The sequence below is a fragment of the Erythrobacter sp. NAP1 genome (genome assembly GCF_000152865.1).
GTDB lineage: Bacteria > Pseudomonadota > Alphaproteobacteria > Sphingomonadales > Sphingomonadaceae > Erythrobacter.
In genome coordinates this window covers 1,682,474-1,738,645 of sequence record NZ_CH672390.1, presented here as the reverse complement: position 1 = coordinate 1,738,645, position 56,172 = coordinate 1,682,474, and the positions used below count along the sequence as shown (strand labels likewise).

The window sequence follows — 56,172 nt, the reverse complement described above, 5'->3', positions numbered from 1 at the left end:
GAGCGGCCAGCTTGAGCGCGCGCCTATGCTGGTCACCTCGCCAAGGATATCGCCCATGCGCTTTTGGACTTCGGCCATGAAAGCGCGGTCGCCGAGCTTGGTCACTGCCCTGCCGTCCTCTTCGGAGACGGTCCAGACGAGTGAAGAGCGATGCGTGCCGTCGGCATCGTCATTCATTGGCAGAAGCGCGAAGGGCCCTGCGGGGTAGAAGATTTCCCAGGCTACATTGTCGTGCGGCTTTGAATGAGTGAGCCCGGCGATGATCGCGCGGTGGTGGTAGTCCCACTTGGCGATCGTGATGCCTGCCTCGTCGCGGGTTGGCGATCCGCGCCCCTCGGCAGCGACCATCAGCCGGCCCTTCAATTTGCGACCATCGGCAAGCACGGCGGCAACGCCGAATTCGCTGCGCTGGCGCTCGACGATTTCGGCCTTGGATACCCAGTTGATGTTGGGTTCGTCCGCTGCTGCTTCGAACAGGGCAAGTCGCAGGCGGCGATTGGGGAACATGCGGCCGAGCGTTCCTTCATGCGGCTCGGGCGTGAAGTCGAGGCGGCCGGGGCGGTTCTGGTCGGTGACGGCAATGCTCGCGATATCGCAAGCGAAAGGTTCGAGCCCGTCGGCGATCCCGATATTGCGGAACAGGTGCCAGCTTGCAGTCGAGATCGCGGTGGCGCGGTCGTCGAAGCCTTCGGCGGTGAGTTCTGCCGGGTCGGCGCGGTCGATTACGTGGCTGGTCATGCCCTGCTTTGCCGCTGCCAACGCCAGCGTCATGCCCACTAGCCCCCCGCCAAGGATCAGGAGGTCGGCGGTCTCGAATTCTGCTTTCGTGCTCATATCGCCCTAGGTAACCCTTCAACCGGTCTTTGCGAACATTATCTTCACCCGTTAAGGCCGCTTACGCTGACGAAACGAGACGAGGCAATATTGTTCGCTGCACCGCGCTTTGCGCTTCCTGCATGGTTGATCGGGCTGTTCGCAGCGTTCTTGCTGGCGAGCAGTGCGGCTGCGCAAGGAAGCGAGAGCGAACCGCGCGTGCGTTATGGCGATGAGAATATCGCGGTGCAGCTGGTGGCTGACGGCATGCCGCGCGCGGGTGAGGAATGGATGCTCGCCTTGCGTTTCGTCCCGACGAGCGATGAGTGGCACGGCTATTGGTCCAACCCCGGCGACGCGGGGCTGGGGATGGTGTTGCAGCTGAACCTGCCGGAAGGCTGGGAGATGGGCGAGGCGCTTTATCCAGTGCCTGAGCGGTTCATTCAGGAGCTGCCCACGCAAAGCCTGATGAACCACATCTACAAAGGGCCCTACACAGTACTCGTGCCGGTGAGTGTGCCCGATGGCGCCGTGATCGACGGGCTGCCGGATGTGGGCGGCTATGTCGAATACCTCGCCTGCACCGACGTCCTGTGCGTGCCGCAGGACGCGGCGCTGAGCGCGGGGCAGGGCGGCGACTTCGCGCGCTGGCGAGCCGAGATCGCGCCGCTGCTCGACGCGAGCGCGCAGTTCGAGATCGCGGGCGAGATGCTGCGCCTCGCCATTCCGATCCCTGAAAGCGTGACTCTGACTGAGCCGCATGTGTTCATCGCCGAGGCGCGGCTGGTCCAGTATCCGCCCGCACAGGCGCTCTACCGCGAAGGCGACATGCTGGTCGCGGAGATACCGCTCGACCCATTCGGTGCGGGTGAGGCGGAAAGTGTCTCCGGTATCCTCGCCTTCGACAAGGAAACAGGCGTTCGTTTTACCGCCGAGCCTGGCGAAGTGCCTGAGGGGCTGGCCTCGATTGGCGCGCAATTGGGAGTGGATGCGCCGCCGCTCTGGACGCTGATCCTCGGCGCGCTGGTGGGCGGTCTCATCCTCAACATCATGCCTTGCGTCTTCCCGATCCTGAGCCTGAAAGCATTGAGCCTCGCGCGCGCTGGCGGCAGCGAGACTGAAGCAAGGGCTGAGGGCATCGCATATACTGCTGGCGTGGTGCTCGCCTGCGTAGCGCTGGGCGGCATCATGCTCGCCTTGCGCGCGGCTGGTGAGCAGGTTGGCTGGGCATTCCAGTTGCAGAGCCCAAGCGTCGTGATCGCGCTGCTGGTTCTCGCGACCGTGATCACCTTGAACTTCGCAGGCATCTTCGAACTGCCGAGCATCGACACCGGCAACGGAGCAGGGCGCAGCGCCTTTGCGACCGGGCTGCTTGCCGCAGTCGCTGCGACGCCGTGCACCGGACCTTTCATGGCTGCGGCGCTTGGGGCTGCTTTGTTGCTGCCGACGCCGCTTGCACTTGTCCTGTTCGCGACCCTCGGACTGGGGCTTGCGCTACCATTCCTCGCTATCGGCTTCGTGCCCGCTCTGCGCCGGATGTTGCCCAAGCCTGGCGCGTGGATGGATCGGTTCCGCCGCCTGATGGCGATTCCGATGGGGCTGACCGCGCTCGCGCTCATCTGGCTCACGGCGCAGCTTGGCGGGCGTGGCTTTGCGCTGTTTGCGCTTGTTATGCTGTTCGGGATCGTGCTTGCACTGTTCGTGGTCGGGCGCTTGCAGCAGGCCGGCAAAATGGCGTGGCCTGCTTTCGGCCTCGTCGCCGCACCCTTCCTGATCTTCGGCGCCTTCGCATTGCCAAGTGGCTATGCGCCTCCCAGCCGCGACCTTGCCGCCTCGCTCCTATCCCCACAGGAATTCAGCCGAGAGGCACTTGCCGAAGCACGCGCCAGCGGTCAGCCGGTCTTCGTGTGGTTCACCGCAGACTGGTGCGTCACCTGCAAGGTCAATGAAAGTGTCGCGATCGAGCGCGAAGTGACAGCCGAAGCCTTCGATGAGGCAGGCGTTATCGCGATGGTCGGCGACTGGACGGTGCGCGACGAGGAGATCACAGGCTTCCTGAACGAGCAGGGCGCGGCAGGCGTGCCGCTCTACCTGTGGTACGAGCCCGCAGAAGATGCTGAGCAACTGCCGCAGGTTCTCACCCCCGACATGCTGACCGAACGTGCTTTAAGGGACAGATGAGGGCGGCTGGTCCAGCAAGCGGCAATCCTCAATGAACTCGCCCGGCAGGTCGCTCGGATTGAGTTCGACCCGGCCAGCTCCCGGAACCGTCAATCCCAGCGCGCGCGGTCCGGCAAGCGGTTCCCACACCAGATCGGCAGCAAGGCGCTCGCCCTGCCACATCAGCCGTCCGTTCACCTCTCGCGCATCGACGGCCATGCGTCCGATATGCCCGTTGCCGACCAGCGCCAGCATTGCGCCTGCGCCCTCATCGGCTGGCGAAATGCGGGTGATCTGGAGTTCCGGCACAGCGCCGCCTTCGCGCCGGCATTCAAGCGACACCAGCGCAGGCTCACCTGGAATGCCGTAGACCAGCCGCTGCGCGTTTTGCTGCGAGCGGGCCCACATCGCGCCTTCGGTTTCAGGCGAGGGGAGGGGCTCGGAAGCGAAGGTCGGCTCTGCTTCCGGCATGTCGCGGGTCATGTCGGCATCGGTCGGCGGCGGCTTGCATGCGGCAAGCGCCAGTACGGACGCCAGTGCAATCATCCTCATCGCGCGGTGATAAACTCGCGCAAATCGGCGGAAAGCTGACGGCGGTCCTCGTCGCGGACATACATCATGTGGCCTGCGTCATAATAGGTGTAGGTGATCCGATCCTGCGGAATGCCGAACCGGTTGAGCGAATACTCCGCCCCGAAGAACGGCGTCGCAAAGTCGTACCACCCTTGCGCATTGAAGACACGCAGCTGCGAGTTCTGCCGCATCGCACGCCCGATGAAAGGAGCAACGTTGAGGTAAGCATTGCGTCCGCGTCCCTGAAGCGACCAGTCCCAGCGCGCACCAAGGCTTCCGATTGATTGATATTCACGATCGGTCTTGAAGCCGAGCCCTTCGCGCAGCCACTGGTTTACAGCCGCCGTGTAGCCCGCATCGATGCCGTAGAAGCTCGGGTCGCTGTCGGGCGTTTCGCCCGCATTGTCATAATCGACGCCCGTGTAGCGCGCATCGAGCCTTCCGATAGTGAGGCCCCTGTCGCGCAAAAGCTCCTTGTAGAAACGCTGCGCCGTGACACGTAGGTTTGCCTGGTCGAGATATTGCTCGGAAAGGCCGGTCAGGCGCGAAAGCTCGGCACGCACAGCCGCGCGCTCGGCATCGGGCAAGTCTTGTCCTTTGAGCAGCGCAGTTGCGAACGGGCCGATTGCAAATTCGCGCGCTTCTCCTGCGATGGCCTCGACCGAGGGCGCTTCGACCTTGCCGTGATACCACGCCGCCGCCGCCATATTGGGGAGCGTGACGATATAGGCCATCTCATTGCCAGGCGTCGGCTCGCGCCCGGCAAAGTCGAGGATGGTCGAGATCAGGATCAGGCCGTTGAGACCTACGTCGTTGAAGGTCGATCCTTCAAGCTCGTCGACCACCATCGCGGTGCGGCTTGTGCCGTAGCTTTCGCCGCCGAGATATTTGGGGCTCGACCAGCGTTCGTTATCGTTGATCCAGCGGCGTATCACTTGTGCAACCGCGCGGGCGTCCTGGCGAAGGCCGTAATATTTCTTGGGATCGGTCCCTTGCGTCAGATAGCTGAAACCGGTTCCCGGCGGGTCGATGAAGACGAGGTCCGCGACGTCGAGCAAGCTGTCGGGATTGTCGAGCAGCGGATAGGGCGGCGCGCCATCGTCGCGCGCGTCCGAGGGGATTGCTACTCGTTTTGGCCCCCATGCACCCATCTGCAGCCAGACCGAGCCTGAACCCGGGCCGCCATTGTAGATGAAAAACACGGGCCGCGACTTGTCCGCCGGATCCTTCACATAGGAACTGGTGACGATCACCGCTTCCTGCTTGCCTTCATCGCTTTCAAGGATCGTCTCGCGAACCGTAGCGGTGTAGCTGATGCGCTGACCGCCAAATGTGCCGGTGTGCTGCGAGGTGCGAACCTGCGGCTCGATCCGCTCGGCAGAGGCGGCGCCCTCCTTGTGCGCGTCAGCGGCGAGCGGGCTTGCGGCGGAGGTAGCGAGAAGCGCGGCGGAAAGTGCGGTCAGAATATGCTTGGTCATGGGGAGACGCTTGGCAGCACTGGGCACCAGGGGTCAAGCGTCCCACCATTCAGCTCTCCATCGGCTTGACGAACTTCATAACGAAGCGGTCGGTCCTGCCGCGAATGGAGGGATCGAACACACTGACCGAGAGGTCGTCCTCGGGATTGGCGAGCATGTCGCTTTCATCCGCCAGCACGAAGCCGGCGCGTTCAAAGTCGGCCCTCACCACCGCCGGGTCGATCCGGTGGGTCGCATCGACGATCGCACGCGTATCGCCCGGCTCTCCCGTGTGGTCGATGATGCCGACAATCCCGCCGGGCTTCATCGCCGCATAAAGCACCGCGACGAAGGCGTCGGGGTCGCTACGCGGGATCTGGAAGCGTTCGGATTCCCAATAGATGTCGTGGTAGTTGAGGCTCATCATCGCGAAGTCGAAGCTCTCCGCTTCCGGCGCGAAGTCGCTGAATGGAAAGATGATCTGCGTGACGCCCGGTGCGCGTCCTTTCAGCGCGTCCCAGGCAGCGATGGCTTCTTCGCCGCTTGCAAATTGTTCGGGCTGGAAGGCGAGTACCGACCCGGTGGGCGCGACGATATGCGCCATGATCTCTGTCCAGTAACCAGCGCCGGGCAAAAGGTCGGCGGCAACCATGCCTTCTTCAAGCCCGAGGAAAGCGAGCACTTCGACAGGCTTGCGATTTTCATCCTGTACGCGCGCCGCTTCGGGCCGATCGGGCTTGGCGACCGCGGCGGTTATGGCTTCGGATTCCTGGGCGAGGACTGGGGCAGCGGTGATTGCGAAAGCGCTGGCTGCGGCGAGTGCGAGGGTAAAGCGTCTCATTGTGGCATTCTCCCGTATGCTGGGAGCATGAGGCCGCGTTTCAGAGAGCAGCGCAAGGAAAAACCTGCCTGCCGACATTGCCGCTCGACGAAAGGGGTTCGCCGCTAAGGCTTCCCGCCCATCCGCTTGTACCTTGTCTTGCCGTACCGCGTCTTGCGCGTCCCCGGCTTGCCTTCGTTCGAGCGGCCCACGCGAGGCGCTTTCTTCTGGTCGTCGGGAAGGCCGAGCTCGTCGTTTTCGAGGCGGCGGATTTCGTCGCGCAGGCGTCCGGCTTCCTCGAACTCGAGGTTTGCGGCTGCATCGCGCATGCGCTTTTCGAGGTCTTCGATGTAGCTGCGCAAATTGTGCCCGACGAGGTTGTTGACCTCGTCATCGCCGGTATCGACTGTGACGCCGTCCTGGCTGGCTGTGTGTGCGACGATGTCGGCAATGTCGCGCTTGATCGTCTTGGGTGTGATGCCGTGCTCTTCGTTGAAGGCTTTCTGCTTCTCGCGGCGGCGGTCGGTTTCGGCCATCGCGCGTTCCATCGAGCCGGTGATGCGGTCGGCGTAAAGGATAACGCGGCCATCGACGTTGCGCGCGGCGCGGCCGATGGTCTGGACGAGGCTGGTCTCGGAACGAAGGAAGCCTTCTTTGTCCGCATCGAGAATGCAGACGAGCCCGCATTCGGGGATGTCGAGACCTTCACGCAGCAGGTTGATACCGATCAGCACGTCGTAGACGCCCATGCGCAGGTCGCGGATCAATTCGATGCGCTCAAGTGTCTCGACGTCGGAGTGCATGTAGCGGACCTTGACGCCCGCTTCGTGCATGAATTCGGTGAGGTCTTCCGCCATGCGCTTTGTCAGCGTGGTGACCAGCGTCCGGTAGCCTTTTTTAGCGGTGGCGAGACATTCCTGAATGCAATCCTGCACCTGATCCTCGACAGGACGAATTTCGACAGGTGGATCAATGAGGCCGGTGGGGCGGATGACCTGTTCTGCAAAGACGCCGCCGGTCTGCTCCATCTCCCACGGGCCAGGCGTGGCTGATACGGCGAAGGTCTGCGGGCGCATTGCGTCCCATTCGTTGAAGCGAAGCGGGCGGTTGTCGATGCACGAGGGCAGGCGGAAGCCGTATTCGGCGAGCGTCAGCTTGCGGCGATGGTCCCCGCGCGCCATTGCGCCGATCTGCGGCACGGTCTGGTGGCTTTCATCGACAAAGAGCAGCGCGTTTTCGGGCAGGTACTCGAACAGGGTGGGCGGCGGCTCACCCGGGAGGCGGCCGGTGAGGAAGCGCGAATAGTTCTCGATCCCGTTGCAGCTGCCGGTCGCGGCGATCATCTCGAGGTCGAAATGGGTGCGCTGTTCGAGCCGCTGATGTTCAAGCAGCTTGCCTTCTTCCTCAAGCTCCTTGAGGCGGTGTTCAAGCTCGAATTTGATCGCCTCGGTCGCCTGTTTCATCGTCGGCCCCGGCGTCACGTAGTGCGAGTTTGCATAAACGCGCACCTTGTCGAGACTTGCGCCCTTTTTACCGGTCAGCGGATCGAATTCTGCAATCTCTTCAATCTCATCACCGAAGAAGCTGATGCGCCATGCCATGTCTTCATAGTGGCTGGGGAAGAGTTCGAGATTGTCGCCGCGCACCCGGAAACAACCGCGCGTGAAGGCTGCATCGTTGCGCTTGTACTGGAGCGCGACGAGCTTGCGGATCAGCTCGCGCTGGTCGACGGTCTCGTCCTTCTTGATGTCGAACACCATCGCCGAATAGGTCTCGACCGAACCGATACCGTAAAGGCAAGAAACCGAGGCGACGATGATCACGTCATCGCGTTCAAGAAGCGCGCGCGTGGCCGAGTGGCGCATCCGGTCGATCGCCTCGTTCACGCTCGACTCTTTCTCGATATACGTGTCGGAGCGCGGGACGTAGGCTTCGGGCTGGTAGTAGTCGTAGTAGGAAACGAAATACTCGACCGCGTTTTCGGGGAAGAAGCTCTTCATCTCGCCATAGAGCTGCGCGGCGAGGATCTTGTTGGGCGCAAGGATAAGGGCAGGGCGCTGAAGGGTTTCGATCACCTTGGCCATGGTGAAGGTCTTGCCCGAACCCGTCACGCCCAGAAGCGTCTGCGTCTGATCACCGGCAAGCGCGCCTTCGACCAGCTCCTTTATCGCGGTCGGCTGATCGCCCGCCGGTTCGTAATCCGAGACCAGCTTGAACTTCTTGCCCGGCATCGATTTTTCTGGGCGGTTGGGGCGGTGAGGGGTGAATTCCTCGCCGGTCTCGGGCTCTTCAAGACCGCGGCGGATGATGAGATCAGACATGGAACGAGATATGTGTGCAAGCAGCGCTGTTGTGAAGTGCCTGTCGCGCCCCTAGCATGCCTCGCCAAGGCAAAAGGTCGCGCCGAATCATTCACAAGTCGAAGGGAGATGCTTCGTGAAGGCATGGTTGATCGGCGGCGCGCTTAGCGCTGCTCTGGTAATTGGCGGCATCGCTTCAAACGCGCAGATCGATCCGGGCGATCGTCCGATGGCGGGTCAGTATCGCGCAACAACGACATTCCTCTCGATCGACATGCCCGGCGCTCCGCCGGAGATGGCGGGAATGATGAGCCAGATGATGTCGAACTCGATCACCTATTGTCTGACAGAGGCGGAGATTGCCGAGGGCTATCGCGCCATCACCGACCGCTCGACCCGCGATGCGCAGGACTGCACTTACGAGCGCTTCGATTATTCGAGCGGAAAAATCGATGCGGTGATCGAATGCAGGGTCGACGGGCAGAATATGCGCATGGAAATGACCGGCACGGGCGGCGCGACATCGTCCGACATCACGATGACGATGATCGGCGATTTCGGGATGGGCGATGGCTCTATGAAGCTGCGTTCACAGCACGAGCGCATCGGCGAATGCGGTTGAGAATTTCTGAGACAATCTAACGAGGAATACGAAATGAAGAATGCGATTCTGGCCGCAAGCGCGGTGTTTATGCTTACCGCTTGTGGCGGGGCGACTGACGCAGATGCTGATGGTGACGGCACGATCACCCAGAAGGAAGTTCAGGCAGCGATGGGTGACGTTTCCATCTCGCCGGGCCAGTGGGAGAACACTGTCGAATTCGTCGACATCAGCTTTGATGAGACGAAGGTCCCCGAAGAAGCGCGCGGGATGCTCACCGGAATGCTCGAGGGCATGAAAGGGCAGATCAACACGACGCAGAACTGCGTTACGCCCGAAGAGGCCGAAAAACCCGCTGCCGAAATGTTCTCTGGCAACGAGAATGCCGATTGCGAATACAACACCTTCGAATTCGGCGGCGGCACCATGAACATGGAAATGACTTGCCAGGACCCGTCCTCGGGCACGGCCAAGATCACCAACACCGGCACTTATTCCGATGATGCCTACGAAATGGACATGACGGTCGCGATCGAAAGCCCGGAAATGGGCACGATGACGATTGCGGCGTCGAGCAAGGGCAAGCTGATCGGCGAATGCCCGGCCGAATAAGAACCTCGGCACAAGCAAACAGAAGCGATGGCGGCGAGGGTGAAATGCCTTCGCCGCCTTCCTTTGTTACAGATATGTGAAACGTTGCGATTCTGTGGCACAAATTGAGATGTGATGAGTTAGTTGAACTGAATCTTCACCTCCTATTCACGGCCAAGAGGTATTCCTTTTCGTCATATGGAACACCGCGCATCCTTTCTGGACAGTCCCCGCGCCCGCTTTGGCGAGGGTGAGTTCGCGCGCCGCATCGCGCTCGCGCGGGAGGTGTATCCAGACCAGGAAAACGGCAAGCCGACGCTCGCCAAACTGGCCGGTGAGCTGAGCTATCTCGCCGAGCCGCTGCGCCGGCTCACGCGCCGGATCGATATTCCCAAGGCCGAAAAGCCGCAGATCATCATTCTCATGCCCGGCTTTGCCACGGGCCCGCACCGTATGCGCTACATGGCCAAGAATATCGAGCGCGCCGGACACAAGGTGAAGAACTGGGGCTTGGGCCGCAACTGGGGCGTTGCTCAAGAAAGCATGGACCGCCTCGAAGACCGCCTGTTCGAAGTGTGCGAGCGTTACGAGACATCGGTTTCTTTGGTCGGGTGGAGCCTTGGCGGCCTCTACGCGCGCGAACTTGCGAAGCGGCATCCGATCTGCGTCAACAAGGTCATCACGATGGGCTCGCCCTTTTCGGGTAGCCCGCGTGCGAACAATGTCTGGCGTGTCTATCAGGCGATCGCCGGGCACCGCGTCGATCAGCCACCGATCGAAGCCGATCTTGGCCAGAAGCCTCCGGTTGAAACCATCGCCTTGTGGAGCCCGCTCGACGGTGCGATCGCGCCGCGCAGTGCAGCGGGCCTTCCCGGCCAACGCGACCGCGCAATCGCGCTTCGCTGCACGCATAACGGCTTTACCTATGCGCCGGAGTCGATCCTGACGGTGCTTGAACAGCTCGACCGCTGAACGAGCGGGCGACATGCCCGAAATCGCGCCCTTTTAATTGGAACGTCTTTCATTAGACTGTGTTGATCTAGTGCAGCACGGCCTGATGGGAGCAAGCGCGCAAGTTTATGGCAGGGGATCAGCCGGGCACTCCGGAAAATTTTGACGAAATGCACTTTGCAGGCGGCGACATTCGCCCCGCTTACGATGCCTATTGCGATTGGTACCAAGAACAGGAGCCCGCACTCCTCAAACGCAAGAATGCCGAAGCTGACGAGAGTTTTCGCCGCACAGGCATCACTTTCAACGTTTACGGTGAGGATGAGGCCGAAGAGCGCCTGATCCCGTTCGACATGGTGCCGCGCATCATCACTGCGGCAGAATGGCGCAAGCTTACCCGCGGAATTGAACAACGCGTAAGCGCGCTCAACGCGTTTCTCTACGATCTCTATCATCGGCAGGAGATCGTGCGCGCTGGGCGACTGCCAGAAAGGCTGCTGCGCAACAACGATGCCTGGCTGCCCAACATGGTTGGCATGACACCGCCAGGCGGCATCTACACGCACATCGTCGGCATCGACCTCGTTCGCACAGGGCCGGATGAATTCTTCGTGCTCGAAGACAATGCAAGGACGCCGTCGGGCGTTTCCTACATGCTCGAAAACCGCGAAACGATGATGGCGATGTTCCCTGACCTGTTCAGCAAGGTCGCCGTCGAGCCCGTCTCAAATTATCCGCGCCGCCTCGCACGGAGCCTTGCCGCCTGCGCTCCGCCCAAGTTCGACGGAAGCAGCGGTGACAAGCCGACCGTCGCGGTGCTGACGCCCGGCATCTACAATTCAGCCTATTTCGAACACGCCTTCCTCGCCGATCAGATGGGCGCCGAGCTGGTGGAGGGCAGCGATTTGCGCGTCGTCGATGGACGGGTGCAGATGCGGTGTACGCGCGGCTTTCAGCCGGTCGATGTGCTCTATCGCCGCGTGGATGACGACTACCTCGATCCGCTGACTTTCGAACCCGACAGCGTGCTTGGTGTGCCGGGCATCATGGATGTCTATCGCTCAGGCGGGATCACAATTGCCAATGCGCCGGGAACGGGCGTTTCTGATGACAAGGCGATCTATTCCTTCATGCCCGAGATCGTCGAATTCTACACCGGCGAGAAGCCGCTGCTGCCCAACGTCCAGACATGGCGATGCGCCGACACGGACAGCCTTGGCTACGTGCTCGACCACCTTGAAGAGCTTGTGGTCAAGGAGGTGCATGGTTCGGGCGGCTACGGAATGTTGATAGGCCCGACCGCATCCAAAAAGGAGATCAAGGAGTTTCGCGCCAAGCTAAAGGCCGATCCCGAGAACTACATCGCGCAGCCGACGCTCTCGCTTTCAACCTGTCCGATCTACACCAAGGCCGGCCTCGCGCCGCGCCATGTGGACCTTCGCCCCTATGTGCTGGTCTCTCCCAACGGGATCGAGATCACGCCCGGCGGCTTGACGCGCGTTGCGCTCAAAAAGGGATCGTTGGTGGTCAATTCGTCGCAAGGTGGCGGGACCAAGGATACGTGGGTGTTGAAAGACTGATGTTAGGACGCACAGCCAACGGCCTTTTCTGGATGTTCCGCTATCTCGAGCGGGCGGAAAACACATCGCGCCTGCTTGATGCGGCGCTGCGTATGGCTCTCACCCGCGATCTTGAGCGGGCTGAGGAGGAATGGCGCTCGGTCATCGCGACCTTGGGTCTCAAGCAGCAATACGAAGCCAACAACGACGGATATGACGGCGCTTCGGTTTGGAACTTCGTCCTTCGCGACAAGGCGAACCCGGCAAACGTGCGAGAAATGTTCTGTGCGGTGCGCAACAATGCGCGCACGGCTCGCACCAATTTGTCGACGCAAGCTTGGGAAGCGGTCAACGAAAACTGGATGAAGCTCGACAAGCAATTGTCACGCCCCGTCAGCCAGTTGGCGCTCGGCGAAGTGCTTGCGCGCCTTCGCCGCACAGGGATGCAAGTCCACGGCGCGATGGACGGGTCGATGCTTCGCAATGAAGGCTATCACTTCGCCCGCGCTGGCACTTTCATCGAGCGCGCCGAAAGCACCGCGCGCATCCTCGACATGAAGTATTACCTGCTGCTTCCCTCGCTATCCTATGTCGGCTCCAGCCTCGACAGCGGGCAATGGGACCAGGTGCTGCGTTCGGTCGCCGGGGCGAGCGCGTACAGCTGGCTCAATGCGGGGAATATCGATGCTCGCGGGATCGTTGAATTCTTGGTGCTCGACGATCGCTTCCCGCGCAGTCTGGCATTTTGCCGCAGCGCCCTGCGCACCAACCTAGACCAGCTAGAACGCATTCACAGTCAACCGAGCGAGGCCAATCGGCTCATGCAGGAATCGGAAAGCTTCATCGCTCACATGACGGTTGATGAGATATTCGAAATGGGCCTGCACGAATTCCTGACGCAGTTCATGGCGCGCAATTCCGCTGTCGGTCAGGCGATCGCAGACGATTACAGGTTCCTGGCATGAAGCTCTCTATTCGCCACACAACGCATTATTCCTTTAGCGAGCCAGTGATCCACGCTCTTCAGCGCCTCCGGCTTACGCCCAAGGAGACGCAGGGGCAGTCGATCCTTGAGTGGGAAATGCAGTACGAAAATGCGCATCCCGAACTTGAGTATGACGACCAGAATTTCAACACGGTCACACTGGTCGCGGTTGAACCGGGGGCCAGCGAGGTGACGGTCACCTGCACCGGCAAGGTCGAGACGCAGGACAATGCCGGCGTCATTGGTCAGCACGCAGGGCATCTGCCGCTGTGGAGCTTCCTCGCCCAAACCAAGCTCACCAGGCCAGGTCCGAAAATGCGTACGATGCTGCGAGAGCTGGGCGGCCCGGAGGAGGGTGCGAAGCTCGACTTTCTCCACGCCCTCTCTGCCCGAATCCGCGACGACGTGACGTACCAGACCGGCATGACCGGCGTGTCGACCACAGCGGAAGAGGCGGTCGCTGCTGGCAACGGCGTTTGCCAGGATCACGCGCATATCTTCCTTGGCGCTGCGCGCGCCGCTGACATTCCGGCTCGCTATGTCTCCGGCTATCTGATGATGAACGACCGGATCGATCAGGAAGCCACCCACGCTTGGGCCGAGGCGCATATCGATGGGCTTGGCTGGGTCGGTTTCGACGTTTCCAACGGCATTAGCCCGGACCCACGCTATGTCCGCGTAGCCACCGGGCGCGACTACCGCGATGCAGCGCCCGTGACGGGGATCAGCTTCGGCACGACCGAGCAGATGCTTCGGGTCGACGTCTCGGTCGAACAACAGCAAGAGCAGGACCAGCAGCAATAGCGCTTCCTGCAAGGCGCGGATTGGCGTAATTCGCGCAGCAATTCCTCTTGGAGAATCACAGATGACTTACTGCGTTGGCATGGTGCTCGATAAGGGCCTCGTCCTTATGAGCGACACCCGCACCAATTCCGGAGTCGATAACATCTCGGTGTTTCGCAAGATGTTCCAGTGGCAGGTGCCGGGCGAACGCATGATCGCGGTGATGACTGCCGGCAATCTCGCGACAACACAGGCGGTGGTGAGCCAACTGGAAGAGCGCACCAAAGCGCCGGATGAACGCGACAACACGCTCATCAAGGGCCAGACCATGTTCAATGTCGCTACCGAAATTGGGCGGCTGTTGCGCAACACGATCGAGGAGCGCCAGAACGCCAATGGCGACCGCGGCAAAAGCCGCTTTACCGCTTCTATCATTCTTGCCGGGCAGATTGCGGGGATGGAGCCGCGTCTGTTCATGATCTACCCGGAAGGCAACTTCATCGAGGCCAGCTGGGACACGCCCTTTTTCCAGATCGGCGAGACCAAGTATGGCCGTCCGATCATCATCCGTGGCTATGACCGTGACATGAGTTTTGAGGATGCGGTCAAACTGCTCATGGTCTCATTCGATTCCACGCTGAAGGCGAACCTGTCGGTCGGTCTGCCGCTCGATTTGCTGGTCATCGGCAAGGACGAATTTGCCCCCACGCACGAAAACCGCGTCATGCATGACGACCCGTATTTTGCGGAGATATCAGCGAACTGGGGCGACGCCTTGCGATCGGCTTTTCATTCCCTGCCGAGTTACAGCTTCGATTCGGAGTGAGCCGCAGGCGGCTAAATCGTGATTAACCCTGATGTGTGCGCTGATGTATAGTCGGTTTCGGATGTAAAATTGGCAGGATTTGAGCGGGTTCTAATCCGCTACTAGGCAGGCTTACCTCCACAATGGGTTAGGTCCGGCGTGAAATTTGAGGCGTGGGCGCGCACCACACTTGGCATGTCACGCAAAGCCTCTCTCCACTTCATCGACGCGAACAGTCGCCACCGTGCTGAACTGGCGCGCGTCGGGTTCCAATTGGGCCATCATGCGGAGGTGTATGGCGATCTGTCGGAACTTTCCGCTCATCCTCCTCGCGACGGGATAATCATCGCCCGCGATCAAGCGGAGGAGGGCGGCGTGGGTATCATTCTCGAACGATTGAGTAGGCTCGGCATCTGGCTGCCTGTCATTGCGATGGATGCAGATCCACGGCCTGGACGCATTGTCGAAGCGATCAAGGCAGGCGCACTCGATTACCTGACGCTGCCGATTGATACCGAACGGTTCGAACGCTGCCTTACCCGGATCGAGAAAGAGGCCGAGATATTCGGCGCGGCCCGTCGCCGCATGATCGAAGCGCGCGACCGCATCTCTTCCCTATCGACCCGTGAACGCGAAGTGCTGGAATGGCTGGCCGAAGGAAGCAGCAACAAGGTCATCGCTCGTGAACTCGATATCAGTCCGCGCACGGTCGAGATTCATCGTGCCAACATGATGCATAAACTTGGCGCGCGCCATGCAGCTGAAGCTGTCCGATTGAAGATTGAAGCCAACCTGGAGCCACAGATTGAAGTGACAGCCTAGCCTTCTCGAACTGCTGCTAACCGCGCCCCAACAAGTTCTCCCAGAGCAGCGATCCCTAACCTCGCTCTCGGTGCCCGGACGGCCTCGGTATCCTGATGGATACTGGGGCCGTTTCGCGTTTCGCGAGAGTTGCCAAATGGGGCCTTCGGCTACCGGCAGAAGCCCGTCCCGGGACCTTCTCCGGCGCTTTCAAGATGGAAGTGATCGGCGTGGGCGCGGTTGTATTCGGGGCCAAGAACGGTTCCAAAGCGCTTGCAGGCGCTGCGATGGACAGTGCGAAGGAATTCGCGTTCTGCCCGGCTGCCGCCGTTCCAGTCATCAATCAGCGAAATCCGCCTCCCGTCCTCGAGAATGAAAGCGGAGACGTCGATCGCCTCGGCCCGAGCATGGGCAGAGCGGCGATTGGATCCTGCAACGTTGCGGCATGCATAGCTGCCCATCGTCTCTATCCGGGCGAGCGGGCTGCCAAGGATTTGCCGTGCTGCGCGGTCCACTCCGAAGCGGGTCCACTGTCCGAATGCAGTTGCAACCTCGCACCGCACTGGGCCGATGTTACTGATCCCGAACGACGAGGCATCGCCCGCGATCGATGAAAGCTGCACGGAACCGAGCGTGTGGCATCCGGGAGCGGCGTAAGTATCGGGCAGAGGATTGAAGTCCGCCCCCGCTGCTCCCAGCGCGTTAAGGCAGGCCGCATCCTGGGGACGGGTGACGACGTTTTGCTGCGCCGAACTGAGCCCACGTGGTGGTCGCTGAATGTATGTACCTGGCGTCGAGTAGGGCGCGCGACTTGCGCCCGCGCTTGGCGATCCGCGGTCCGACGATGACGGCACGATCGACCCGCAACCCGCAAGGGCGAGCGCGGCAAGGCCGGTCATGACAAGTGTCGAGAATCGCGTGCGTTTCATACCTAAGGATGAATACGCGAAAATGGTTAACGCCGTGGTAACGCGTAGCCTGAACGAGGTGTGCCGCGCTGCCTACGCGATAATGCGTGCTTGCCCGATGGCCGCAGCCACGCGACCGTGGTCAAGGCAGCTCTTCGGCCACCTGTTCCCACAGCTCGATTTTTACGCCGTTGGGATCGAGGATCCAGGCAAACTTGCCATACCCTTCATCGGCGGTGTCGAGCACGTGGACGTCCTTGGCCTTGAGGCCTTCGACGAACCCATCGAGATCGTGGACGCGCAGATTGATCATGAATCCGCCTTTGCCGGGCTTGATGTATTCGTCGTCCTTGAAGTTGCTGATGAGCGAGTAGGGATTTGTCTTGGGTTCGTCAGCCCATGCGAATTGCGGGCCGTATTCGCCGTCAACGCCCAGCTTCTCGCGATACCACGCGCGCGTCGCCTCCGGATCGGCAGCGACGTAGAAAACGCCTCCAAGCCCCGTGACGCGCGGACCATTTGCATTGCTCATGATGCTCTCCTCCCGTTCCCGGTGGCCATCATGGCGCAAAGGGCCCCTTGAAGAAAGCTCAGAAGCTGGTGGTGAACAGGACGACGCTTTCGGGCAGCGCGTCGAGCAGGGCGATCTCGATCACCTTGTCGAAACCGGTCACGACCATCAGGCCGACCACCAACAGCGCTGCGCCGAATAGCGGTTTGCCGTATTGCGCGATCATGCTGAGCGTCTTGCGGCGCTCTCCCATCGCCTTGCGCGAACCATAGGCGAAGGCGAGCACCGAAGTCGCGACGCCCAGCCCGAAGACGAGGAAGATGAGAAAGCTGCTCGCCAGGTCCTGACCTTGGCTAGCCGCGGCAATCGCCACTCCCAAGGTCGGGCCGACGCAAGGCGCCCAGACGATGCCGAGCAACAGGCCGATGGCAAACTGGCCGTGCCAGCCGTCGCCGCTTACCTGCGACAGCCGCTGGTTGCCGAAATTGGCAATGGGGGCAGCGGCGGCGCTAAATGCAGCCTGCGCCTGCGGTACCAGCAGCACGATCCCGCCCACTGCCAGCATGGCTCCTACGAAGAGGCGCACGGCCTGCTCGTTGATGCCCAGAGAATAGCCGAACGCGATCACGGTGAAGCCGAAGAGCGTGAAGCTGGTCACCAATCCGCCTGCAAGCGCAAGCGGTCCGAACCGGCTCTTGCCAAGCGCAGATGCAACGAGGATCGGCACCAGCGGCAGGACGCAGGGGTTCAGGATCGTGACCAATCCGGCCACGAAGGAGAGGACAGTGCTGCCGAACATCGTCAGGCTTCAGACGAGGGTGGGGCGCTTAAAGCGCGCCCAACACCATGCTGCGCAGTCGGCCGCGATTGGTTTCCGCGATCGAGCGCGCGACCTCGTCCATGCCGTTGAAGACCAGCACGGTCGACTGGCGCGGGATGCGGTGAGCGCGCAGGAAGGCCTTCTCATCGTCGAAGTTGACCTTCACGAACAATACGTCGCCCGACTGGCGCTGCTCGCGCAATTCGTCGAGGATCGGCGCCTGTGCGCGGCAAGTCGGGCACCAGTCGGCGTAGACGTCGACGACGATGGTCTTGCCCTTCTTCTGGGCCATCATGAACTCGGCTTCGTCATAGGTCTGCCAACCGGCGGTCGAGGCCTGCGCGGTCAGCTGTGTCGCGCCGATGACGAGCGCGCCGAGGGCGGCGATGAGGAGGAAGAGGCGGGTCATTGAGGTAAGCTCCAATAGGGGGTGGCCCGGCTGGATCGCCGGGATTGCGCCAGGAGTTCGCGCACAATTGCCCTTTGGTTACAGCGGCGAGGTCGATTTACTCGGCTGGTTGCGCCGCCGTGTTCGACCCTTGCGTCACCTTGCTTACGGCGACGATGGCGACCCATGCCGCGACGAAGCCAGGCACGATTTCGTAGAGCCCTTCGCCGCCCATGAAGCTTGCATTCCAGCCAAGCGCTATCCACGCCATCACGACGCCGGCGCCCGTCACAAGCCCCGCCACCGCACCGGCTCCCGTCATGCCGCGCCATGTCAGGGCAAGGATGATGAGCGGCCCGAAGGCAGCGCCAAATCCAGCCCATGCGTTGGCGACAAGGCCGAGCACCTGGCTGTCCGGATCGCTCGCCATGACAATCGCGGCAACCGCGACCAGCGCGACGCAGATGCGCCCCACGTTTACCGCCTCGCGCTCGGTGGCATTCTTGCGCAGGAACAGGCGGTAGAAGTCCTCGGTGAGCGAGCTCGACGAGACCAGCAGCTGCGAGGAGATCGTGCTCATGATCGCGGCAAGCAGCGCTGCGAACAGGAAGCCGGTTATGGCAGGGTGGAACAGCAGCTCTGACAGGACGATGAAGATCGTCTCGGCATCCTCGACCACCAGTCCGTTGCGCTCTGCATAGGCGCGCCCGGCAAGACCCATGCCTACCGCGCCGAGCAGCGAGACAGCCATCCAAGAGAGGCCGTAGGTGCGCGCCCGAGCCACCTTCTCGACCGTATCGATGGCCATGAAGCGCACGATGATGTGCGGTTGCCCAAAGTAGCCCAGACCCCATGTGACCGCGCTGATGAAGCCGAGCAGCGTCAGCCCTTCGGTCAGGCTCAGGAACCCATCGACCGGCACTTGCGCCAGCGAACCGCCCGCATCGCCGCCGCTTCCGAACATGACGACCAGCGGCATGATGACGAGCGCCAGCATCATGATGATGCCTTGGACGAAGTCGGTGAGGCTCACCGCAAGGAACCCGCCGACCATCGTGTAAGCAAGCACGATGCCGCAGGTGATAACGATGCCCAGCATGTAGTCGCTCATGCCGGTGCCCGGCAGCAAACCTGCGAAGGCGGTCTCGAACAGCTTGCCTCCGCCGACAAGGCCAGCGGCGGTGTAGACGGTGAAGAAGACCACGATCACGATTGCGCTGATTACGCGCAGGTTCGTGCCTTGGTCGGGGAAGCGATTGGCGAGGAATTGCGGGATGGTGAGCGCGTTGCCGTAGCTCTCCGTCTGTTCGCGAAGGCGCGGAGCGACCACGATCCAGTTGACGACAGCGCCCACGAAGAGGCCAATCCCGATCCAGGCCGCGCTCAGACCAGCGATATACAATGCTCCCGGCAAGCCCAGCAGCAGCCAGCCCGACATATCGCTCGCCCCGGCACTGAGCGCAGCAACCGATGGCGGCAGGTTTCGCCCGGCGAGCATGTAGCCCTCAGACGTGTCGGTCGATTTCCTCCAGGCGTATAGCCCGATGGCGATCATCAGGACGAAGTAGGCGGCAAGGCTGGCAAGGGTTGCTGTGTTCATATCGAGCGCGCGCCTAACAAACCGCCGCGCCCATGACCACAGCACGAGGCCAGTTTGACCGTTTCGCTCACCCGTTGCCGTTTCGCGCTAAGCCTCTTGCGCGCTCCCGCCCTTTGCGCGCAAGGATCATGCGCAGCCCTCGGCGCTGGCACAAAGTGCGAAGTCAGCCGTTCAGGCATCACACACGCAGCATCAAGGCAGGGGACATTACCATGGCAATTCCAGACCGTTTCGCAGGCAAGACCGTCATCATCACCGGCTCTTCGGCTGGCATTGGCGAAGGGATCGCGCGGCGCTTCCATGCCGAGGGCGCCAATGTCGTCATCAACGCCCGCAATGCCGAAAAGTGCGCGAAGGTCGCCGACACGCTTGACGCAGACCGCACGCTTACATGCCCCGGCGATGTCAGCTCCAGCGACTTTGCCAACGAGATCGTCGCCAAGACGGTCGAGCGGTTCGGCGGGCTCGATTGCCTCGTCAACAACGCGGGCGTGGGCGGTTCGTCGATGCTTCACAAGACCGACGATGAAGAGATCGACCGGATCATCGACATCAACGTCAAGGGCGTCATCTACCTGTGCCGTGCCGCAATCCCACACCTTCGCAAGAGCGAGGCTGTGGGTGGCGGCTCGATCATCAACATCTCGAGCGTGTCGGGCATTGGCGGCGATTCCATGCTGCCGATCTACAACGCGTCGAAGGGCGCTATGACCAACCTCACCCGCGGTCTTGCGCAGCAGATCGGCGGGATGGGCATCCGCGTGAACGCCATCAACCCCTCGATTACGCGCTCCGACATGGTCGATGGCATCCTTGCCAATGATGCCCTGCTCGAAGCCTTCATGCGACGTGTGCCGATGGGCCGCATCGGTGAGCCCGAGGACATCGCTGCGGCATGCGCTTTCCTTGCGAGCGAGGACGCGGCCTTCATCACTGGGGTGAACCTGCCGGTCGATGGCGGGGTCAGCGCAAGCAACGGACAGCCCAACTTCCTCGCCTACATGCAGAAGGGGTAGGCCCAAGCCTAAGCCCCTGCTTTTGCTGCACTTGTAGGGAGAAGTGGACCGCATGTTACACGGTCCAGGGCAAAAAGCGCGTCAGTGTCACCTTATCCGCTAAATGTGTCACCTTTCGCGCGGATAGTGTCACCGTGCGCCAAAGGTCGAGCAGAGATGCGGGCAGCCCCATGCCGCGCGCCGTACCAGCCGCGCGGCATGTAGGAAAATGCGCGGCGCCTTATGGCGTCTTCATCCAGTAGAACTCGAACTTCTCCATCGACGATCCGAAATATTGCTGATGCTCGGCATATTCGGGCGTTTGCTGGACCTTCTCGAAGCCGTCCGTGGTCTCCCATTCGACGAAGGTCAGCTGGTGCGGAGCGGTCGCATCGGCGGCATAGGCCTCGCGCACCGGCATGCGCATCTTGTAGAGGAAGCGCCCGCCCGAACGCTCAACCGCCGGCTCGATCCCGGTGAGGTAGCGCTCGTAATCCGCCACCGCCTCGTCGCTCTTCAGCCAAGCGATCAGCACGGTGTAGTGCTTGTTCGGATCGGCGGCGATCGTGAGATCCTCGTGCAGTTCGGCTGAATAGATATCGAGCCCGCTCCACGCCTCGGGACGCGTTGCCTTGATTGCGGGCCAATCGGGTTCGGCGGAGAAGTCGTCGAGCGCCGCCTGGCTCGGCCATGAGAAGAAGGACACCGCCTGCGGGGCGAAATCACTGCGCACCGTCTGCCGGACGTTGAGCTGTCCGATACGCGCATATCCATGGCGCTGTGCCAGGGGGAAAGCCGCCTGACCATAACTGCGCGCAGCCTCGCGCCCGTCGGTTCGCTGCTGCGAGACGATGACCTGCAAAACCTCGCCACGCTTCATGTCGAGGGTGAAGGCAGGCCCGGCATTGGCGGTATGGCCGTCCGCTTCAGCGAGCGCCGAAGTGGTCCCGGAAAGGGTAGCAAGCGCAAGGCAGGTTGATGCGCCGAGCAAGATGGATTTTAATAGGGTCATGGGTCGTCTCCCGGTCCGAATTGGTCGATAAACGCACCATAGAGGGAAGAAGAGAGCCGTCGTGGCTAGAATTGTAAGATAATTGGTGCGAATATGTGCCAATGAATGACTGGGACGACTATCGGCTGATCCTCGCGATTGCGCGCTCCGGCTCCTTGCGCAGTGCGGCTGGTGAGCTTGGCCTCACGCACACAACCGTCTCGCGCCGTCTCGCTGCGCTGCAGGCGCGGCGAGGGCTGGTCTTCGACAAGGTGCCCGGCGGCTATGCTCCATCGCCGCTTGGCGAGGCGCTGATCGAAGTCGCTCAGGAGATGGAGGAGCTTTCGCTCAAGGGCGAGCGCTTCGAACGCGCAAGCAATCCTGACCTTGCCGGGCCGATCCGGCTTTCGCTGCCAGAGGCGATTGCGCAATTCCTATTGCTCGAAGATCTGGTCGAATTCTCGCAAACCCATTCGGCAATCGACCTCCAGATAGAGACGAGCTCGCGCTTTGCTGATCTCGATCGCTCCGAGGCCGACGTGGTGGTGCGCGGTGCGAAAGACCCACCGGGGCATCTGGTGGGGCGGCGGCTCTTTCCCAATTGCGTCACTTATTATGGGCACCGCGATTACCTCGCCTCAACCCCACCAGAAAAGCTGCGCTGGATTGCGCCCAGCCCGGAAGCGCGCACGCCCGGATGGCTGGAGAAGTCACCTTATCCCGACGCGCCGATTGTCTTGAGCCTCGACGACGTAACCGCCCGCCACCGCGCGCTGGTTACAGGGTTGGGGCTCAGTCGCGGGGCTTGCTTCATGGCCGACCCCGAACCGGACCTCATCCGCCTGCCTGGATCCGAGCCCGAGCCGCTGCAGGATATCTGGGTGCTTACTCACCCGGACCTTCGCGAAACACCGAGGGTCAGGGCGCTGATGGAGCACATCATTCAGGCAATGCTGCGAAAGAAAGACCTCGTGACCGGCGCGCTTGGCTGACCCGGCTTTGGGAACTGAGCCTGTCTGCGTTAGCCAAGTCAGTCAATACAGACTTCCTATTTGCAAATATCTGACTGACGTCGGGTGAGTGCAATCAATGGCTTCCGCCCCCGTGATAAGAAGTGACCGACTATTGAGTCGTCAATTGCATGAGGGAGGATGGGCTATGACTGATATCAAGGTGAAAACGCTTGGCGGCGTAAAGATGCTTTACGACCGTTCAAGCGCAGCCGACTATGGCGTCGGCGGTGTTCCATTTGCTCCCAATATGAACCAGGCATTCGCGCAGGAATGCGACAAGGCATTCAAGGAAATGTTCGATGAGATGCAAAAGCACACCGGGCTCAAACCGAAGCTGATCCTGTCGGGCGGGGTCAGCCGCGCGGGAAGCGGCAAGAGCCTGCATCACAAGAACCGGGCGTTCGATCTCGATGGATTGCTGTTCGACGATGGCACCAACTGGGTCGCCAACACCTTCCCCCAGCGACGCCAGATCTATCTCGGGATGGAGGCAGTGCTCAGGCGGTATTTCGGTGTCGTGCTGGCCTATGATTACAACAGGGCGCACGAAGACCATTTCCACTTCGATGACGGCCTGGCGCCAGGCCTTTCAACGCGCGCGAAAAGCCACGTTATTTTCCTGCAGAACGTCGTCACGTTCGTCTATCACACGCCGGTCGGCCGCGATGGAGTGTGGGGCTCGGAAACGAGCGAGGCGGTTGTCGCGGTGCGCAACGAAATGGGCATTGGCGGCCTCTCGCAGCTCGCCAACTGGAAGCAATTCCTGAGCCGGGTCGCCGTCGATGCGTTCAAGAACGAGGCCGGCAGGGTGGGCGACGTCGTGATCCCGGAACCCGAAGTGTGCCACTGCTGCGGGCAAGTCATCCCTGCCTAGCAGCAGCGGCCTACTACGCCGCTTCTTACCCAGCCTTCGAACGCTTGGCCTTTTTGCGCTCGTGCGGGCACAGCAACGTCTTGCGCAGACGGATCGACTTGGGCGTTACTTCGACCATTTCATCGTCGTCGATATATGCAATCGACTGTTCGAGCGTCATCCGGCGCGGTGGGGTGAGGCGGATGGAATCATCCTTGCCCGACGAACGGATGTTGGTGAGCTGCTTGGCCTTCATCGGGTTGACTTCTAGGTCGTCGGGCTTCGCATTCTCGCCGATGATCATGCCCTCGTAGAGCTTCATCTGCGGAGCGACGAACAACTCGCCGCGCTCTTCGAGCATGTTGAGCGCATAGGCATTGGACTCGCCATCGCCATTCGAGATGAGAACGCCGTTGTTCCTGCCGTCGATCTGGCCTTTGTACGGGCCGTACTTTTCGAACAGGCGGTTCATTATGCCGGTGCCGCGCGTGTCGGACAGGAATTCACCGTGATAGCCGATCAGGCCGCGCGAGGGGGCCGAGAAAGTGATGCGGGTCTTGCCGATGCCCGAGGGGCGCATTTCGGTAAGGTCGGCTTTGCGCTTCTGCATCTTCTCGACAACGGTGCCCGAATGCTCGTCATCGACGTCGATAACGACCGTTTCATACGGTTCGGTGCGCTGGCCGTCTTCTTCGCGGAACAGCACTTTGGGACGGCTGATGCCCAGCTCGAACCCTTCGCGGCGCATTGTCTCGATCAGCACGCCCAGCTGAAGTTCACCGCGCCCTGCGACCTCAAAGGCGTCCTTCTGGTCGCTCTCGGTGACGCGGATGGCCACGTTGGTTTCCGCTTCGCGCAGCAGGCGGTCGCGGATCATGCGGCTCGTCACCTTGTCGCCTTCGCGGCCTGCGAGGGGCGAATCGTTGACCGAGAACTGCATGGCGAGTGTCGGTGGGTCGATTTCCTGCGCTGCGATCGGTTCGGTGACCGACGGGTCGCAAATCGTGTTCGCAACAGTCGCCTTTTCGAGGCCTGCGAGGGCGATGATGTCGCCCGCCTTCGCGCTCTCGACCGGGACACGCTCAAGGCCGCGGAATGAAAGCAGCTTTGTCGCGCGGCCCGTCTCGACGACGTTACCGGCGATGTCGATTGCGTGGATGGGGTCGTTGATCTTGAGCGTGCCGGACTGGACGCGGCCCGTAATCACGCGGCCCATGAAATTGTCGCGGTCGAGCAGCGTGGCAAGGAAGCTGAACGGCGCGTCTTCCTCAAGGCCGGGCTCGGGCACGTGGTCGACGATCAGCTGGAACAGCGGCTGAAGGTCGCCTTCGCGCGCGGTCTCGTCATTCGACGCATAGCCATCGCGGCCCGAAGCCCAGAGCGAAGGGAAGTCGAGTTGTTCGTCGTTCGCGTCGAGCGATGCGAACAGATCGAACACTTCGTCGAGCACTTCCTGCGGGCGGCCATCGGGACGGTCGATCTTGTTGACGACCACGATCGGCTTGAGGCCGAGCGCCAGCGCCTTGCCGGTGACGAATTTGGTCTGCGGCATTGCGCCTTCGGCGCTGTCGACCAGCAGGATGACCCCGTCGACCATGCTCAGAATTCGCTCCACTTCGGCGCCGAAATCGGCGTGGCCCGGAGTGTCGACGATGTTGATGCGGGTGACCTCGCCGTCGGGGGCTTCCCATTCGACGCTGGTGCACTTGGCAAGGATGGTGATGCCGCGTTCTTTTTCGAGATCGCCCGAATCCATGGCGCGTTCTTCAACCCGCTGATTCTCGCGGAAAGTTCCCGATTGGCGGAACAATTGGTCGACCAGAGTGGTCTTGCCGTGGTCAACGTGCGCAATAATTGCGACATTTCGGAGCGAGGAGGGGGCCTTGGACATCTTTTTCACTTTTCCAAAATTACCGGCTCTAGGGTCTAAAGTGCCGGATTGCTGCGTTGTTGTGCAGCGCAATAGAAGGGTCGGATCGGCAAAAAACGCTGCCACTTGAGGGACGCTACGGAAAGCGAAGCGCCCGGGTCTCATGTTGCATTGCATCATTGCACGGAAAGTCGAGCGCGCGCCTAGCCCAAGGCAGGCCCGGCGGCAAGCTTTGACATCGTCGAAGCGCTCAAAAGTGCGTAATTGAAACTGTGTCGGCCTTGCAACAATCACCCCGACTCCCGTGCAAATGCGGGCGTTAGTTGCTTGTCGCTGATGCAACAGTGCTTTATTGCACGCGGCTAACTCCAAACGGCCGGAATGATGCATCTGGGGATGCGAAAACAATCATCGGCTGGCTTGGTGGGATATGAGGAGAGGATTTTCCATGCGTTCACCTGTTTCCGGCACTGCCGGGTCGTATCGTTTTGCGCTGCTCGCTGGCGCTGGTGCTCTTGCCCTGACCGCGCCTGGCGTGGCGATGGCGCAGCAAGTTGACAGCAACGACGCTGACGAACTTGCACTTGAACTTGAAGACAGAAATTCAAGCAACGTCATCATCGTCACCGCCTCGAAGCGCGAACAGACGCTGCAGGAAACGCCGATTTCGGTCAGCGTCACCAGCGGCGAAACGCTTGAGCAGGCGCAGATCCGCGACGTTCTCGACCTGCAGACGGTCACCCCGTCGCTGCGCGTCAGCCAGCTTCAGACCTCGTCGGCATCGACCTTCATCATTCGCGGCTTCGGTAACGGCGACAACAACTTCGGCATCGAGCCGTCGGTCGGCGTCTTCATCGATGGCGTGTTCCGTTCGCGTTCGGCCGCTGCTCTGGGCGACCTTCCCAACGTGCAGCGCATCGAAGTCCTGAACGGCCCGCAATCGACCCTGTTCGGTAAGAACGCATCGGCCGGTGTTATCTCGGTCGTCACGCGCGAGCCTCAGTTCGAATTCGGCGGCGCAGTCGAAGCGGTTTACGGCAACTTCAACACGGTCGTCCTCAAGGGCGATATCACCGGCCCGATCAGCGAGAACATCGCCTTCTCGCTCGACGGCAGCTACCAGCGCCGTGACGGTTATGCCGACATCGTCAACCTCAACGAAGAGATCAACGACCGCGATCGCTGGTCGGCACGTGGTCAGCTCCTGATCGAGCCGACCCCCGATTTCTCGATCCGCGCCATCGTCGACTACTCGCGCATCGACGAAGTCTGCTGCCAGGTTGGCACTCTGGCTGTAGGCCCGACCGCTGCCGGTATTGCCGCTGTTGGCGGGCAGATTGGCGGACCCGACACGTTCTTCGACTACGACAGCTTCCTCAACTTCGTTCCGACCAACGAAGTCGACAATTATGGCGGCTCGATCCAGATGGATTACGAGACGGACTCAGGCCTCTCGTTCACGTCGATCACCGCTTATCGTGAGCTCGAGAACTTCTTCCTGTCGGACATCGACTTCACCAGCGCCGACATCGCTACGGAAACCCGCGAGCAGAAGGTTGAAACCTTCACTCAGGAATTCCGTGTCGCTTCGGACTTCGACGGCCCGATCAACTTCCTGCTCGGCGCTTTCTATTTCGACGAGACCATCACGCAGGACAGCGCGATCCAGAACGGTTCGCAGATCCGCAACTTCTTCGAAATCCTCGCAGGCGCCGATCCGGTTGCTGTCCTGACCGGTCAGCCGACCCTGTTCAACGGACTTGAGCAGAGCTTCGGTTTCCCACAGGAAACGATCTTCAACACGCCGCTTCTCACCAGCGAAACCTTCGCGATGGAAAACGAGGCATGGTCGGTCTTCGGTACGATCGATTTTGAACCGGTTGATGGCCTCGTCTTCACGATCGGCGGTAACTACACCGACGATTCGAAGACCTTCGCTCTCAGCCAGACCAGCTTCGATCCGCTCGCACAGGTCAACTTCGTCGATGCGTTCATCACCGGCGCGACCGCTGCGGACCCGAACCTGCCGACCGTTACCTCGCGTGACCAGTTCCAGGCATTGCCTGCAGCTGTTCAGCAGGGCCTGCTGGCTGCCGCGACCAACCCGGCAATCAACCAGCTGCTCCCGCTTGCGGGCTTCCAGTTCCAGCCGCCGTTCCTCGCCATCCCGAACGCCGTCGAGGACGGTCGCACGGATGACGATGAATTCACCTATCTGCTGCGCGCTTCGTACCAGATCTCGCCAGAGATCAACCTGTATGCAAGCTACGCAACCGGCTTCAAGGCGAGCTCGGTCAACCTGTCGCGCGACAGCCGTCCGATCAACTCGGACTTCGTTGCCGGTCCGGGTGGTTCGACATTCGCGGCTCCCAGCAGCCCGATCATCAACGCAGGTCTCGCAGTGCCGAACCTCGTATCAGGTTCGCGTTTCGCTGGTCCGGAAGAAACCGAAGTCTACGAAATCGGCATGAAGGCGCAGTGGGAAGGCTTCGGCTTCAACCTCGCGCTGTTCGACCAGACGATCGAAGGCTTCCAGAGCTTCGCGTTCACCGGCACCGGCTTTGCGCTGCGTAACGCTGGTGAGCAGTCGGTAAAGGGCTTCGAATTCGACGCAACGATCAACCCGACCGACGGTCTGGTATTCACCTTCGCCATGACGCACCTCGATCCGCTGTTTGACAGCTTCCCGGGTTCGGTCCTTGGCGATCTCACCGGTGTCCGGCCGGCAGGTATCCCGTCCTTCGCAATCGCGACGAGCGCTACCTACACCCACGAATGGGACAGCGGCACGCGCCTGATCAGCCGTATCGATTACAACCACGAATCGAACGAACCGATCAACAACGGCCTGCCGACCTTCGGTCCAAACAACTTCCGCCGTGAAGTGAACCTCGTGAACACCTCGGTCACGCTGGCGCTGAACAGCGGTCTCGAGATCGGCGCATTCGCACGCAACCTGTTCGACGATCAGTACATCCTCACGGTGTTTGATGCAGTTGCACAGGCCGGAACGGTTTCGGGCTACCCGAGCCAGCCGCGCACTTATGGCGGTGTCGTTCGCTTCAAGTTCTGATCGCAGCGATCAACCGAACAAGAAAGGGCTCCGCCAGCGATGGCGGGGCCCTTTTCTTTAGGCGGGTCGAAAGTCCCCACGGCTGAGCTGCGGATTTCGAGGTTGCCCCAGACGCGCTGCATGTGCAGTCTCTCCTCTCAGGCGCCGCGAGGGCCGAGCCAAGGGGATCATCAGGGGGCAATATGAGCGTCGATATCGCACGCGTTTTCTCGGACAGCTGGACCATCATCAAGCAGCGCTTCTTTCAGCTGCTCGGGATGTGGATCGTCTTTTTCGTCCTGAACCTGCTTTACACGATGATCGGCGGCGCCTTCATCGGCGGGTCTGTCTTTGCGATGGGAGCGACGGCTGCGAGCGTCGATGACCCCGGAATGCTGCTCGGCGGTCTCGGGATCGGCGTGGCCGTGATGATGTTCGCATTCTACCTGGGTTCGATCGTCATCATCTTCGCGCAGCAATGCGCCATGTCGGCGCTTGGAACGCCGCTGAGGCCGGTGCAGTTCAACGATGCGCTCATGGCCGGGTTCAAGGGAGGCGTTACCTTCATCGCCATCGCGATCCTTCTGGCGATCGCTTACTTTGCCTTCTTCCTGGTCTCCGCGCTGATAGGACTTGTCCTCTCTGCGATCGACGGTGCTGCGGTTCTGCTAACGACGGTGCTGTTCTTCCCGCTCCTTGTCTATCTTGCGCTCCGGCTGAGCGTGATCGTGCCGGTCGTGGCGGTCGACCGGGTGTTCAACCCGCTCACCGCCATCCGGCGCACCTGGGGCATGACTTCGGGCAAGGTGCTCTCGATCCTAGGCGTCTACCTCGTCATCATCGCCATTGCGCTTGTGCTGCTCGGCATCCCGTTCTTTCTGATGTTCGGATCGGTGTTCCTTGCCGGGGCGAGCGGGAGCGATGCGGCTGGGCTGGCAGCGGCGGGTTCAATGATCGGCGGGTTCCTGCTGCTGATCCCGATGTTCCTGATCTACTCGGTCATCGCGATCGTCATTTCAGCCTGCCTGCACGCGCAGCTGACCGACACGCGCGTTGAAGAGGCTACGCAGACTTTCTCCTGAGCGAGGGCAGGGCGCCTTAAAGTTCGCGCAGCGCCTGTGCAGGCTTGGCGCGCAGCAGCGGCAGCGATCCGCCCAGCGCAAAGGCAAGCACCATCGCAAGGCCAAGGCCGAGCACCGCAAGCACAGCGCCCCAATCGGGCAGCCAGTCGAATTCGAACAGCTGGGTGATGATGACCCAGGCAAGCCCCGATCCAAGTGCCAGTGCAACCAGCGCGAGGGCACCGGCAATCAGGCCATATTCGGCCAATTGCAGACCAAGGATCTGACGCCGGCTCGCACCCAGAACCCGCAGGACCACCGTGTCATAGGTCCGCGCGGCGCGCGCAGCGGCTATCGCTCCCATCAGAACGGCAAGCCCTGCAAGCACAGCCACAGCAGCGGCAGCAAGCGTGGCAAGGCCGACCTGCTCAAGCAGCGTACGCGCCTGCACCAGAACCTCGCCCACCTCGACAACCGAGCTTGATGGATATTCGCGAACGAGCGCGCGCAGCAGCTCGCCGCGATCCTGCGTGTCCGCGCCATCGGGCAATTCAATCGTGGCCGAAAGCTTGTGCGGTGCATCTGCGATGGCGTTGCGTGAGAAGACCAGCGCAAAGTTGAAGCCCATCGTCTCCCAGTCGATTTCGCGCAGGTTGGCGATGCGAACGTCGCGCTCCGATCCGAGGATGCCGATGGTCAGCATGTCTCCGACTTCAAGGCCCGCAGCATCGGCGAATTCCTTGTCGATCGAAACCAGCGGTTCGCCGTCATGCATCGGGCTCCACCATTCGCCTTCGACCACGCGGCTACCGGGTGGGGAGGTGTCGGAATAAGTGATCCCGCGCTCGCCGCGAAGCGCCCATGCGCCGTCGGGTATTTCGTCAAGCTCGGCGACCACCTGCATGTCGTCTTCCGGACCAAAGGCGAGAATACCGCCGCGCATTGTAGGGACGGTGCGGATTGCGGCTTCGGGGAAAGGTTCCTGGATCAGTTCATAGAAGCGCTCCTCGCCTTCGACGGGCACGTCGAGGACGAAATAGTCAGGGGCTTCCTGCGGCACACGGCTCTGGATGTTGCCGTCGATCGCGCTCTGGATGGCGGCCAAAAGCACGAAGGCGGCAAGCCCGAAGCCCAGCGCGGTCACAAGCGCCGAGGTGGGCGCGCCGGGGCGGTGGATGTTAGCAAGCGCGCTGCGAAGGAGCGGGTTGGACGGGCGTGGCAGCTTGCGCGCCACCCATTGCAGACCGAGACCCAGCGCCGCGAGCAAAACCAGCGCTCCGCCAGCACCAAGCAGGAAACCGCCCGAAAGCCAGGGCTGCGCCGTGGTGATGAGCGCGAGCGCGCAGATCGCAGCGATACCGACGCCGGTGGCAATCAGCGCCCGCTTGTCGCGCGCAAGCGGCACAATCCGGCTGCGCATCAGCGCCATTGCCGGGAAAGAACGGGCACGAAGCAGCGGCGCTGCAGCGAAGGCAAAGGCGACAAGCAATCCGTAAGCGCCAGCGAGGAGAAGCGGAGCAGGCTCGATGACGAAGCCGCTTTCGACCGGCAGAAGACCCTCCAAAGCGGCTCCGAGCAGCGGAGTGACCAGCACCCCTGTCGCAAGACCGAGTGCGCTGCCCGCTATGGCCGCGACTGCGATCTGGAGCGCATAGACGCGAACGATGTCGCGCGAGGATGCACCCAGAACCTTCAGGGTCGCAATGCTCGCGCGGCGTTGGTCGAGATAGGACGAGACGCCGCCCGCGATGCCGATCCCCGCAATCACCAGCGCAGCAAGGCCGACCAGCGTCAGGAAGTCGCTCATCTGCCGTACGAAGCGATCTGCTCCGGGTGAAGCGCGGTCGCGGCTGCGGAAATCGAAGCCTGCATTGGGGAAGGCTTCGGTCAGCGCGTCTTCGATCGCTTCGGGGTCGTCGCTCTCGTTCTCGAACGCGATGCGGTACTTGCTCTGATAGAGCGATCCGGGCTGCAACAGGCCTGCAGCGGCAGGAATGTCCTTGGCCACGAGCACGGTCGGACCAAGCTGAAAGCCTTCAGACAGGCGGTCGGGTTCGTTCTCGATCACGCCCGCCGCGCGCAGGGTCATGGTGCCGACGCGGAATTCCTCGCCCACGGCAATGTCGAGCCGATCGAGCGCGCCTTGCGCGAGATACGCATCGTTTGCAGTGGGAGCGCCCGGTTCGCTGCCATCGACTAGGGTGAAATCGCCGTAGAGCGGCCAGGCATCGTCGATCGCCTTGAGTTCGACCGGCGCGGCGGCGTCATCGGTGCTCGCCATCGCTTGCAGACGGTAGCCGCCCGATAGTTCGCCATATTCGCCGAGAGCGGTGAGTTCATCTTCGGTCAAGTCGCGCTGCCACACCTCGACTTCGAGGTCGCCGCCAAGCAGCGCCTGTCCCGAGGATTGCAGCTCGCGTTCGATCGAAGCAGTGAGGGTGCCAATCGCGGCAAGCGCGGCGGTGCCAAGGAAAATGCAAACCAGCAGCAGGCGCAATCCCTTGAAGCGCGCATTGAGGTCGCGCCGGGCGATGTGCCACGCGCCGCCCCAGGTGAGGCCCTTCGCGTCGACCTTGGCGCTCACTCTGCAGCCTCGCTAGCCGGAGCGATGTCAGTCCTTGTGTCGGAGACGATAACGCCGTCTGCCATGGTCAAAACCCGGTCGCACTTTTCGGCGAGCAGCGGGTCATGCGTAATGATGAGCAGCGTCGCGCCGGTTTCCGCGCGGCGCGCAAACAGCAGCTCCACGATTTCCTCGCCGGTCGCGACGTCGAGGTTGCCCGTGGGCTCATCTGCAAAGATGAGGCTGGGGCGCGGCGCAATGGCGCGGGCGATGGCAACGCGCTGTTGCTCGCCGCCCGAAAGCTGGGTTGGGTAGTGGTCGATCCGGTGGCCAAGGCCCACGGCGGTCAATTCGGCTTCTGCGCGCGGGGTCGCGTCGTCGCTTCCGGCGAGTTCCATCGGGGTCGCGACGTTTTCAGCCGCGGTCATGGTCGGCAGCAGGTGGAATGCCTGAAGCACGATCCCGATCCGCCCCCGTCGTGCAGCGGCCAGGCCGTCTTCGTCGAGCTTGGCAAAATTCTGTCCGGCGACGGTCAACTCGCCTCCGCTCGCGCGTTCGAGGCCCGAGAGCACCGCCATCAGCGAGCTCTTGCCAGAGCCGGAAGGGCCAAGCAGCGCGACGACTTCGCCATGAGCGATATCGAGGTCGATCCCCTTCAGGATCTCCACCGGCGCAGCATTGCTGCCCAGTGTGAGGGTTAGATTTCGGGCGGAGATCGCCATATCGGCGTGAGTTGCTGGGTTTGTCACTAGGCTCAGATGGGATAGGAACGGTTTTCAAACAAGATCGAAATGGAAGGTTCGCAGATCGCTATGGCCCCCTTGCAGAAACGTTTTCCCCTCGCTTTTGGTTTCGCAGGCGCGCTTTTGCTCGCCGCCTGCGGCTCTGAAGCACCGGTAGACGCCCCCCGTACAGAGCCCGGCGCAATAGCCGAAGGCGAGCTGGCGGTGCCCGTCATGGGCGAGGAAGTGCGCATCCTTGCATTCGGTGACAGCCTGTTTGCGGGCTACAATCTAGCCGAGCCAGAAGGCTACCCCGAACGGCTCGAATCGGCGCTGCGTGGGCGCGGGATCAATGCGCGCGTGATCGATGCGGGCGTGTCGGGCGATACCAGCGCTGCTGGGCGCGATCGGCTCGAATTCGTGCTCAATGGGCAAAGCGAGACGCCTGACCTGTTTATCCTTGAGCTAGGCGGCAACGACCTGCTGCGCGGACTTTCGCCTGATGAAACGCGCGCGAATTTTGACGCGATGCTCAGCACCTTGCGCGAGCGCGGGATCCCCGTCCTGCTGATGGGAATGCGCGCGCCGCCCAATTACGGGCCGGAATACCAAGCGCAGTTTGACGCGATGTATGGCGAGCTGGCGCAGGAATACGACACCGCGCTCATCCCGTTCTGGCTTGAGGACATCTACGAGGACCAGAGCCTGTTCCAGAACGACCGCATTCATCCCACAGCCGAAGGGATCGAGGCGCTGGTGGCATCGACGCTAGACGATGTGCAGGCGGCGCTGCCTTCTGATGTGAGCGAGGGCTAGAGCCGCTCGAGCGAGCCGCCGCTGACCCGCCAGACGGCGGCTTCTTCCTCGATCTCTGCGAAGGGAGCGAGTTCGGTTCCGGTCATCCAGACCTGAGCCTTTCCTGCACGCAGTCGGTCGAATAACGCCTTGCGGCGCACAGGGTCGAGGTGGGCGGCTACCTCGTCGAGCAGAAGCACGCTTGGTCGGCCTGATGAGGCAAGGACGCCGTGGGCGAGGGTGATCGCGATCAGCATCGCTTTCTGCTCGCCGGTGGAGCTCGATGCGGCCGGTTGGCCCGTGCCCATCATCACCACTTCCAGTTCATCGCGGTGCGGTCCGGTGAGTGCGCGTCCTGCAGCACGGTCGCGTGGACGTGCGCGGGCGAATTCGGCGAGCAGTTCTTCCGGTGCGAGCGGGCCGCCGGGGCGATAGGTCAGGATGGGGCGGGCAAAGGGTTCGGGCGGGAAGGCCGACAATTCATCGCTTAACATCGCAATCAGGCGCGAGCGGTTGGCCGCAACCACGCTGCCATGCTGCGCGGCTTGCGCTTCGATCGCGTCTAGCCAGCGGGCATCGCCATGCTCTTCGAGCAGGCGGTTGCGCTCCCGTAGCGCAATCTCTAGCTGATTCACCGCTTTTGCGTGCCCCGGCTCGATCGCGAGCGCCATCCGGTCGACAAAGCGCCTGCGCGCACCTGCGCTGTCGGTGAAAAGGCCATCCATCGCCGGGGTGAGCCACGAGACCGCGTGCCATTCGGAAAGTGCGCTGGCGCTCGCATCGGCTCCGTTGATCCGAACAAGGCGGCGGGTAGGGCGCTCTGCCTCGGTATAGGTGCCGATGCGGGCGGAGACCTGTCCCTGCTCGATCAGGCTCGCCCCGATGGCGAAGGCTCCGGGCTGCGCGTCGCCGGGGGCCTTGCGAGCAAGGTCAGTAAGGTTTGCACGGCGCAGGCCCCGGCCCGGACTGAGCAGCGAAATCGCTTCGAGCACGTTGGTCTTGCCCGCGCCATTCTCGCCCACGAGCAAGTTGAAATGCGCCGTCTCGGCAAGCTCGCTCCTCGCATGGTTGCGGAAGTTCTGCAGGGTGATCTTTGCGAGCGCCATAGGTTCGAACGCGGGTAGCATGCGGGCGCGAAAAGGCCATCAAAAGCAATGCTCAAATCCCCGATCCTAAACAGTGGGGAAATTTCCCAACCTTTCGGATTGATGAACGACGAGTTCAGCTTCGCCAGAGTTAAGAATGGCTGAATTCCGCCATTTTTCGAGTTTGGCACACCTCCTGCAAAGTGTTGGGCAACCCCGGGATGGTCCCGGGAAACACAAACAGGAGACTACCAATGACCGCAACCGACTTCTCGAACCGTTTCGCCGCAGCCGCTTTCTCGCTGGTCGTTACCGCCGCGATGTTTGCATACGCAATCGTTCCCGCCACCCCCTCGCTTGCCTGATTAGTTCCGGCCAAGCGTATACACAAAGGACCCCCTCATCATGTTTACCAGTGACACCGCCACCCGCATCTTCGCCGCCGTTTTTTCGGTCGTGATTTCCACCGGCGTCTTTGCATACGCGATCATCCCCGGCAGCCCCGCGATCGCTTGATTTAACGCTTACAAAAGGACCAACACGAATGTACTCTTTCTTCGAACTTTCCGGCAGCCAGGGTGTGCGTAGCGCCGTTGCCGCTGTCGGTTCGTTGATCATCACCGCGGTTCTGATGCTGCCGACCGTTTCCGGCGCATTTCAACCCGCAAGCCCCGCCGTTCTCACTCTCGCAACAGGAGTTCTCGCATGAGCAATCTGACCAACAACAACGCTGGTCCGCCGTCCACCAAGTTTCGCCTCGACAAGCACAATGGCAAACTCTTCGGCGTGTGCTCAGGCCTTGCCAACTGGTCGGGTGTTGATGCGCTGGTCTGGCGTCTGGGATTTGTCGTCTGCACCCTTCTGGGTATCGGCTTCCCGATCCTGATCTACCTAGCAATCGCACTGATCGCGGACTGACGAGCGTGGCACCGCAAAGCTGAACCCGGTTTTCGGGCCAGCCACGCCCAACAATCTGAGAAAACCGGGAGGGGCCTTCTTCGGGCCCCTTTTGTTTTTGTCGCTACCATCCTGAAAATTCGACGCCGCAGGCGTCGCAAGGCCGACCGGCCGCCCGCAGCGGGTGCGCAGCGAAGCGGAGCACGTCTAGCGAGGACGCGGGCCCGGCCGGGCCCGCGCAATCCTACATAGCGCTGATACCGCCATCGAGCTTGAGCTCGGCGCCGGTCATGAAACGGCTTTCGTCGCTCGCGAGGTACACCACTACATTGGCGATATCGTTGGGCTCGCCCACGAATTTGAGCGGGATTTGCCGCGCAAGCTTGTCCATCAGCACGCCCTTGTCGAGCTGGTGCGCCTTGGCCGTGCCGTCGAGGATGGGCGTGTCGACAAAGGTCGGGTGAACCGAGTTCGACCGGATCTGCATGTTCTTCTTCGCGCAGTGCAGCGCGATCGACTTCGAGAGCATCCACACCGCCGCTTTCGAAGCGTTGTAGGCGGGCATCGTATCGCTCGCGATCAGGCCGGCGATGCTCGAGATGTTGATGATCGAGCCTGGCGCATGTTCGCGCATAAGCGGCAGGGCCTTCTGGCAGCCGTGAAAGATCGAATCGACGTTGATCGAAAAGCACCGCTGCCAGTCGCCAAAGTCGCATTCCTCGATATTGCCGGGCACGCCGATCCCGGCATTGTTCACGAGCACGTTGAGCCCGCCCATCTGCTCGCGTGCAGCATCGACGGCGGCTTCCCACTGGTCGGGGTCGGTCACGTCGTGCGCGATGCTGAACGCGGTGCCTTCGCCCATTTCGGCGTTCACAATCTCGGCGGTTTCCGCCGCGCCTTCGCCGTTAATGTCGGTCGCGAGCACGCGCGCGCCTTCCTGTGCGAGCCGGATGCAATGCGCGCGGCCAAGGCCCTGTGCGCCACCGGTGACGAGGGCGAGTTTGCCTTCGCAGCGTTTAGTCATGTGATTGTCTCTCCCAAAAAGTTCTCAGCCCCAGAAGTCCTAATTGAGGAAACCGGGCGTCATCAGCATCGCCACGCGCACGTCGACACCGTGGCCTGCCTCGCGCCACCTGGCGACGAACTCGGCAAGGCCATCCAACGGCACGCGGTACACCTCGATATTCTCTTCTGAAATCCCGCCGCCCTCGCTGACCTTGGTAAGGCCGCGCGCGCGCAGGAGGGTGAAGCTTTCCGTCACCATGCCGGGTGAGGAGTAATACTCGCCAAGGTTCGTCCAGTCGGACGCGGCGTAGCCTGTCTCTTCCTCAAGCTCGCGCTTGGCGGCTTCGATGGCGTGTTCGTCCTCGCTCCCGTCGTCGTCTCCGACAAGGCCTGCGGGAATCTCAAGGCAGAAGCGGCCCAGCGGTACGCGATATTGTCCGACCAGCAAAACGTGGCGCGTGCCGTCCGCATCCTCGTCGATGGCCATGATGGCAGCGGCGCGGATGCCGCGCGAGCGCCCGACATATTCCCAGCGACCGCGGGTCTTGGTGGTGATGAAGCGGCCTTCCCAGACGGCTTCCTCGCTGGCGTCAGCGTCCTTGTCGCGCACCAGCGCATCAAAGTCGGGTATCGGGATATCAGTCATTGCCGAGAAGGCTTAGACTTCGATCAGCCTGTCGGGAAGCTCGTTTTCATCGTCTTCCCCGCGCGGGAAGTGCTGAGAGAGAACAAAGCCCACATCGCGCACGCCAGCGGCCATGCCATCGGCGATGTACCCGCGCTTGATGTGGCTCAGCATGTCGCCCATCGCTTCGCCCCAGACCTCGGCATCGACGAGTTCGGCGATGGAATCGTCGGCCACGATTTCCGCTCGGTGTTCGCTCATCGACAGGTAGATGAGAACGCCGGTGCGTCCGTGGGTGCGGCGTTCCGCGCCGACCTTGAAGTGCTTGATCGCCTGCGCATGACAGCGCGCGGTCTTGACCGGGTTTGGGATCAGCCAGAATTTGAGCGCCTGCCACTGCTGGATAGCGAGCACCGCGATGAAGGTGATCAGGCCAAGCGCGATGGTCATGCTGGCAAGTTCGCCCGTCGTCCACTCATGGCTCCAGCCGCCGATAAGCGCGTCGTAGAGGTCGAGGAACGGGGTGGGGAGGGCGGCGAACAGGCTCATCGCGGTAAAGCTTGCGCCCACTGCCCACCAAAGCGCGACGTCGCTGTACCCGTCGCTGCGATCGGCGAGCACGGTGACGATTTCACCAGCCGTGGTGAGCTCTGCGGCCCCTACCGCGTCGGAGATTTGCTTGCGTTCTGCGTCGTTCAAATATGCCATGGTTCACCAGCCTCCCGAGGCGCCGCCGCCTCCGAATGAGCCGCCACCGCCGGAGAAGCCTCCGCCGCCGCTCCAGCCGCCGCCTCCACCGCCGCCGCCGGACATGGCGCCGCGTGCAATCGCGCTGCCGATCTCCCACAGGATGATATTGCCGACAGCATCGCCGAAGCCATCGTCGTCGTCATCATCGCGGCGCTTGCCCCAGGGGCCCTTGCCCTTCGAGCGATATTTGCGCCGCCTGCGCGAGCCGCGGATGATGGGAAGGATGAAGAAGAAAAAGAGGAAACCCATCCAGATCAGCGCGCCGATTGGGAAGCCGCCATCGCTCTTGCGGGCCTCTCCCGCCTCCTGCGCAATGCGCGCGGCCTCCTCGGGCGGCAGCTGCAGTTGCGCTACGATAGCGTCGGTGCCTGCAACGATCCCGCCCGGCATATCGCCATCGCGGAAACGCGGCAGGATCTGGTTCTGGATGATCAGCGCCGAAAGCGCGTCTGTAAGGTAGCCTTCAAGGCCGTAGCCGACCTCGATCCGGACCTTGCGCTCATTAGGCGCCACCAGCAGCAATGCGCCGTCATTGCGCTCCGCATCGCCAAGGCCCCATTCGCGGCCCAGCTGATAGCCGTAATCGGAAATGTCATAGCCCTGAAGGTCAGGAACCGTCGCGACCACCAGCTGGCGCTGCGACTGCGTCTCCAGCGCTTCGAGCTTGGCGGTGAGGTCCGCTTCCTGCGCAGGCGAGAGCAGGTCGGCATTGTCGACCACGCGGCCCGTCAGCGCGGGAAACTCAGGCTGCGCAAGGGCGGGGGACGCAATCAGCGCCCCCACGCCTGCAAGGATCAGCAGGATCTGGCGAACAACGCCCATCGGGCTACCCCCGATCAATTCGACGTCATGTCGAGTTGCGGTGCAACCTCTGCGCCTTCGGTGACCGAAGTGTAGGGCTCAAGCGGCTCTGCGCCGTGGATGATGTTCGCGCCGATCGTGTCGGGGAAGGTGCGGATCGTGGTGTTATACTGACGAACCGCCTCGTTATAGTCGCGAATGGCAACCGCGATCCGGTTTTCGGTGCCTTCGAACTGACTCTGGAACGCGAGATAGTTCTGGTTCGACTGGATGTTCGGATAGGCTTCGAAACTTGCCAGCAGGCGTCCGATGCCCTGGCTGATCTGGCCCTGCGCTGCGGCGTATTCCTGCATCGCCTCGGCATCGCCAAGGTTGTCGGCGGAGATGTTGACGCTGGTGGCCCGCGCGCGCGCTTCGGTCACTTCGGTCAGGATCGCGCGCTCGTTCTCGGCTGCACCCTGAACGATCTCGGCAAGGTTGGGGATGAGGTTGGCGCGGCGCTGGAACTGGGCTTCGACATCGGCCCACTTGGCCTTTGCCTCTTCCTCGGCAGCGGGGACCGAGTTGATCCCGCAAGCGGCCAGCGTCAACGAAACGGCGGCCACCACGAAGGCGCGCCCAAAGTGTGCAAATTTCATCTGTGTCCCTCCTAGGTTCGCGCCGGGGATGGGGATGAGTTGGCGCGACATGTCCTGTGTTAGTCATATAGCGCACCTCGGCCCGCTTTCAAGCCGGGTACAGCTTGGGCCGTGCGCTTGGCAAAGTCGATCCATCTTGCAACAACCGATTTTCGAACCGCACTTTTGAGGGGATCAGGGATGCTGTCAGACTTCAAGGAATTCATCGCCAAGGGCAACGTCATGCAATTGGCTGTTGCTGTCATTATCGGCGGCGCTTTCGCAACCATCGTCAAGTCGTTGACCGACGAGGTCATCATGCCGGTTGTCGGCGCGATTTTCGGCGGCGCTGATTTCTCGCGCTACTTCATCTTGCTCGATGTACCGGCGGGCTATGAAGGCGCGATGGACGATTATGCAGCGCTCAAAGAAGCGGGCGCGGCGATGATCGGTTACGGCGCGTTTATCACGGCGGTGATCAACTTCGTGATCCTCGCTTTCATTATCTTCCTGCTGGTTCGCTACACATTGAGAGTGATGGAGCAGATGGAGAAGAAGGAAGAGGAAGCGGCTCCAGAAGAGCCCGCAGGTCCGACCGAGATCGAGCTGCTCACCGAAATTCGCGACAGCCTGAAAAAATAGGCCACATTTTCGCCGAAATTATGGAACCATCGGCGTCCTTTGAGGATTGATCCCCTTGAACGCGCTGGAAAAAGCGCGGTCCTGGCGATTTGTTTTTGAAGGAATTGACGATGCGTACTCTCATTTTTGCAGCCGCTGCGGCCACTTTTGCTCTTGGCGCCTGCGCCGAAGCTCCGAACGAAGAACAGTCGGACATGATGGAAGACCAGGCTGACGCGGTTGACGACATGGCTGAAGACATGCCGACCGAAGCTGGCGAAGACATGATGGAAGACAAGGCAGACGCCATCGACGAAGCGGCAGACGAAGTCGACACCATCGGCTAACGCAGACTGCAACGCCGCAAGGGCGTTCGAAACGTTAACGAAATGGGGCAGGCCTTAGGTGGTCTGCCCCTTTTCTTTTGCCCGCGCGACGCCTATATCAATGGTGTTCGCTTCGGCGGACTATGGCGATAAATTGCTGCGTGCAATAGGCACAACGGACCCGGGGGCAGTACCCGGCGGCTCCACCATAAACCCCGGTTTTACGGGATTTCTGACGGGGCCGAACTAGGATCGACGTGGGCTGAAAAGCGTAGTTTTTGCTCGGGCTGAGTAACCCGTAATAGGCTCATTCTCATAAGTGCCAACGATAACGAAGCACTCGCAGTTGCAGCGTAATTTTAAGGCCTAACGGTCTGAATTTACAAAGCTAAAGCGCGGTTGGACCCACCGGGCAACAGAAGCGGATTCCGGGGCTCCGGGGGTAGCTAGCAACAGAAACCCCCACTCACATTTTTGGAAGGGTCGCTGCCGTGAAGAATGTGTTTGCCAAGATCGGACTGCCGGCCCTCGGTATTGCCGCTTTGATAGCGCTAGCAACGCCTTCCCCAGCCATTGCCGAAACCTATCAGGAATATCTCTCGCGCCTGCGCGATGTGTGTTCGGCTGAGTGCATGCAGCCGCGCCAGTTCCAGCTTGCCGCCCGCAAGCGGGATTCGGGCGAGGATGCCGACATGGCGCTCATCATGGATGTCGCCGCGGTTCGGCTGAATGGCGAGAAGTTCGAGCTGCTCAGCATGGACCTGCAATATTCGCCGCTCGAGGAGCTGGCGATCCTTGGGTCGGCTGGCATCAATACGTCGAGCCGCAACGGCATCGGCGGTCTTCCCAGCGCGCGGCGCGGGGGGACCAATCCCAACCTCATCATCGTCCAGCTGGATCAGCAGACCTTCTCCGACATCCTCAACGTCGCCACTCCGCTGGTGCAGGGTGAAATCCGGCGCGAGGAGGGCGAAGGCATCGTGGTGGAAGGCACGCGCGAGAAGGAACTCGTCGAACCTTCGCTCACGACGCTGCGCACCTATTTCCGCAATCGCCGCGTCGTCGTGCGCGGCCAGCCTGAACTCGAAGCAGTGTTTATCGGAGCGCGCCGCGATTTCCGCCGCAAGCAGGTGACGCTGGTAGTCGACAATCCTGACGATGTCGTGCTGCTGCCGCGCTATGATGATGAGGGTGAGCCGGTCTTCGATCCGGCGAAGTAACGCGCGCTATTGTGTGGAGGCTGATTGCTCTGGCGATGCCTTTTCGGCCTCGATTTGCGCCTTCAGTTCCGCCAACTCCTTCTTCGCTCTCACCGAATCCAGAATGGCCGCGCCGGCAAGCAAGACTGCCGTGCAGGCGGCAAGGAAAAGCGCTTCGCCCCAGTAGCTGGGATATTGATCGAGATAGGCCGAGCCGCGCGCGGTTGCGCCAAGCGCCAAGGCGTAGATGATCACGAACGCTTCGAAGCGATTCTTGATCACGAACAGCCTTCCGATTTTGCGCAGCATCACATCTCCAATCGTTAATCCGATAACCAGCAAACCGCGTGCCAAGTTCCAAACCGGGCGCGTGTCATTGGTTAACGTGATCAGGAGTGTAAGCGCATCCGACGCGGGCGCGCAAACGCGTTAACGTTGATTACTTGAGCTCACCGAGGTCGAGCGCGGTGAGCAGTGCTTCGCGAGCGGCGACCACCTGCGAGGTTAACGTATCGCTCCCCAGATCGGCCGGATCAATCTGCTCGGGCCACGTCTCGGAGATGACCTTTTCGAGCAGGTCCGCCTTAGCCTCGTCCAGCATGAAACGCGGATCGACCGCCGCCGGATCGCACACCACGCGAAGCCGCAGACAGGCGGGGCCGCCACCATTGGCCATCGACTGGCGCACATCGACCGGGATTACTTCGCGGATCGGGCCGTTTGAGGCCATCATCTGCTCGCAATAGGACCAGACGCTGGCGCTCTCGCGGCATTCCTCGGGCACGATCAGCACCATCCCACCATCGGGTAGCGTCAGAAGCTGTGCGTTGAAAAGGTATGTCCGGATCGCTTCTTTGAGGCTGACGGCGCTGGATGGCACTTCGACCACCTCGAGAGCAGGAAAGGCCGCGCGGATCGCGGCATAGGCGCCCTGCTGATCAGCAAATGCTTCCTCGTGCGTGAAGAGAACACGCTCGTTGACGACCGAGACGACGTCGTTGTGAAACGCGCCCGCTTCGATCGCCGCCGGGTTCTGCTCGACGAAGACGCATTTTGCGGGATCGAGACCGTGGCTGCGCGCGACAAGGCGGCTGGCCTGCTCGTGCTGTCGCGCGGGGAAACGGCCTCCGGGCTTGCCGTAGACGAACAATTCGACGCCCTCGCTGCCATGGCCCTCGCAAAAACGCCCGTGGTTCGCTGCGCCTTCATCGCCGAAGGTGGGGGGAACGGGGCCGTGAACGACGAAATGATCGGGATCGCCAAACGCGATATCGAGCTGGCGCAGTGTGTCAGGCCACTCCTGCGCGCGGTGGAGCATGGTGATGAGGTTGGCGACGGTCAGGTGGCACTTGCCGTCGTTCGTATCGGGTGCAGGCGATACGGTGGCCGCGTTCGCGGTCCACATGCTGGACGCCGACCACGGCGCGGCGCGCAATTGCGGCGCTTCGGTCCCGTCATAAGCGAGCACATTTTCAAGCAGCGCATTGGGGCGAGGCAGCGGCAAAAGGAAGCCCTGCACACCAAGCCGCGCAAGGTTGCCGCGCATCTTCCCTACACCTTGAAGCGCAGCCGCACGCGGATAGGACGGATCGCCCTTGTGGCTCGCGCTGGCGATATTGCCGAGGCTGAGGCCTGCATAATTGTGCGAAGGACCAACGATCCCGTCGAAATTGATTTCGCGCAGATTGAGTTCTTTGGGGCTCATCGCGCAACGCTCCACACCGTGTCGCCTTCGCTCACGTCGAGCGCATCGGCAGCCGCCGCATCGATTGCCACGCCGCCTTCACCGTCGAGCTGGCGCGCGCCGTAACAGGCGCGGAACGTCTCAAGCCGTCCGGTTGCAAGGATCGCGCGCTCGCCTTCGCCAAGGTCGCAACTGACCAGCTTGGCTTCGACCGAGTTCTTGACGCTGGTCACATCGTCGGTGCGCGCGACCATGCTCGGCCCGCCGTCGAAGATGTCCACATAGCCGTCATAGTGGAAATTCTCGTTCTCGAGCATCCGCATCGCGGCGCGCCCGGTCGGGTGAGGGACACCGATAACGCTGCGCGCGTCCTCGGAAAGCATCGAGACATAGACCGGGTGCTTGGGCATCAGGTCGGCGATGAACTGGTTGCCGTTGATCGCGTTGAAATAGTCGGCTTCCTGGAAGCTCATGCCGAAAAAACGCCCCGCAACGCCGTCCCAGAAAGGCGAGCCGCCGCGTTCGTCGATGATCCCGCGAAGCTCTGCGAGGATGCGATCAGCAAAGCGCTTGCGGTGCATCGCGACGAAGAGATAGCGGCTGCGTGCGAGAAGCAGGCCGAGGCCCCCGGCTCGTTCGTTGGGGTGAAGGAAGAGACCGCCAACCTCGCTCGATCCCTCAAGGTCGGTAACCAGGCTGAGGAGTTCAGCGCGCACCGTGCGGTCAAGTTCGGCGCTGTACTGGGTCAGCGTGTTGAGCCGATAGGAGTAGAACGGCCATTGCTGCCCGACCTTGGTCATCAGCTGGCACGTCCCCACCACTTTGCGGGTCGAGAGGTTTTCAAGCACCAGGACGAACTGTTCGTCGGCCAGCTCGTTGTCGGTGTTGGCAAAGGCCTCAGCGGCGCGCTCAAGCTTGGCGGTGAGGGCGGGGCGATCCGGGGGCAGGTTGGTGAACCCGCCGCCGGTCAGCTTTGCCATCTCGTAAAGATGTTCGAGATCCGATGTACGCGCAGCGCGCAGGCGATAGGTCAATTCAGGGCCCCCTGGGAAAGTCGTTCGATCACGCGCGCTGAGAGCGCGGCGCGTTCGGCCAGACTGTCGGTTATCAGAAATTCGTCGGCAGAGTGGATCGAGCCACCGCGCACGCCCATTGTGTCGACCACAGGCACGCCGCAGGCAGCGATGTTGTTTCCATCGCAAACGCCGCCGGTTGATTGCCACTTTATGTCATGGCCAAGTTCCGCCCCGCATTCGCGAACGAGGTCGAACAGCTTTTGCGCTTTCTCATCGACCGGCTTTGGCGGGCGGGTGACGCCGCCGTGACGATGCGTTGAGATCTCATGCTCGCGCTCAATAACATTCAGCAAGCCATTCAAATCTTTGTCGAAGCCTTCCATGGCCTCGGTGCTTTTGGGCCGAATGTTGAAGCGCAGCACCGCATGATCGGGCACGACGTTGTTCGGCCCTCCGCCCTCGAGTTTGGCCGGATTGATCGTGATGTCCTCGCGCTCAAGCCCCTTGAGCTTCAGGATCAGGTCCGCAGCCGCGACGATGGCATTGCGCCCCTCATGCGGATTTCTGCCTGCATGCGCGCTCTTGCCGGTGAAGGTGATCGAGTAATTCCCCGTCCCGCCGCGCGCATGAGCAAGTGTGCCGTCGGGCAGAGCGGCGGGCTCATAGGTTAGCGCAGCCAGCTTTCCGCGCGCCATTTTGGCGATGAGGTCCGCGCTCGCGAGCGAACCCGTTTCCTCATCTGAATTGAGCAACACGTCATAACCGAGCGAACCTGCCGACGCGGTTTCCTCGAACGCCTTGAGCGCATGCAGCATCACCGCAATGCCACCCTTCATGTCAGCGACACCGGGACCATTGAGCACGCCCTCTTCGAGCCAGGTGAGCTTCTGGAAGTGATGATCGGCTGGAAAGACCGTATCCATATGCCCAGTCAGAAGGATGCGGCGGTTGGCGGTCGGACGCACGCGCAGCACGAGATGCTGGCCATGCGCCTTTTCGAACTCGCTGCCATCTGCTGCAATCGCAGTAACCGGCGCAGGATCGATCAGTTCGACCTCTCCCGGCAACGCAGAGAAGGCTTCAGCCAGCACTTCGGCCTGTTTTGCAAGGCCATCCACATTTGCGGTTCCGGTGTTGATTTCGCACCACGACCGGACCTGATCCAGCATTGCCCCTGCGTCAATTCGGGCGTCGATTTGATCGGAATTTTGAGGTTTCATTGGAAACCACCTCTAGCGGCGGAAATCTCTAAGTCCAAGGCGTTGCAAAACGCTGTGCCCCGCGTCATATGCAGCCGCGTTCTCCTCCCCCGGACTTGGCTAACCTCTCTTCAAGTCACGAGGACATTTATGAGCGATACCACCACGCGCGCCGGCCTTGAGGTCGACCAGCGGCTTGCCGATCTGCTTGAGCGGGAGGTATTCCCCGCGCTCGGCCGCGATCCGAGCGCATTCTGGGAAGGCTTTGCTCAGCTGCTTGCCACCTTTGCTCCGCGCAACAAGGCACTGCTCGAAAAGCGCGAAGACCTGCAGGCGAAAATCGATGCGTGGCACACCGAGCGCGCTGGCAAACCGCATGAAGCTGGCGAATACCGCGCGTTTCTGGAAGAGATTGGCTATCTAGTCCCCGAACCGGGCGATTTCACGATCGGCACGCAGAATGTCGATGCCGAGATTGCGACGATGGCGGGCCCGCAGCTGGTGGTGCCGATCCTCAATGCGCGCTTCCTGCTGAATGCTGCCAATGCGCGCTGGGGCTCGCTTTACGATGCATTCTACGGCACCGACGCACTCAATGCACCGCCAGCGCGCCCCGGCGGTTATGACGAGGAACGCGGAGCCGCCGTGATCGCGCGCGGACGCGAATTCCTCGACCAAGCGCTTCCGCTTGTGGACCAGAGCTGGGCGGACCTCGCCGACGAGCACGACGGCAAGTTGCAGGACGAAAGCCAGTGGGTCGGCCACACCGACAAGGGTCTGCTCTTCAAGAACAACGGCATCCATATTGAGGTCGTGTTCGACCGCGATCACCCGGTCGGAAAGACCGACAAGGCGGGCATCGCCGATATCAATGTCGAAGCGGCACTCACCACCATTGCCGATTGCGAGGATTCGGTCGCGGCGGTCGATGGCGAGGACAAGCTTACGGCCTACACCAACTGGCTCGGCATTATTCGCGGCGATTTGGAGGAGAGCTTCGAGAAAGGCGGCAGGACGCTGACCCGCAAGCTCGCCCGCGACAAGACCTACAAGGACAATACCGGCACCGAGCACAGCCTTTCGGGCCGCAGCCTCATGTTCGTGCGCAATGTCGGCCACCTGATGACCAATCCGGCGATCCGTCTGCCCGATGGCAGCGAAATCCCAGAAGGCATCATGGACGCCGTCTTCACCAGCGCGATCAGTGCGCTCGATGTCGAAGGCCATGCCAAATATGGCAATTCGAGGCACGGTTCGATCTACATCGTGAAACCCAAGATGCACGGGCCGGAAGAGTGCGCCTTCACCAACGACCTGTTCGATGCGGTGGAGGACCTGCTCGGCCTGCCTCGCCACACGATCAAGGTCGGCGTCATGGACGAAGAGCGCCGCACCAGCGCAAACCTTGGCGCCTGCATCCACGCCGTGCGCGATCGGATTGTCTTCATCAACACCGGCTTCCTCGACCGCACGGGCGACGAAATCCACACCTCGATGCGTGCCGGGCCGATGATGCGCAAAGGCGCGATGAAGGGCTCCGACTGGCTGGCCGCTTACGAGGCGCGCAATGTCGCGATTGGTCTGAAGCACGGCCTTTCCGGCAAGGCACAGATCGGCAAGGGCATGTGGGCCGCGCCCGACATGATGGCCGACATGATGGAACAAAAGATCGGCCATTTGCGCGCAGGCGCGAACACCGCCTGGGTGCCGTCACCTACCGCCGCGACGCTCCACGCGCTGCATTACCACCAGGAAAACGTGTTCGTGATCCAGAAGGGGCTGGGCGAAATCCCAAGCCTCGACACACTACTGACGATCCCGCTCGCCGAGGGCGCAAACTGGTCGCAGGACGAGCTTCGCGATGAACTCGACAACAATTGCCAGGGCCTCCTTGGCTATGTGGTGCGCTGGGTCGATGCAGGTGTTGGGTGTTCGAAAGTGCCGGACATCAACGATGTCGGCCTGATGGAAGACCGCGCCACCTTGCGCATTTCCTCCCAGCACATCGCCAACTGGCTGCTCCACGGCGTCGTGACCGAGGATCAGGTGATGGATTCGCTTACTCGCATGGCCGCCAAGGTCGACGAGCAGAATGCGGGTGACCCGTTCTACGAGCCGCTGATCGGCAACGAGGACAAGCCCGCTTTCAGCGCGGCGAAGGACCTGATCTTCAAGGGCGTCGAGCAGCCGAGCGGATACACCGAACCGCTGCTGCACCAGTGGCGACAGGTGAAGAAGGCAAGCTGACGCCTGGAGGACAGTGTTCTCTTCGTGCGCTTTCGCATCCTCGGACCCGAGTTCGGCTTGAAGCTTGAGCTTTTGCAGCGAGCTTTGGGCCGAGGCGGCCACCATCGACACCGAACTCGTATTCAAGCGGACCTTCCGACGCCAACTACTTCTAGAACAACTCGAACGAATCCGAGCGTCGCCACGAGATTTCGACAATCGGGTTAGCGCAAATGGGGTAGGATTCGGTCTCCGCGAAGACGTTTAGCGCGACACCAGCGCCGAGCGTTTGCGTCCCATCTGGATGTTGCCACGGTCCGCTGCCGGGCCGACCTCCTTCGCCCGTTCCCCTGCGAGGCGGGTCATCATGCCAGGGCGAAGGACGAACTCGAATTCAACCCCGCACGTGCCCTCACTCGACCAGGCGATGGTGCAGTAAACCTCGTCCTCGCCCATTACGAGCCACCCCGTCACACCCTCCGGCGGCGGATTTTCAAGCTCGAGTTTCGCGCCCGCATCGGAGATGTTGGTGATCCTGCATTCGCGCACGCCGCTGACCGTTCGAAGGCCGATGGGAACGTCGACCAGAGTTCGGCTTGTTCGGCGGCGCTCGATTTCGACGACTTGCTGATTGTTGGCGAGGCTATTCATGGGCTTCTCCTGCAAGACGAGGAGCTATCTGGGCGACCTCGCACGACACCGAAGTTGAAGGATTGCGCCATCATTTCCCACCAGGGGGTATTCGAGCGTGATTACCTCATTTTAACCAGAGATTTAACCAAACCGGCAGGGTTTAAAGTGCGCCTGTCAGGGCGAACCGACTGCCTTAGCGAGCGCCACGAACTCGGCAACGCTCACAGTTTCAGCGCGGCGGGTTTCCTCGATCCCGACACTTTGCAAAGCGTCGAGCGCGCCCGGCACGCTCTTCAGGCTCTGACGCAGCATCTTGCGGCGCTGTCCGAAGGCGGCTTCGGTGAGGCGTTCGAGCGTTCGCGAGGAGACGTCGGCAGGTGCTTCGGCGGGCGTGACGTGAACGATGGCGCTCATCACCTTGGGTGGCGGGGTGAAGGCGCTGCGGTGCACTTTCATCGCCAGCTTCGCCTTTGCGCGCCACTGCGCGAGGACCGCGAGGCGACCATAGGCGCTACCACCGGGCTGCGCGACGATGCGCTCGGCCACTTCGCGCTGAAACATGAGTGTGAGCGAGAGCCATTGCGGCGGCCAGTCTTGGCCCGACAGCCACTTCACGAACAGGGCTGTTCCCACATTGTAGGGCAGGTTTGACAGGACGTGGAACGGCTCGCCGTCCATGATCGCGCCGTGATCGAGCTTCATCGCATCGCCTTCGATGACGGTGAGCTGACCGGGAAAGGCCTCGCTCAATTCTTCGAGTGCGGGCAGGCAGCGGCGGTCCATCTCGATCGCCGTGACGCGGGCACCGGCGCGCAGCAGGGCGCGGGTCAGGCCGCCGGGACCCGGGCCAACCTCAAGCACACGCGCTCCTGAGAGATCGCCCGGAAGCGCTGCGATGCGGTCCAGCAATTGCTCGTCGAGTAGGAAGTTCTGACCCAGCGCCTTGGACGCGGACAGGCCGTGCTTCGCTATCGTCTCCCGGATCGGAGGGAGGTCAGGCACCGGTGGTCTGTTTCGCTGAGCGAGCGTTCGCGCAGTCGCTCGCCATCAGGATCGCGGCGATCATGGCGTCGGGATTGGCCTTGCCGGTCCCTGCGATGTCGAAGGCGGTGCCGTGGTCGGGCGAGGTACGGATGATCGGCAGACCAAGCGTCACGTTGACGCCCTGGTCGAACTCAAGCGCCTTCAGCGGGATCAGGGCCTGGTCGTGATACATGCACAGCGCCACGTCGTAGTGGCGGCGCATGACGGGGGTGAAGAGTGCATCGCCCGGAACAGGGCCGGTCACATCGAGGCCGTCCGATTGCAGTGCGGTGAGCGCAGGAGCGATGATGCGGCTTTCCTCGTCACCGAACTGGCCGTTTTCGCCCGAGTGAGGGTTAAGACCGGCGACTGCAATACGCGGGTTTTCGATGCCAAAATCGCGCCGCAACCCCTCGGCCACGATCCGCGCTTTGTGCGTGATGAGCTCCTGAGAAAGCAGCCCTGGCACAGAGGCGAGCGCGCAGTGGACCGTCAAAGGGACGGTGCGAAGCGAAGGTCCGGCGAGCATCATTACGGCGTCTTCGAGCGCGAGGCCGCTGACCTCGGCTAAAAATTCGGTCTGGCCGGGATACTCGAAACCTACCCTGCCAAGCTGTGATTTGCTGACAGGCGCGGTCACCAGCGCGGCGGCCTGCCCCAAAAGCACGCAGCGCGTCGCTTCGGCAAGGGAGTGCAGTGCGAGGGCGGCACCGTCATCATCGGGCGCGCCGGGCGTGTAGCGCGCATCTGCGCCTGCAATTACTGGAAGACCCTTGGCGAAGGCATCGGCAGCCTCGCCGGGCTCCTCGATCGGGACCACCGCGAAATCGAGCCCGGCCCTGCGGATGGCACCACGCAGGACATCCGCGCCGCCCACGACGAAGAAAGGACGCCCGGAGCCTCTCAGCCGCTGGTAACTGGCAAGGATGATCTCAGGACCAATGCCTGCCGGATCACCCAGCGAGATCGCCAGTGGAGCCTGATCCAAACCTCGTGCCCCCGCCGCCGGCTTAGTTGTACTCGATGTAAGCGTCGTTGCGCAGGTCGCGCAGGTAACGCTGAGCGCGCTTGTTGATGCGCTCACTCTCGATGTTGGTCATGACCGTCTGGAAGGTCGGAGTACCGGAATCTTCAGGCTCATCACGGCCACACAACATCAGCACTCGCACACCCTCTTGGGCGCTACCGAAGGGAGGGGTGGTCTGACCGACCTGCATGTTCAAAAGGATGTTCTGAAGCTGCTCGGGAAGCTGCCGTGCCTGGATCTGGTCATTGGTAACAACGGTCGCGCCGAGCACCGAACGAGCGGTTTCCGCTTCGTTACAGCTGCGCAGCGATTGAATGAAAAGGCCGAATTCCTCGATCTTCGCATTTGCTTCGGCCTCGCTGGTGCCCTGGTCGAATGCAATCGAAATCTGCTTCAGGCTCAGCACCGAATCGCGCGGGTCGGCGGTCAGGACCTGGCGACGGTCGATCATATATATGATCGTGAAGCCGCCCGGGATTGCGATCGGGCCGACAAGCTGGCCCGGCTGCATCTGGCGGGCTGCGTCGGCCATCGGGCCGGGCAGGGTCGCAAGGCGCAGGAAGCCGGTGTCGCCTCCTTGTACTGCGGTCGATGCTTCGGAGAATTGGCGAGCATAGGCGACGAAACTGCCGCCCGCTTCGAGCTGCTCCATGATGCGCTGCATGTTCTGGATCACCGCCTCGCGGTTTTCCTCGGTCGCGTTCATGTAGATTTCGCCGAGGCGGTATTCCTCGGTGCCGCGCGCTTCTTCAAGCCGCTCGAGAACGCCCGTTACTTCCTCAGCCGAGACATTGACGAAGGGCGAGATGTTGCGACGGATCAGGTTCTCCCACGCGATCTCGCCCTCGATCTGGCGCTTGAGCGCGGCAGGCGAGGAACCGATCGAGGCGAGGTATTCGTCCATGCGCTCCGGGTTCTGGCCAAAGTTCTGCGCAGCGAGCTGCTGATAGGTCTGTTCGACCTCAGCGCGTTCGACACCGATTTCCTGTGCGCGGGCGGCCTGAATCTTGAGCGTTTCGTCGATCAGGTTGCGAAGCACCTGTACGCGCAGACGCTGGCGCTCTGCATCGGACACTTCGACTTCGGAAGCGTTGGTGACGAGAGCCACGCGCTGATCAATGTCGGTGCCCGTGATGACGAAACCGTTGACGACTGCGGTAGGCGCACGCTCGTTCGGGTTCTCGCTGCCGTAGACAGTGAAGTTTTCAGGAATCCCAAGCGGGTTGTCAGCCGTTGGAACAGCGGTCGTCTGCGCAGCGGCGGGTGCTGTCACCAGTCCCGCAAGAGCAAGCGCAGCTACTGAATTTCGAATGGAAGCAAATACCTTCAACGTCACGTCCCGTAATCCCGAATTGTTCTCATGCGTGCGGTCGTCATGCGTCCCGTTTCGCTCGCGACCTTCAAGTCTGTTGCCGCAGGTAATGCAGCGTCAGCTTGGCCAAACCGTTGCACGCTCCCGGCTTAACGCTAGCTGAGTGAGGTTAGTCGTGGCGCCCTTTAACTCGTTTTTTGCGCGCTGCCAATTCGCGCGGTGTGAGTAACCGGGGAGGGGGCTTTCGGCGCCCTAGTTGAAGCCCAGATTGCGCAGCGCGAAGAACAACTGGAACGAGTTGCCGCGCTCCGCGTCGCCCGCCGTGATGAAGTCGCGCCGCCAGGTCGCACCGAACTCGATGCAGTCGTCTCGGTAGGCGATGCCAAGGCGCGTGCGGATTGGTTCGAAACCGTCAGGCGAGAAGATCGGGTCTTCATCCGCGCCGGTCAGGTTGAAAACGCCCGAGCCGAACACAGACCAGTGCCGCCCGATGGTGAAACGCCCGGCAGCCCGGATTTCCTCGCGGTCGCGCAAATCCTCGACCGTCTGAATGTCGCGGTTGAGGCGAAGGTAGCCAACTTCGACATAATTGCGCTGCGAACCGATGGTCGCGTCGATCTCGTTGCGGCGGACCGCGAGATTGTCCTTGTCGATGCGGAACCGGTGGGTGAAGGCGAGGAAGTTGCGATAGCGAACCTCCGTCCGACCCACGAAGTCGGAAACGCGCTCAGACAGGCCCGTACCGTCGGGGAAGATCGCCTGCTGGGTTTCGGTCAGGCGGAAGGACTGGCCGATATTGGTTTTGACCCGCCACCCCGGCTTGGTCAGTTCCCAATCGACGCCCCACGTGACGCGCGAGCCTTCCTCGACGCGGTCATATCCCGAGAAACGGTTGAGCGCGAAGAGGTTGGAATCCTCAAGATCGATCGCTCGCGCATCTTCGTTAGGGACGGCGAGGTTGCGGATCGATGGGGCTGCGACGAGTTGCAGCCGGGGCTTCAGGACTTGCGTGCCGCCGAAAGCCTCGCCCACGAAAGGCCATTCGATATCGACCGCCGCCGTGGCAACGCCGCGCGTGGTCCAGCCCTCGTTCCCGCGATAGGCCGCGGTGAGCGTCGAGAGCGTGTCATTCGTGTTGTAGACATCGCCGCGAACGAGGCCGGTGAAGGTCACGACCTGCCCAAGCCCGGTCAGCTGGCGCAGATCCCATCGCGCTCCCGCAAAGGCGCGTTGCGTATCTTGTCCCTCGTTGCGGATGAGACTCAGGGAATTGGCCTGCAATTGCAGGTTACCGCCAAGCAGCGGGTCCTCGATATTGTAGCGATAATCGATCGCCGGGACAGCGAGCGGAACCTGACCTTGCTCAGCATTGATGCGCAAGGTCTGCGTCGCCCAGCCGGCCACGCTTAAATAGGACCGATCATCGATCCGCTCGAGATTGATGGTCGAGCGCAGCCGGTCGTCGCGGCTGATGTCATAGCGGCGAAGGAAAGTGCGGTCGCTTGCCACACGGACCGAGCCGGTGATGCTCCATTCGGGCGAAAACTGAAAGCGGCCATTGGCAAACAGGTGCCCGCGCGGATCGCTTTGCGTTGTCGGGGTCGCTCCGAAGTTCGACACGCGGCGGCTCGACGTCGCATAGCCGGTGATCTGGTATGCGCCCTTTTCGGTTAGGTGCCGGAACTGGCCCGTCGCCATCGGCGCCACGTCGGAATAGACCCGCGCACCCAGCGTCAGGTCCTTGTTGTCGGCCAGCCGCCAGTAATATTCGCCCGAGAGCTCAAGCCCGTTGACCTGATCGAAGCGAACGTTGGGGACCAGAAACCCGCTTTCTGCGCGGCCATCGGTGCGGATGGCAAGCCCGGGCAGCGGCAGGATGCGCGCGCCGAACAGCTCCAGCATGGCGCCATCGAAACTGACGCGTGCCTCGTCCGGGTCGTAAGTGACGCGCTCTGCGGTGATGCGCCAGGACGGGTCCTTGTCGCAGCCTGCCTCATCGCTGACCGCGCAGGCGCTGTAGGCGGCGTCCGTAAGCAGCACGGTACCATCCTGCGCCCGCGTTGCCGACCTTGCCGCAAGTCGTCCGCCTGCGCGAAGGGCAAGAAGCAGGTCGTCCATCGCGCCCGCTTCGAACTGATCGTTGAGCTCGATTGTCTCGGTGAAGATCTGATTACCCGAATCGTCGACGAAACGAACATTCCCGCGCGCCACGATCTCCCCACTGCCACGATCCCAAGTAACCTCGTTCGCGCGGACCGATGCGCGGTCGGAACGCAGGATTACATTGCCGCGAGCGGTGAGGATATCGGCTTCGTTATCGTATTCGACCTGCTCTGCCTCGAAGGCGATCTGGTCGCCTTGCTCGGGAAGGTCGGGCTCAATGCTGGGAGGATCTTCGTCCTCGAACGTAGGCGGAGGCGGCGGTGCATCGGGATCGGCCTGCGAAATCGCCTGTCCGGGCAGCGGCGCATCGTCCTGTGCCTGAGCTGGCACCGCGACAAACAGCGCCGAGAAACACGCAGCCGAAGCTGCCAGCGCCAGAGGGCTGGTCATGTTGCGCGACACTGTAAACGGCCTCATGCCTACGCAGACCCTCGAACCCTCGGACATGGCTTGCCTATTGCACCGCTGCGGCCTAATCGCAATCGCCATTCCAGAACTGCTTTTGAAAGCAGGATCAAACGTGTCGCAAACGCCCTAGTAACGGCCAACTTGGCAGAGCCATTCGCGACAAATCACAATCGGAGCCCTCATGCAGATCAATTTCACCGACAGCGCACCCGACAATGTCCGCCTTCATGTGCAGATCGTCAATGAGGGCGACGGGCTCGAAGGCATCGATGAAGTGCTCGCTGAAGGCGCGCCGACCGCGCGTTTCCGCGGCAAGCCTGGACAGGTGTTCGAAGGCTTCGCCAAGATCGATGGGGAGCTTCGTCGGCTGGCGATTTCGGGAGCCGGTGAAGCGGGCGCAGACAATCGCCGCCTCAATCTTGAGCGGGCAGGCGCTGCGCTAACGGCGAAGTATCTGCGTTCGGGCGAAACCGACATGGTGCTCGACCTTGCGAGTGCAGTAGAGGACGCTGAGGAAGCTGGCGCTGCCCTCGCAGGCCTGTGCATGCGTAGCTGGTCGATGGATGATTATCGCACCAAGCTTTCGAAGGAAAAGAAGGTCTCGCTCGAGACCGTGCACGTCATCAATGCACCCGAAGGCACGCTCGCCGCTTGGGACCGCGAACTGGCGATCACCAAGGGCGTCGATTTCACCCGCATGCTCGTCACCCAGCCTGCGAACCTTCTTTACCCGGAAAGCTTCGTTGAAGTTTGCCAGAAGATGTTCAAGGACACCGGCGCCGAGCTGACCGTTCTGGACGAAGCGCAGATGGAAGAGCTCGGCATGGGCGCGCTGCTTGGCGTGGGTCAGGGATCAGTGCGCGAATCGCGCCTGCTCGCAATCCGCTGGAACGGCGGCGAAGAGGGCGAGAAGCCAACCGTTTTCGTGGGCAAGGGCGTGACCTTCGATACTGGCGGTATCTCCTTGAAGCCTGGACCCGGCATGGAAGACATGAAGTGGGACATGGGCGGTGCAGGTGCCGTGGCGGGCGGCATGCTCGCGCTTGTCGGGCGCAAGGCGAAGGCCAACGTCGTTGGCGTTGTCGGTCTTGTCGAGAACATGCCCGATGGCAATGCAATCCGCCCGGGCGACGTGCTTACTTCGATGAGTGGTCAAACGATCGAAGTGCTCAACACCGATGCCGAAGGCCGGCTGGTCCTGTGCGACGCGCTGCATTGGGCACAGGAACAGTACGATCCTGAACACATCGTCGACTTCGCAACCTTGACCGGCGCGATGATCATTGCGCTTGGCAACGAGCATGGCGGCGTTTTTGCCAATGACGACGATCTCGCCAGCCAGCTGGTAAGTGCAGGCAAGTCGGTGAACGACAAGCTTTGGCAGATGCCGCTTGGCCCGGCTTACGACAAGCTCATCGATTCCCCGATCGCCGACATGAAGAATATCGGCGGGCGCGGCGCAGGCTCGATCACGGCGGCGCAGTTCCTTCAGCGCTTCATCAAGAAAGACACCAAGTGGGCGCACTGCGACATCGCGGGCATGGTCTGGTCCGACAAGCCCGGCCACGCGCATGACAAGGGCGCAACCGGCTACGGCGCGCGCCTCATCAACCAGTTCATCGCGGACAACGTGGAGTAATTTGCCCCATGGCGAAGATGCGGAAGAAATCCGATCTTCCGTCAAAGATCTGCGAGAGCTGCGGCCTGCCCTTTACCTGGCGCAAGAAGTGGGAGCGCGACTGGGACAACGTTCGCTATTGTTCCGAGCGCTGCAAGCGGAATAAGAATAAGACCTGATGAAAGTCGATTTCTGGCAACTCTCGCGCGATCCGGTCGACAAGGTGGTCGCCCTAATCGCGCAGCGCGTGCTGGATAGCGGCGAGCGGCTGTTGGTCGTCAGCAAGAATTCCCAGCAGCGCGAAGCGATCTCGCGCACTCTCTGGAAGGCAGAGCCTGAGAGTTTTCTCGCCAATGGCGAGGCCAGCGCGGCTGGCGCGGACAGGCAGCCAATCCTGCTTTCTGCCAGCTGCGAGGCTGCGAACGCGGCCAGCCATGTGATCTTTGCCGATGGCGAATATCGCGAACCGACCGGGTTCGAGCGCGCCTTTCTCCTGTTTGACGACGAAACCGTTGAGGCGGCTCGCGGGACGTGGAAGAGCCTAGAGAGCAGCGATGGCCTTGAACGCGCATTTTTCCGCCAAGATGGCGGCA

At 61.7% G+C, this 56,172-nt stretch carries 55 protein-coding genes and 1 other RNA gene (1 of these 56 running past the window's edge); 27 read left to right on the top strand and 29 right to left on the bottom strand.

Going from position 1 to position 56,172, the window contains the following annotated elements; translation table 11 throughout:
* Window positions 1–834, bottom strand: the 5' portion of a protein-coding gene (locus NAP1_RS08360) for an FAD-dependent monooxygenase (protein ID WP_007164837.1). 396 nt of this gene lie to the left of the window's left edge; the window shows 834 of its 1,230 coding nt (coding positions 1–834); it begins with the start codon at window positions 832–834; its stop codon lies beyond the left edge, outside the window.
* 90 nt (window positions 835–924) lie between these two features.
* Here NAP1_RS08360 and NAP1_RS08355 point away from each other — a divergent pair, with 90 nt between their 5' ends.
* The gene (locus NAP1_RS08355) at window positions 925–2,994 is read left to right on the top strand and encodes a protein-disulfide reductase DsbD (RefSeq protein ID WP_007164836.1); all 2,070 of its coding nucleotides are present in this window, start codon (window positions 925–927) and stop codon (window positions 2,992–2,994) included.
* Here the strand turns inward: NAP1_RS08355 and NAP1_RS08350 are convergent.
* The 4 genes from NAP1_RS08350 to uvrB form a co-directional block, all read right to left on the bottom strand.
* Window positions 2,980–3,519: a hypothetical protein gene (locus NAP1_RS08350; RefSeq protein ID WP_040464361.1), complete on the bottom strand. Its 540-nt coding sequence runs from the start codon at window positions 3,517–3,519 to the stop codon at window positions 2,980–2,982. The genes NAP1_RS08355 and NAP1_RS08350 overlap by 15 nt on opposite strands.
* A 2-nt stretch (window positions 3,520–3,521) precedes the next feature.
* Window positions 3,522–5,024 (bottom strand): S10 family peptidase, encoded by a 1,503-nt coding sequence (locus NAP1_RS08345; protein WP_007164834.1) that lies wholly within the window; start codon window positions 5,022–5,024, stop codon window positions 3,522–3,524.
* A gap of 49 nt (window positions 5,025–5,073) precedes the next feature.
* Entirely contained in the window at window positions 5,074–5,844 is a 771-nt protein-coding gene (locus tag NAP1_RS08340) for a class I SAM-dependent methyltransferase (protein WP_007164833.1), read from the bottom strand.
* 104 nt (window positions 5,845–5,948) lie between these two features.
* On the bottom strand, window positions 5,949–8,144 hold the full coding sequence (gene uvrB, locus NAP1_RS08335) for an excinuclease ABC subunit UvrB (RefSeq protein ID WP_007164832.1): 2,196 nt from the start codon (window positions 8,142–8,144) through the stop codon (window positions 5,949–5,951).
* 115 nt (window positions 8,145–8,259) lie between these two features.
* On the opposite strand from uvrB, the gene NAP1_RS15910 reads away from it, so the two are divergent.
* The 8 genes from NAP1_RS15910 to NAP1_RS08295 all read left to right on the top strand — a co-directional run bounded on the left by NAP1_RS15910 (window position 8,260) and on the right by NAP1_RS08295 (window position 15,220).
* Window positions 8,260–8,745, top strand: coding sequence for a DUF3617 domain-containing protein (locus NAP1_RS15910; protein WP_007164831.1), 486 nt, complete (start codon window positions 8,260–8,262; stop codon window positions 8,743–8,745).
* A 33-nt stretch (window positions 8,746–8,778) separates the two neighbouring features.
* Window positions 8,779–9,336: a DUF3617 domain-containing protein gene (locus NAP1_RS08325; RefSeq protein WP_007164830.1), complete on the top strand. Its 558-nt coding sequence runs from the start codon at window positions 8,779–8,781 to the stop codon at window positions 9,334–9,336.
* A gap of 177 nt (window positions 9,337–9,513) precedes the next feature.
* Window positions 9,514–10,287: a triacylglycerol lipase gene (locus NAP1_RS08320; protein WP_007164829.1), complete on the top strand. Its 774-nt coding sequence runs from the start codon at window positions 9,514–9,516 to the stop codon at window positions 10,285–10,287.
* 107 nt (window positions 10,288–10,394) lie between these two features.
* Entirely contained in the window at window positions 10,395–11,846 is a 1,452-nt protein-coding gene (locus NAP1_RS08315) for a circularly permuted type 2 ATP-grasp protein (protein WP_007164828.1), read from the top strand.
* The gene (locus NAP1_RS08310) at window positions 11,846–12,790 is read left to right on the top strand and encodes an alpha-E domain-containing protein (protein ID WP_007164827.1); all 945 of its coding nucleotides are present in this window, start codon (window positions 11,846–11,848) and stop codon (window positions 12,788–12,790) included. The genes NAP1_RS08315 and NAP1_RS08310 overlap by 1 nt, the downstream gene beginning before the upstream one ends.
* Window positions 12,787–13,614 carry a transglutaminase family protein gene (locus NAP1_RS08305; protein ID WP_007164826.1) on the top strand — a complete coding sequence of 276 codons (828 nt, stop codon included), beginning with the start codon at window positions 12,787–12,789 and terminating at the stop codon, window positions 13,612–13,614. The genes NAP1_RS08310 and NAP1_RS08305 overlap by 4 nt, the downstream gene beginning before the upstream one ends.
* Window positions 13,615–13,675: 61 nt before the next feature.
* Entirely contained in the window at window positions 13,676–14,419 is a 744-nt protein-coding gene (locus NAP1_RS08300; protein WP_040464360.1) for a peptidase, read from the top strand.
* Between the two features lie 174 nt (window positions 14,420–14,593).
* Window positions 14,594–15,220, top strand: a complete 627-nt coding sequence (locus NAP1_RS08295; RefSeq protein WP_007164824.1) for a response regulator transcription factor — start codon at window positions 14,594–14,596, stop codon at window positions 15,218–15,220.
* Window positions 15,221–15,369: 149 nt separating this feature from the next.
* Here NAP1_RS08295 and NAP1_RS08290 read toward each other — a convergent pair whose 3' ends face one another.
* The 5 genes from NAP1_RS08290 to putP all read right to left on the bottom strand — a co-directional run bounded on the left by NAP1_RS08290 (window position 15,370) and on the right by putP (window position 19,426).
* A complete protein-coding gene (locus NAP1_RS08290) occupies window positions 15,370–16,128 on the bottom strand; it encodes an extensin family protein (protein ID WP_007164823.1) in 759 nt (252 codons plus the stop codon).
* A gap of 121 nt (window positions 16,129–16,249) precedes the next feature.
* Window positions 16,250–16,639 (bottom strand): VOC family protein, encoded by a 390-nt coding sequence (locus NAP1_RS08285; protein ID WP_007164822.1) that lies wholly within the window; start codon window positions 16,637–16,639, stop codon window positions 16,250–16,252.
* Window positions 16,640–16,697: 58 nt separating this feature from the next.
* The gene (locus NAP1_RS08280; RefSeq protein WP_007164821.1) at window positions 16,698–17,417 is read right to left on the bottom strand and encodes a cytochrome c biogenesis CcdA family protein; all 720 of its coding nucleotides are present in this window, start codon (window positions 17,415–17,417) and stop codon (window positions 16,698–16,700) included.
* A 28-nt stretch (window positions 17,418–17,445) separates the two neighbouring features.
* Complete coding sequence (locus tag NAP1_RS08275) at window positions 17,446–17,847, bottom strand: thioredoxin family protein (RefSeq protein ID WP_007164820.1); 402 nt, start codon at window positions 17,845–17,847, stop codon at window positions 17,446–17,448.
* Between the two features lie 97 nt (window positions 17,848–17,944).
* Window positions 17,945–19,426 carry a sodium/proline symporter PutP gene (gene putP / locus NAP1_RS08270; RefSeq protein ID WP_007164819.1) on the bottom strand — a complete coding sequence of 494 codons (1,482 nt, stop codon included), beginning with the start codon at window positions 19,424–19,426 and terminating at the stop codon, window positions 17,945–17,947.
* A gap of 212 nt (window positions 19,427–19,638) precedes the next feature.
* Between putP and NAP1_RS08265 the strand changes: the two genes are divergently transcribed.
* Window positions 19,639–20,442 carry an SDR family NAD(P)-dependent oxidoreductase gene (locus NAP1_RS08265; RefSeq protein WP_007164818.1) on the top strand — a complete coding sequence of 268 codons (804 nt, stop codon included), beginning with the start codon at window positions 19,639–19,641 and terminating at the stop codon, window positions 20,440–20,442.
* Between the two features lie 220 nt (window positions 20,443–20,662).
* On the opposite strand, the gene NAP1_RS08260 is transcribed toward NAP1_RS08265, so the two are convergent.
* Window positions 20,663–21,433: a hypothetical protein gene (locus tag NAP1_RS08260; protein WP_040464359.1), complete on the bottom strand. Its 771-nt coding sequence runs from the start codon at window positions 21,431–21,433 to the stop codon at window positions 20,663–20,665.
* 101 nt (window positions 21,434–21,534) lie between these two features.
* Here NAP1_RS08260 and NAP1_RS08255 point away from each other — a divergent pair, with 101 nt between their 5' ends.
* Window positions 21,535–22,404, top strand: a complete 870-nt coding sequence (locus tag NAP1_RS08255; protein WP_007164816.1) for a LysR family transcriptional regulator — start codon at window positions 21,535–21,537, stop codon at window positions 22,402–22,404.
* Between the two features lie 166 nt (window positions 22,405–22,570).
* Window positions 22,571–23,299, top strand: coding sequence for an extensin family protein (locus tag NAP1_RS08250; RefSeq protein WP_007164815.1), 729 nt, complete (start codon window positions 22,571–22,573; stop codon window positions 23,297–23,299).
* Window positions 23,300–23,324: 25 nt separating this feature from the next.
* On the opposite strand, the gene typA is transcribed toward NAP1_RS08250, so the two are convergent.
* A complete protein-coding gene (gene typA / locus NAP1_RS08245) occupies window positions 23,325–25,169 on the bottom strand; it encodes a translational GTPase TypA (RefSeq protein ID WP_007164814.1) in 1,845 nt (614 codons plus the stop codon).
* 427 nt (window positions 25,170–25,596) lie between these two features.
* Here typA and NAP1_RS08240 point away from each other — a divergent pair, with 427 nt between their 5' ends.
* Both NAP1_RS08240 and NAP1_RS08235 read left to right on the top strand, forming a co-directional pair.
* Window positions 25,597–28,221 carry a TonB-dependent receptor gene (locus tag NAP1_RS08240; protein ID WP_007164813.1) on the top strand — a complete coding sequence of 875 codons (2,625 nt, stop codon included), beginning with the start codon at window positions 25,597–25,599 and terminating at the stop codon, window positions 28,219–28,221.
* A gap of 182 nt (window positions 28,222–28,403) precedes the next feature.
* Entirely contained in the window at window positions 28,404–29,282 is an 879-nt protein-coding gene (locus NAP1_RS08235; protein WP_007164812.1) for a hypothetical protein, read from the top strand.
* Window positions 29,283–29,298: 16 nt separating this feature from the next.
* Here NAP1_RS08235 and NAP1_RS08230 read toward each other — a convergent pair whose 3' ends face one another.
* Entirely contained in the window at window positions 29,299–31,845 is a 2,547-nt protein-coding gene (locus NAP1_RS08230) for an ABC transporter permease (protein ID WP_007164811.1), read from the bottom strand.
* Window positions 31,842–32,546 carry an ABC transporter ATP-binding protein gene (locus tag NAP1_RS08225; RefSeq protein WP_007164810.1) on the bottom strand — a complete coding sequence of 235 codons (705 nt, stop codon included), beginning with the start codon at window positions 32,544–32,546 and terminating at the stop codon, window positions 31,842–31,844. The genes NAP1_RS08230 and NAP1_RS08225 overlap by 4 nt, the downstream gene beginning before the upstream one ends.
* A 69-nt stretch (window positions 32,547–32,615) precedes the next feature.
* Between NAP1_RS08225 and NAP1_RS08220 the strand changes: the two genes are divergently transcribed.
* On the top strand, window positions 32,616–33,362 hold the full coding sequence (locus NAP1_RS08220) for an arylesterase (protein WP_007164809.1): 747 nt from the start codon (window positions 32,616–32,618) through the stop codon (window positions 33,360–33,362).
* Here NAP1_RS08220 and recF read toward each other — a convergent pair.
* Window positions 33,359–34,447, bottom strand: a complete 1,089-nt coding sequence (gene recF / locus NAP1_RS08215) for a DNA replication/repair protein RecF (RefSeq protein WP_007164808.1) — start codon at window positions 34,445–34,447, stop codon at window positions 33,359–33,361. The genes NAP1_RS08220 and recF overlap by 4 nt on opposite strands.
* Window positions 34,448–34,680: 233 nt before the next feature.
* On the opposite strand from recF, the gene NAP1_RS16580 reads away from it, so the two are divergent.
* Genes NAP1_RS16580 through NAP1_RS08210 form a run of 4 tightly spaced genes read left to right on the top strand, consistent with a single transcriptional unit; the run spans window position 34,681 to window position 35,344 of the window.
* Complete coding sequence (locus NAP1_RS16580) at window positions 34,681–34,791, top strand: hypothetical protein (RefSeq protein WP_007164807.1); 111 nt, start codon at window positions 34,681–34,683, stop codon at window positions 34,789–34,791.
* 40 nt (window positions 34,792–34,831) lie between these two features.
* Window positions 34,832–34,942 carry a hypothetical protein gene (locus NAP1_RS16575; protein WP_007164806.1) on the top strand — a complete coding sequence of 37 codons (111 nt, stop codon included), beginning with the start codon at window positions 34,832–34,834 and terminating at the stop codon, window positions 34,940–34,942.
* A 28-nt stretch (window positions 34,943–34,970) separates the two neighbouring features.
* Window positions 34,971–35,135: a hypothetical protein gene (locus tag NAP1_RS16470; RefSeq protein ID WP_007164805.1), complete on the top strand. Its 165-nt coding sequence runs from the start codon at window positions 34,971–34,973 to the stop codon at window positions 35,133–35,135.
* Entirely contained in the window at window positions 35,132–35,344 is a 213-nt protein-coding gene (locus NAP1_RS08210) for a PspC domain-containing protein (RefSeq protein WP_007164804.1), read from the top strand. The genes NAP1_RS16470 and NAP1_RS08210 overlap by 4 nt, the downstream gene beginning before the upstream one ends.
* Before the next feature lie 223 nt (window positions 35,345–35,567).
* Here the strand turns inward: NAP1_RS08210 and NAP1_RS08205 are convergent, their stop codons facing one another.
* From NAP1_RS08205 to NAP1_RS08185, 5 genes are read right to left on the bottom strand one after another with little or no spacing between them, the layout of a single operon-like run.
* Complete coding sequence (locus NAP1_RS08205) at window positions 35,568–36,350, bottom strand: SDR family oxidoreductase (protein WP_007164803.1); 783 nt, start codon at window positions 36,348–36,350, stop codon at window positions 35,568–35,570.
* 39 nt (window positions 36,351–36,389) lie between these two features.
* A complete protein-coding gene (locus tag NAP1_RS08200) occupies window positions 36,390–36,977 on the bottom strand; it encodes an NUDIX hydrolase (RefSeq protein WP_007164802.1) in 588 nt (195 codons plus the stop codon).
* A gap of 12 nt (window positions 36,978–36,989) precedes the next feature.
* Complete coding sequence (locus tag NAP1_RS08195) at window positions 36,990–37,664, bottom strand: TPM domain-containing protein (protein WP_007164801.1); 675 nt, start codon at window positions 37,662–37,664, stop codon at window positions 36,990–36,992.
* Between the two features lie 3 nt (window positions 37,665–37,667).
* The gene (locus NAP1_RS08190) at window positions 37,668–38,528 is read right to left on the bottom strand and encodes a YgcG family protein (protein WP_007164800.1); all 861 of its coding nucleotides are present in this window, start codon (window positions 38,526–38,528) and stop codon (window positions 37,668–37,670) included.
* Between the two features lie 14 nt (window positions 38,529–38,542).
* A complete protein-coding gene (locus tag NAP1_RS08185) occupies window positions 38,543–39,145 on the bottom strand; it encodes a LemA family protein (RefSeq protein WP_007164799.1) in 603 nt (200 codons plus the stop codon).
* Between the two features lie 180 nt (window positions 39,146–39,325).
* Between NAP1_RS08185 and mscL the strand changes: the two genes are divergently transcribed.
* The 4 genes from mscL to NAP1_RS08170 all read left to right on the top strand — a co-directional run bounded on the left by mscL (window position 39,326) and on the right by NAP1_RS08170 (window position 41,291).
* A complete protein-coding gene (mscL, locus tag NAP1_RS08180) occupies window positions 39,326–39,766 on the top strand; it encodes a large conductance mechanosensitive channel protein MscL (protein WP_007164798.1) in 441 nt (146 codons plus the stop codon).
* A 110-nt stretch (window positions 39,767–39,876) separates the two neighbouring features.
* Window positions 39,877–40,092: a hypothetical protein gene (locus tag NAP1_RS08175; protein WP_156777223.1), complete on the top strand. Its 216-nt coding sequence runs from the start codon at window positions 39,877–39,879 to the stop codon at window positions 40,090–40,092.
* A gap of 66 nt (window positions 40,093–40,158) precedes the next feature.
* Window positions 40,159–40,502: a transfer-messenger RNA gene (gene ssrA, locus NAP1_RS16310) on the top strand.
* 60 nt (window positions 40,503–40,562) lie between these two features.
* A complete protein-coding gene (locus tag NAP1_RS08170; protein ID WP_007164796.1) occupies window positions 40,563–41,291 on the top strand; it encodes a hypothetical protein in 729 nt (242 codons plus the stop codon).
* Between the two features lie 6 nt (window positions 41,292–41,297).
* On the opposite strand, the gene NAP1_RS08165 is transcribed toward NAP1_RS08170, so the two are convergent.
* The 4 genes from NAP1_RS08165 to NAP1_RS08150 form a co-directional block, all read right to left on the bottom strand.
* Window positions 41,298–41,579: a hypothetical protein gene (locus tag NAP1_RS08165; RefSeq protein WP_007164795.1), complete on the bottom strand. Its 282-nt coding sequence runs from the start codon at window positions 41,577–41,579 to the stop codon at window positions 41,298–41,300.
* Window positions 41,580–41,709: 130 nt separating this feature from the next.
* Window positions 41,710–42,975 (bottom strand): N-succinylarginine dihydrolase, encoded by a 1,266-nt coding sequence (locus tag NAP1_RS08160; protein WP_007164794.1) that lies wholly within the window; start codon window positions 42,973–42,975, stop codon window positions 41,710–41,712.
* Window positions 42,972–43,988, bottom strand: coding sequence for an arginine N-succinyltransferase (locus tag NAP1_RS08155; RefSeq protein WP_007164793.1), 1,017 nt, complete (start codon window positions 43,986–43,988; stop codon window positions 42,972–42,974). The genes NAP1_RS08160 and NAP1_RS08155 overlap by 4 nt, the downstream gene beginning before the upstream one ends.
* Window positions 43,985–45,190, bottom strand: a complete 1,206-nt coding sequence (locus NAP1_RS08150; protein ID WP_007164792.1) for a hydrolase — start codon at window positions 45,188–45,190, stop codon at window positions 43,985–43,987. Before NAP1_RS08150 ends, NAP1_RS08155 begins: the two co-directional genes overlap by 4 nt.
* Window positions 45,191–45,319: 129 nt before the next feature.
* Between NAP1_RS08150 and NAP1_RS08145 the strand changes: the two genes are divergently transcribed.
* Window positions 45,320–47,416, top strand: coding sequence for a malate synthase G (locus tag NAP1_RS08145; RefSeq protein WP_007164791.1), 2,097 nt, complete (start codon window positions 45,320–45,322; stop codon window positions 47,414–47,416).
* Window positions 47,417–47,659: 243 nt separating this feature from the next.
* Here the strand turns inward: NAP1_RS08145 and NAP1_RS08140 are convergent, their stop codons facing one another.
* From NAP1_RS08140 to NAP1_RS08120, 5 genes are all read right to left on the bottom strand, one after another.
* The gene (locus NAP1_RS08140) at window positions 47,660–48,046 is read right to left on the bottom strand and encodes a PilZ domain-containing protein (RefSeq protein ID WP_007164790.1); all 387 of its coding nucleotides are present in this window, start codon (window positions 48,044–48,046) and stop codon (window positions 47,660–47,662) included.
* Between the two features lie 156 nt (window positions 48,047–48,202).
* Entirely contained in the window at window positions 48,203–49,030 is an 828-nt protein-coding gene (rsmA, locus tag NAP1_RS08135) for a 16S rRNA (adenine(1518)-N(6)/adenine(1519)-N(6))-dimethyltransferase RsmA (RefSeq protein ID WP_007164789.1), read from the bottom strand.
* Window positions 49,023–50,039 carry a 4-hydroxythreonine-4-phosphate dehydrogenase PdxA gene (pdxA, locus tag NAP1_RS08130; RefSeq protein WP_007164788.1) on the bottom strand — a complete coding sequence of 339 codons (1,017 nt, stop codon included), beginning with the start codon at window positions 50,037–50,039 and terminating at the stop codon, window positions 49,023–49,025. The genes rsmA and pdxA overlap by 8 nt, the downstream gene beginning before the upstream one ends.
* Window positions 50,040–50,061: 22 nt before the next feature.
* Window positions 50,062–51,408 carry a peptidylprolyl isomerase gene (locus NAP1_RS08125; RefSeq protein ID WP_007164787.1) on the bottom strand — a complete coding sequence of 449 codons (1,347 nt, stop codon included), beginning with the start codon at window positions 51,406–51,408 and terminating at the stop codon, window positions 50,062–50,064.
* A 234-nt stretch (window positions 51,409–51,642) separates the two neighbouring features.
* Window positions 51,643–53,970, bottom strand: a complete 2,328-nt coding sequence (locus tag NAP1_RS08120; protein ID WP_050750465.1) for an LPS-assembly protein LptD — start codon at window positions 53,968–53,970, stop codon at window positions 51,643–51,645.
* 172 nt (window positions 53,971–54,142) lie between these two features.
* Here NAP1_RS08120 and NAP1_RS08115 point away from each other — a divergent pair, with 172 nt between their 5' ends.
* From NAP1_RS08115 to NAP1_RS08110, 3 genes are all read left to right on the top strand, one after another.
* Window positions 54,143–55,600, top strand: a complete 1,458-nt coding sequence (locus tag NAP1_RS08115) for a leucyl aminopeptidase (protein ID WP_007164785.1) — start codon at window positions 54,143–54,145, stop codon at window positions 55,598–55,600.
* Between the two features lie 8 nt (window positions 55,601–55,608).
* Window positions 55,609–55,758, top strand: coding sequence for a DUF2256 domain-containing protein (locus NAP1_RS16305; protein WP_007164784.1), 150 nt, complete (start codon window positions 55,609–55,611; stop codon window positions 55,756–55,758).
* Window positions 55,758–56,172: DNA polymerase III subunit chi (locus tag NAP1_RS08110; RefSeq protein ID WP_007164783.1), on the top strand; the 415-nt coding region annotated here is incomplete at its 3' end. The genes NAP1_RS16305 and NAP1_RS08110, both read left to right, overlap by 1 nt.

Bases quoted from the DNA above. Each gene is read 5' to 3' on its own strand.
- NAP1_RS08350 (WP_040464361.1), bottom strand. From the start codon at position 3,519: ATGATTGCACTGGCGTCCGTACTGGCGCTTGCCGCATGCAAGCCGCCG.
- NAP1_RS08345 (WP_007164834.1), bottom strand. From the start codon at position 5,024: ATGACCAAGCATATTCTGACCGCACTTTCCGCCGCGCTTCTCGCTACC.
- NAP1_RS08340 (WP_007164833.1), bottom strand. From the start codon at position 5,844: ATGAGACGCTTTACCCTCGCACTCGCCGCAGCCAGCGCTTTCGCAATC.
- uvrB (WP_007164832.1), bottom strand. From the start codon at position 8,144: ATGTCTGATCTCATCATCCGCCGCGGTCTTGAAGAGCCCGAGACCGGC.
- NAP1_RS08325 (WP_007164830.1), top strand. From the start codon at position 8,779: ATGAAGAATGCGATTCTGGCCGCAAGCGCGGTGTTTATGCTTACCGCT.
- NAP1_RS08320 (WP_007164829.1), top strand. From the start codon at position 9,514: ATGGAACACCGCGCATCCTTTCTGGACAGTCCCCGCGCCCGCTTTGGC.
- NAP1_RS08315 (WP_007164828.1), top strand. From the start codon at position 10,395: ATGGCAGGGGATCAGCCGGGCACTCCGGAAAATTTTGACGAAATGCAC.
- NAP1_RS08310 (WP_007164827.1), top strand. From the start codon at position 11,846: ATGTTAGGACGCACAGCCAACGGCCTTTTCTGGATGTTCCGCTATCTC.
- NAP1_RS08305 (WP_007164826.1), top strand. From the start codon at position 12,787: ATGAAGCTCTCTATTCGCCACACAACGCATTATTCCTTTAGCGAGCCA.
- NAP1_RS08300 (WP_040464360.1), top strand. From the start codon at position 13,676: ATGACTTACTGCGTTGGCATGGTGCTCGATAAGGGCCTCGTCCTTATG.
- NAP1_RS08295 (WP_007164824.1), top strand. From the start codon at position 14,594: ATGTCACGCAAAGCCTCTCTCCACTTCATCGACGCGAACAGTCGCCAC.
- NAP1_RS08290 (WP_007164823.1), bottom strand. From the start codon at position 16,128: ATGAAACGCACGCGATTCTCGACACTTGTCATGACCGGCCTTGCCGCG.
- NAP1_RS08285 (WP_007164822.1), bottom strand. From the start codon at position 16,639: ATGAGCAATGCAAATGGTCCGCGCGTCACGGGGCTTGGAGGCGTTTTC.
- NAP1_RS08280 (WP_007164821.1), bottom strand. From the start codon at position 17,417: ATGTTCGGCAGCACTGTCCTCTCCTTCGTGGCCGGATTGGTCACGATC.
- NAP1_RS08275 (WP_007164820.1), bottom strand. From the start codon at position 17,847: ATGACCCGCCTCTTCCTCCTCATCGCCGCCCTCGGCGCGCTCGTCATC.
- putP (WP_007164819.1), bottom strand. From the start codon at position 19,426: ATGAACACAGCAACCCTTGCCAGCCTTGCCGCCTACTTCGTCCTGATG.
- NAP1_RS08265 (WP_007164818.1), top strand. From the start codon at position 19,639: ATGGCAATTCCAGACCGTTTCGCAGGCAAGACCGTCATCATCACCGGC.
- NAP1_RS08260 (WP_040464359.1), bottom strand. From the start codon at position 21,433: ATGACCCTATTAAAATCCATCTTGCTCGGCGCATCAACCTGCCTTGCG.
- NAP1_RS08255 (WP_007164816.1), top strand. From the start codon at position 21,535: ATGAATGACTGGGACGACTATCGGCTGATCCTCGCGATTGCGCGCTCC.
- NAP1_RS08250 (WP_007164815.1), top strand. From the start codon at position 22,571: ATGACTGATATCAAGGTGAAAACGCTTGGCGGCGTAAAGATGCTTTAC.
- typA (WP_007164814.1), bottom strand. From the start codon at position 25,169: ATGTCCAAGGCCCCCTCCTCGCTCCGAAATGTCGCAATTATTGCGCAC.
- NAP1_RS08240 (WP_007164813.1), top strand. From the start codon at position 25,597: ATGCGTTCACCTGTTTCCGGCACTGCCGGGTCGTATCGTTTTGCGCTG.
- NAP1_RS08235 (WP_007164812.1), top strand. From the start codon at position 28,404: ATGAGCGTCGATATCGCACGCGTTTTCTCGGACAGCTGGACCATCATC.
- NAP1_RS08225 (WP_007164810.1), bottom strand. From the start codon at position 32,546: ATGGCGATCTCCGCCCGAAATCTAACCCTCACACTGGGCAGCAATGCT.
- NAP1_RS08220 (WP_007164809.1), top strand. From the start codon at position 32,616: ATGGAAGGTTCGCAGATCGCTATGGCCCCCTTGCAGAAACGTTTTCCC.
- recF (WP_007164808.1), bottom strand. From the start codon at position 34,447: ATGGCGCTCGCAAAGATCACCCTGCAGAACTTCCGCAACCATGCGAGG.
- NAP1_RS16580 (WP_007164807.1), top strand. From the start codon at position 34,681: ATGACCGCAACCGACTTCTCGAACCGTTTCGCCGCAGCCGCTTTCTCG.
- NAP1_RS16575 (WP_007164806.1), top strand. From the start codon at position 34,832: ATGTTTACCAGTGACACCGCCACCCGCATCTTCGCCGCCGTTTTTTCG.
- NAP1_RS16470 (WP_007164805.1), top strand. From the start codon at position 34,971: ATGTACTCTTTCTTCGAACTTTCCGGCAGCCAGGGTGTGCGTAGCGCC.
- NAP1_RS08210 (WP_007164804.1), top strand. From the start codon at position 35,132: ATGAGCAATCTGACCAACAACAACGCTGGTCCGCCGTCCACCAAGTTT.
- NAP1_RS08205 (WP_007164803.1), bottom strand. From the start codon at position 36,350: ATGACTAAACGCTGCGAAGGCAAACTCGCCCTCGTCACCGGTGGCGCA.
- NAP1_RS08200 (WP_007164802.1), bottom strand. From the start codon at position 36,977: ATGACTGATATCCCGATACCCGACTTTGATGCGCTGGTGCGCGACAAG.
- NAP1_RS08195 (WP_007164801.1), bottom strand. From the start codon at position 37,664: ATGGCATATTTGAACGACGCAGAACGCAAGCAAATCTCCGACGCGGTA.
- NAP1_RS08190 (WP_007164800.1), bottom strand. From the start codon at position 38,528: ATGGGCGTTGTTCGCCAGATCCTGCTGATCCTTGCAGGCGTGGGGGCG.
- NAP1_RS08185 (WP_007164799.1), bottom strand. From the start codon at position 39,145: ATGAAATTTGCACACTTTGGGCGCGCCTTCGTGGTGGCCGCCGTTTCG.
- mscL (WP_007164798.1), top strand. From the start codon at position 39,326: ATGCTGTCAGACTTCAAGGAATTCATCGCCAAGGGCAACGTCATGCAA.
- NAP1_RS08175 (WP_156777223.1), top strand. From the start codon at position 39,877: ATGCGTACTCTCATTTTTGCAGCCGCTGCGGCCACTTTTGCTCTTGGC.
- NAP1_RS08165 (WP_007164795.1), bottom strand. From the start codon at position 41,579: ATGCTGCGCAAAATCGGAAGGCTGTTCGTGATCAAGAATCGCTTCGAA.
- NAP1_RS08160 (WP_007164794.1), bottom strand. From the start codon at position 42,975: ATGAGCCCCAAAGAACTCAATCTGCGCGAAATCAATTTCGACGGGATC.
- NAP1_RS08150 (WP_007164792.1), bottom strand. From the start codon at position 45,190: ATGAAACCTCAAAATTCCGATCAAATCGACGCCCGAATTGACGCAGGG.
- NAP1_RS08145 (WP_007164791.1), top strand. From the start codon at position 45,320: ATGAGCGATACCACCACGCGCGCCGGCCTTGAGGTCGACCAGCGGCTT.
- NAP1_RS08140 (WP_007164790.1), bottom strand. From the start codon at position 48,046: ATGAATAGCCTCGCCAACAATCAGCAAGTCGTCGAAATCGAGCGCCGC.
- NAP1_RS08120 (WP_050750465.1), bottom strand. From the start codon at position 53,970: ATGAGGCCGTTTACAGTGTCGCGCAACATGACCAGCCCTCTGGCGCTG.
- NAP1_RS08115 (WP_007164785.1), top strand. From the start codon at position 54,143: ATGCAGATCAATTTCACCGACAGCGCACCCGACAATGTCCGCCTTCAT.
- NAP1_RS16305 (WP_007164784.1), top strand. From the start codon at position 55,609: ATGGCGAAGATGCGGAAGAAATCCGATCTTCCGTCAAAGATCTGCGAG.